This is a genomic window from Halomarina litorea (genome assembly GCF_024227715.1).
Taxonomy (GTDB): Archaea; Halobacteriota; Halobacteria; order Halobacteriales; family Haloarculaceae; genus Halomarina; species Halomarina litorea.
This window is the reverse complement of sequence record NZ_CP100448.1, coordinates 3051719-3106060: the sequence shown is the minus strand read 5'-3', so window position 1 is coordinate 3106060 and position 54342 is coordinate 3051719. Positions and strand designations below refer to the sequence as shown.

At 69.2% G+C, this 54342-nt stretch carries 57 protein-coding genes, 1 tRNA gene and 1 pseudogene (2 of these 59 only partly in view); 28 read left to right on the top strand and 31 right to left on the bottom strand.

Going from position 1 to position 54342, the window contains the following annotated elements; genetic code table 11:
* Positions 1-961, bottom strand: partial view of a serine hydrolase domain-containing protein gene (locus NKG96_RS17060; protein ID WP_254536369.1) — the 5' portion only. 152 nt of this gene lie to the left of the window's left edge; only the first 961 of its 1113 coding nucleotides appear in the window; its start codon is at positions 959-961; its stop codon lies beyond the left edge, outside the window.
* A gap of 354 nt (positions 962-1315) precedes the next feature.
* On the opposite strand from NKG96_RS17060, the gene NKG96_RS17055 reads away from it, so the two are divergent.
* The 3 genes from NKG96_RS17055 to NKG96_RS17045 all read left to right on the top strand — a co-directional run bounded on the left by NKG96_RS17055 (position 1316) and on the right by NKG96_RS17045 (position 5094).
* Positions 1316-3022, top strand: a complete 1707-nt coding sequence (locus NKG96_RS17055; RefSeq protein WP_254536368.1) for a hypothetical protein — start codon at positions 1316-1318, stop codon at positions 3020-3022.
* A 113-nt stretch (positions 3023-3135) separates the two neighbouring features.
* A complete protein-coding gene (locus tag NKG96_RS17050) occupies positions 3136-3867 on the top strand; it encodes a type 1 glutamine amidotransferase (protein ID WP_254536367.1) in 732 nt (243 codons plus the stop codon).
* A gap of 63 nt (positions 3868-3930) precedes the next feature.
* Entirely contained in the window at positions 3931-5094 is a 1164-nt protein-coding gene (locus tag NKG96_RS17045; protein ID WP_254536366.1) for an acyl-CoA dehydrogenase family protein, read from the top strand.
* A 72-nt stretch (positions 5095-5166) separates the two neighbouring features.
* Here the strand turns inward: NKG96_RS17045 and NKG96_RS17040 are convergent, their stop codons facing one another.
* Positions 5167-5523 carry a thiol-disulfide oxidoreductase DCC family protein gene (locus NKG96_RS17040; protein WP_254536365.1) on the bottom strand — a complete coding sequence of 119 codons (357 nt, stop codon included), beginning with the start codon at positions 5521-5523 and terminating at the stop codon, positions 5167-5169.
* 135 nt (positions 5524-5658) lie between these two features.
* On the opposite strand from NKG96_RS17040, the gene NKG96_RS17035 reads away from it, so the two are divergent.
* A complete protein-coding gene (locus tag NKG96_RS17035) occupies positions 5659-6420 on the top strand; it encodes a CPBP family intramembrane glutamic endopeptidase (protein WP_254536364.1) in 762 nt (253 codons plus the stop codon).
* On the opposite strand, the gene NKG96_RS17030 is transcribed toward NKG96_RS17035, so the two are convergent.
* Positions 6421-6888 (bottom strand): cupin domain-containing protein, encoded by a 468-nt coding sequence (locus tag NKG96_RS17030; protein WP_254536363.1) that lies wholly within the window; start codon positions 6886-6888, stop codon positions 6421-6423. It abuts the gene before it with no gap.
* 105 nt (positions 6889-6993) lie between these two features.
* Between NKG96_RS17030 and NKG96_RS17025 the strand changes: the two genes are divergently transcribed.
* The gene (locus tag NKG96_RS17025; protein WP_254536362.1) at positions 6994-7332 is read left to right on the top strand and encodes a 4Fe-4S dicluster domain-containing protein; all 339 of its coding nucleotides are present in this window, start codon (positions 6994-6996) and stop codon (positions 7330-7332) included.
* A gap of 92 nt (positions 7333-7424) precedes the next feature.
* Here the strand turns inward: NKG96_RS17025 and NKG96_RS17020 are convergent, their stop codons facing one another.
* Both NKG96_RS17020 and NKG96_RS17015 read right to left on the bottom strand, forming a co-directional pair.
* Positions 7425-7589 carry a DUF6757 family protein gene (locus NKG96_RS17020; RefSeq protein WP_254536361.1) on the bottom strand — a complete coding sequence of 55 codons (165 nt, stop codon included), beginning with the start codon at positions 7587-7589 and terminating at the stop codon, positions 7425-7427.
* A gap of 129 nt (positions 7590-7718) precedes the next feature.
* Positions 7719-8498, bottom strand: a complete 780-nt coding sequence (locus tag NKG96_RS17015) for a PHP domain-containing protein (RefSeq protein ID WP_254536360.1) — start codon at positions 8496-8498, stop codon at positions 7719-7721.
* A gap of 186 nt (positions 8499-8684) precedes the next feature.
* On the opposite strand from NKG96_RS17015, the gene NKG96_RS17010 reads away from it, so the two are divergent.
* Positions 8685-8972 carry a DUF5789 family protein gene (locus NKG96_RS17010; RefSeq protein WP_254536359.1) on the top strand — a complete coding sequence of 96 codons (288 nt, stop codon included), beginning with the start codon at positions 8685-8687 and terminating at the stop codon, positions 8970-8972.
* A 312-nt stretch (positions 8973-9284) separates the two neighbouring features.
* Here NKG96_RS17010 and NKG96_RS17005 read toward each other — a convergent pair whose 3' ends face one another.
* Positions 9285-9542, bottom strand: a complete 258-nt coding sequence (locus NKG96_RS17005; protein WP_254536358.1) for a helix-turn-helix domain-containing protein — start codon at positions 9540-9542, stop codon at positions 9285-9287.
* A gap of 257 nt (positions 9543-9799) precedes the next feature.
* Between NKG96_RS17005 and NKG96_RS17000 the strand changes: the two genes are divergently transcribed.
* Positions 9800-10021 (top strand): hypothetical protein, encoded by a 222-nt coding sequence (locus tag NKG96_RS17000; RefSeq protein ID WP_254536357.1) that lies wholly within the window; start codon positions 9800-9802, stop codon positions 10019-10021.
* A 27-nt stretch (positions 10022-10048) separates the two neighbouring features.
* Here NKG96_RS17000 and NKG96_RS16995 read toward each other — a convergent pair whose 3' ends face one another.
* On the bottom strand, positions 10049-11098 hold the full coding sequence (locus tag NKG96_RS16995; protein ID WP_254536356.1) for a DUF5784 family protein: 1050 nt from the start codon (positions 11096-11098) through the stop codon (positions 10049-10051).
* Positions 11099-11231: 133 nt separating this feature from the next.
* On the opposite strand from NKG96_RS16995, the gene NKG96_RS16990 reads away from it, so the two are divergent.
* Positions 11232-11405: a DUF5786 family protein gene (locus NKG96_RS16990; RefSeq protein ID WP_254536355.1), complete on the top strand. Its 174-nt coding sequence runs from the start codon at positions 11232-11234 to the stop codon at positions 11403-11405.
* On the opposite strand, the gene NKG96_RS16985 is transcribed toward NKG96_RS16990, so the two are convergent.
* From NKG96_RS16985 to NKG96_RS16975, 3 genes are all read right to left on the bottom strand, one after another.
* A complete protein-coding gene (locus NKG96_RS16985) occupies positions 11383-12114 on the bottom strand; it encodes a DUF7530 family protein (RefSeq protein ID WP_254536354.1) in 732 nt (243 codons plus the stop codon). The genes NKG96_RS16990 and NKG96_RS16985 overlap by 23 nt on opposite strands.
* A complete protein-coding gene (locus NKG96_RS16980; protein WP_254536353.1) occupies positions 12115-13047 on the bottom strand; it encodes an NAD(P)H-binding protein in 933 nt (310 codons plus the stop codon).
* A 66-nt stretch (positions 13048-13113) separates the two neighbouring features.
* Positions 13114-14547, bottom strand: a complete 1434-nt coding sequence (locus NKG96_RS16975) for a M14 family zinc carboxypeptidase (protein ID WP_254536352.1) — start codon at positions 14545-14547, stop codon at positions 13114-13116.
* A 447-nt stretch (positions 14548-14994) separates the two neighbouring features.
* Between NKG96_RS16975 and NKG96_RS16970 the strand changes: the two genes are divergently transcribed.
* Positions 14995-15204 carry a DUF7561 family protein gene (locus tag NKG96_RS16970; protein ID WP_254536351.1) on the top strand — a complete coding sequence of 70 codons (210 nt, stop codon included), beginning with the start codon at positions 14995-14997 and terminating at the stop codon, positions 15202-15204.
* A gap of 48 nt (positions 15205-15252) precedes the next feature.
* Complete coding sequence (locus NKG96_RS16965; protein WP_254536350.1) at positions 15253-16980, top strand: helicase C-terminal domain-containing protein; 1728 nt, start codon at positions 15253-15255, stop codon at positions 16978-16980.
* A gap of 363 nt (positions 16981-17343) precedes the next feature.
* On the opposite strand, the gene NKG96_RS16960 is transcribed toward NKG96_RS16965, so the two are convergent.
* From NKG96_RS16960 to NKG96_RS16950, 3 genes are read right to left on the bottom strand one after another with little or no spacing between them, the layout of a single operon-like run.
* Complete coding sequence (locus NKG96_RS16960; protein WP_254536349.1) at positions 17344-18468, bottom strand: 60S ribosomal export protein NMD3; 1125 nt, start codon at positions 18466-18468, stop codon at positions 17344-17346.
* 59 nt (positions 18469-18527) lie between these two features.
* A complete protein-coding gene (locus NKG96_RS16955; RefSeq protein WP_254536348.1) occupies positions 18528-18884 on the bottom strand; it encodes a hypothetical protein in 357 nt (118 codons plus the stop codon).
* A 25-nt stretch (positions 18885-18909) separates the two neighbouring features.
* Positions 18910-19164 (bottom strand): hypothetical protein, encoded by a 255-nt coding sequence (locus NKG96_RS16950; protein ID WP_254536347.1) that lies wholly within the window; start codon positions 19162-19164, stop codon positions 18910-18912.
* Between the two features lie 258 nt (positions 19165-19422).
* Here NKG96_RS16950 and NKG96_RS16945 point away from each other — a divergent pair, with 258 nt between their 5' ends.
* From NKG96_RS16945 to htpX, 7 genes are all read left to right on the top strand, one after another.
* Positions 19423-21036: a gamma-glutamyltransferase family protein gene (locus NKG96_RS16945; protein ID WP_254536346.1), complete on the top strand. Its 1614-nt coding sequence runs from the start codon at positions 19423-19425 to the stop codon at positions 21034-21036.
* Positions 21037-21272: 236 nt separating this feature from the next.
* Positions 21273-23108 (top strand): ABC transporter substrate-binding protein, encoded by a 1836-nt coding sequence (locus NKG96_RS16940; protein ID WP_254536345.1) that lies wholly within the window; start codon positions 21273-21275, stop codon positions 23106-23108.
* A gap of 15 nt (positions 23109-23123) precedes the next feature.
* Positions 23124-24110 (top strand): ABC transporter permease, encoded by a 987-nt coding sequence (locus tag NKG96_RS16935; RefSeq protein ID WP_254536344.1) that lies wholly within the window; start codon positions 23124-23126, stop codon positions 24108-24110.
* Positions 24110-25300: an ABC transporter permease gene (locus NKG96_RS16930; RefSeq protein ID WP_254536343.1), complete on the top strand. Its 1191-nt coding sequence runs from the start codon at positions 24110-24112 to the stop codon at positions 25298-25300. The genes NKG96_RS16935 and NKG96_RS16930 overlap by 1 nt, the downstream gene beginning before the upstream one ends.
* Positions 25297-26367: an ABC transporter ATP-binding protein gene (locus NKG96_RS16925; RefSeq protein ID WP_254536342.1), complete on the top strand. Its 1071-nt coding sequence runs from the start codon at positions 25297-25299 to the stop codon at positions 26365-26367. The genes NKG96_RS16930 and NKG96_RS16925 overlap by 4 nt, the downstream gene beginning before the upstream one ends.
* Complete coding sequence (locus NKG96_RS16920; RefSeq protein WP_254536341.1) at positions 26360-27673, top strand: ABC transporter ATP-binding protein; 1314 nt, start codon at positions 26360-26362, stop codon at positions 27671-27673. The genes NKG96_RS16925 and NKG96_RS16920 overlap by 8 nt, the downstream gene beginning before the upstream one ends.
* A gap of 123 nt (positions 27674-27796) precedes the next feature.
* Positions 27797-28663 carry a zinc metalloprotease HtpX gene (gene htpX, locus NKG96_RS16915; protein ID WP_254536340.1) on the top strand — a complete coding sequence of 289 codons (867 nt, stop codon included), beginning with the start codon at positions 27797-27799 and terminating at the stop codon, positions 28661-28663.
* Between the two features lie 34 nt (positions 28664-28697).
* On the opposite strand, the gene NKG96_RS16910 is transcribed toward htpX, so the two are convergent.
* From NKG96_RS16910 to NKG96_RS16900, 3 genes are all read right to left on the bottom strand, one after another.
* Positions 28698-29222, bottom strand: a complete 525-nt coding sequence (locus NKG96_RS16910) for a DUF5813 family protein (protein ID WP_254536339.1) — start codon at positions 29220-29222, stop codon at positions 28698-28700.
* A gap of 501 nt (positions 29223-29723) precedes the next feature.
* Positions 29724-29808, bottom strand: a tRNA-Leu gene (locus NKG96_RS16905).
* A 41-nt stretch (positions 29809-29849) separates the two neighbouring features.
* Positions 29850-30185 carry a ferredoxin gene (locus NKG96_RS16900; RefSeq protein WP_254536338.1) on the bottom strand — a complete coding sequence of 112 codons (336 nt, stop codon included), beginning with the start codon at positions 30183-30185 and terminating at the stop codon, positions 29850-29852.
* A gap of 97 nt (positions 30186-30282) precedes the next feature.
* On the opposite strand from NKG96_RS16900, the gene NKG96_RS16895 reads away from it, so the two are divergent.
* A complete protein-coding gene (locus NKG96_RS16895; RefSeq protein ID WP_254536337.1) occupies positions 30283-31722 on the top strand; it encodes an MATE family efflux transporter in 1440 nt (479 codons plus the stop codon).
* A gap of 30 nt (positions 31723-31752) precedes the next feature.
* Here the strand turns inward: NKG96_RS16895 and NKG96_RS16890 are convergent, their stop codons facing one another.
* Both NKG96_RS16890 and NKG96_RS16885 read right to left on the bottom strand, forming a co-directional pair.
* Positions 31753-32271, bottom strand: a complete 519-nt coding sequence (locus NKG96_RS16890) for a peptidylprolyl isomerase (protein WP_254536336.1) — start codon at positions 32269-32271, stop codon at positions 31753-31755.
* An 81-nt stretch (positions 32272-32352) separates the two neighbouring features.
* Positions 32353-32712 carry a hypothetical protein gene (locus NKG96_RS16885; protein WP_254536335.1) on the bottom strand — a complete coding sequence of 120 codons (360 nt, stop codon included), beginning with the start codon at positions 32710-32712 and terminating at the stop codon, positions 32353-32355.
* An 89-nt stretch (positions 32713-32801) separates the two neighbouring features.
* Here NKG96_RS16885 and NKG96_RS16880 point away from each other — a divergent pair, with 89 nt between their 5' ends.
* Both NKG96_RS16880 and NKG96_RS16875 read left to right on the top strand, forming a co-directional pair.
* The gene (locus tag NKG96_RS16880; RefSeq protein WP_254536334.1) at positions 32802-33776 is read left to right on the top strand and encodes a succinylglutamate desuccinylase/aspartoacylase family protein; all 975 of its coding nucleotides are present in this window, start codon (positions 32802-32804) and stop codon (positions 33774-33776) included.
* A 181-nt stretch (positions 33777-33957) separates the two neighbouring features.
* Positions 33958-34203, top strand: a pseudogene (locus tag NKG96_RS16875) (winged helix-turn-helix transcriptional regulator); the annotation flags it as partial.
* On the opposite strand, the gene NKG96_RS16870 reads toward NKG96_RS16875, so the two are convergent.
* Positions 34151-35263, bottom strand: a complete 1113-nt coding sequence (locus NKG96_RS16870; RefSeq protein WP_254536333.1) for an anthranilate phosphoribosyltransferase — start codon at positions 35261-35263, stop codon at positions 34151-34153. The pseudogene NKG96_RS16875 and the gene NKG96_RS16870 overlap by 53 nt on opposite strands.
* Positions 35264-35365: 102 nt before the next feature.
* Here NKG96_RS16870 and NKG96_RS16865 point away from each other — a divergent pair, with 102 nt between their 5' ends.
* Positions 35366-35902, top strand: coding sequence for a GNAT family N-acetyltransferase (locus NKG96_RS16865; protein WP_254536332.1), 537 nt, complete (start codon positions 35366-35368; stop codon positions 35900-35902).
* A 4-nt stretch (positions 35903-35906) separates the two neighbouring features.
* On the opposite strand, the gene NKG96_RS16860 is transcribed toward NKG96_RS16865, so the two are convergent.
* Positions 35907-36416: a PH domain-containing protein gene (locus NKG96_RS16860; protein ID WP_254536331.1), complete on the bottom strand. Its 510-nt coding sequence runs from the start codon at positions 36414-36416 to the stop codon at positions 35907-35909.
* Positions 36417-36470: 54 nt separating this feature from the next.
* Positions 36471-37355 (bottom strand): SDR family NAD(P)-dependent oxidoreductase, encoded by an 885-nt coding sequence (locus NKG96_RS16855; RefSeq protein ID WP_254536330.1) that lies wholly within the window; start codon positions 37353-37355, stop codon positions 36471-36473.
* An 83-nt stretch (positions 37356-37438) separates the two neighbouring features.
* Between NKG96_RS16855 and ahbB the strand changes: the two genes are divergently transcribed.
* On the top strand, positions 37439-38476 hold the full coding sequence (gene ahbB, locus NKG96_RS16850) for a siroheme decarboxylase subunit beta (RefSeq protein ID WP_254536329.1): 1038 nt from the start codon (positions 37439-37441) through the stop codon (positions 38474-38476).
* 271 nt (positions 38477-38747) lie between these two features.
* Here the strand turns inward: ahbB and NKG96_RS16845 are convergent, their stop codons facing one another.
* Positions 38748-39008 (bottom strand): DUF8006 family protein, encoded by a 261-nt coding sequence (locus tag NKG96_RS16845; protein ID WP_254536328.1) that lies wholly within the window; start codon positions 39006-39008, stop codon positions 38748-38750.
* Positions 39009-39048: 40 nt separating this feature from the next.
* The gene (locus NKG96_RS16840) at positions 39049-39288 is read right to left on the bottom strand and encodes a DUF7996 family protein (RefSeq protein ID WP_254536327.1); all 240 of its coding nucleotides are present in this window, start codon (positions 39286-39288) and stop codon (positions 39049-39051) included.
* A gap of 161 nt (positions 39289-39449) precedes the next feature.
* On the opposite strand from NKG96_RS16840, the gene NKG96_RS16835 reads away from it, so the two are divergent.
* On the top strand, positions 39450-40313 hold the full coding sequence (locus NKG96_RS16835) for a DMT family transporter (protein WP_368409320.1): 864 nt from the start codon (positions 39450-39452) through the stop codon (positions 40311-40313).
* Here NKG96_RS16835 and NKG96_RS16830 read toward each other — a convergent pair.
* The 3 genes from NKG96_RS16830 to NKG96_RS16820 all read right to left on the bottom strand — a co-directional run bounded on the left by NKG96_RS16830 (position 40251) and on the right by NKG96_RS16820 (position 44915).
* Positions 40251-42647 carry a DEAD/DEAH box helicase gene (locus NKG96_RS16830; RefSeq protein ID WP_254536325.1) on the bottom strand — a complete coding sequence of 799 codons (2397 nt, stop codon included), beginning with the start codon at positions 42645-42647 and terminating at the stop codon, positions 40251-40253. The two genes, NKG96_RS16835 and NKG96_RS16830, sit on opposite strands and share 63 nt — an antisense overlap.
* A complete protein-coding gene (locus tag NKG96_RS16825; protein WP_254536324.1) occupies positions 42647-44005 on the bottom strand; it encodes a ribonuclease H-like domain-containing protein in 1359 nt (452 codons plus the stop codon). Before NKG96_RS16825 ends, NKG96_RS16830 begins: the two co-directional genes overlap by 1 nt.
* Positions 44006-44081: 76 nt before the next feature.
* Positions 44082-44915 carry a DUF7537 family lipoprotein gene (locus NKG96_RS16820; RefSeq protein WP_254536323.1) on the bottom strand — a complete coding sequence of 278 codons (834 nt, stop codon included), beginning with the start codon at positions 44913-44915 and terminating at the stop codon, positions 44082-44084.
* A 232-nt stretch (positions 44916-45147) separates the two neighbouring features.
* On the opposite strand from NKG96_RS16820, the gene NKG96_RS16815 reads away from it, so the two are divergent.
* The 4 genes from NKG96_RS16815 (at position 45148) to NKG96_RS16800 (ending at position 50991) form a co-directional block, all read left to right on the top strand.
* Positions 45148-45762 (top strand): cyclase family protein, encoded by a 615-nt coding sequence (locus tag NKG96_RS16815; RefSeq protein WP_254536322.1) that lies wholly within the window; start codon positions 45148-45150, stop codon positions 45760-45762.
* 109 nt (positions 45763-45871) lie between these two features.
* Positions 45872-48550 carry an ATP-dependent DNA helicase gene (locus NKG96_RS16810; protein ID WP_254536321.1) on the top strand — a complete coding sequence of 893 codons (2679 nt, stop codon included), beginning with the start codon at positions 45872-45874 and terminating at the stop codon, positions 48548-48550.
* A gap of 63 nt (positions 48551-48613) precedes the next feature.
* Positions 48614-49399 (top strand): ABC transporter ATP-binding protein, encoded by a 786-nt coding sequence (locus tag NKG96_RS16805; RefSeq protein ID WP_254536320.1) that lies wholly within the window; start codon positions 48614-48616, stop codon positions 49397-49399.
* Entirely contained in the window at positions 49396-50991 is a 1596-nt protein-coding gene (locus tag NKG96_RS16800; protein ID WP_254536319.1) for a hypothetical protein, read from the top strand. The genes NKG96_RS16805 and NKG96_RS16800 overlap by 4 nt, the downstream gene beginning before the upstream one ends.
* Before the next feature lies 1 nt (position 50992).
* Here NKG96_RS16800 and NKG96_RS16795 read toward each other — a convergent pair whose 3' ends face one another.
* On the bottom strand, positions 50993-51559 hold the full coding sequence (locus NKG96_RS16795; RefSeq protein ID WP_254536318.1) for a 5' nucleotidase, NT5C type: 567 nt from the start codon (positions 51557-51559) through the stop codon (positions 50993-50995).
* Positions 51560-51622: 63 nt separating this feature from the next.
* Complete coding sequence (locus NKG96_RS16790; RefSeq protein WP_254536317.1) at positions 51623-52048, bottom strand: GIY-YIG nuclease family protein; 426 nt, start codon at positions 52046-52048, stop codon at positions 51623-51625.
* 279 nt (positions 52049-52327) lie between these two features.
* Here NKG96_RS16790 and NKG96_RS16785 point away from each other — a divergent pair, with 279 nt between their 5' ends.
* Positions 52328-52480 carry a DUF7557 family protein gene (locus NKG96_RS16785; RefSeq protein WP_254536316.1) on the top strand — a complete coding sequence of 51 codons (153 nt, stop codon included), beginning with the start codon at positions 52328-52330 and terminating at the stop codon, positions 52478-52480.
* A gap of 158 nt (positions 52481-52638) precedes the next feature.
* Here NKG96_RS16785 and msrB read toward each other — a convergent pair whose 3' ends face one another.
* From msrB to NKG96_RS16770, 3 genes are all read right to left on the bottom strand, one after another.
* Positions 52639-53052, bottom strand: coding sequence for a peptide-methionine (R)-S-oxide reductase MsrB (msrB, locus tag NKG96_RS16780; RefSeq protein ID WP_254536315.1), 414 nt, complete (start codon positions 53050-53052; stop codon positions 52639-52641).
* A 30-nt stretch (positions 53053-53082) separates the two neighbouring features.
* Positions 53083-53658: a DUF8121 family protein gene (locus tag NKG96_RS16775; RefSeq protein WP_254536314.1), complete on the bottom strand. Its 576-nt coding sequence runs from the start codon at positions 53656-53658 to the stop codon at positions 53083-53085.
* Positions 53659-53722: 64 nt separating this feature from the next.
* On the bottom strand, positions 53723-54342 hold the end of the coding sequence (locus NKG96_RS16770) for an RtcB family protein (protein ID WP_254536313.1). Its footprint extends 802 nt past the window's final position; 620 of the gene's 1422 nt are visible here — the last part of the coding sequence; the start codon falls outside the window, past its right edge; the stop codon is at positions 53723-53725.

Here is a 54342-nt window from a genome sequence, read left to right as displayed (position 1 = left end):
GGCCGAAGACGGACTCCGGCGAGAGCGTGCCGTACTTGTCCTCCACCTCGCCGCCGCGTTCGAACCCCAGCGCGTAACGCCGCGGGACGCCGAGGGTGCCGTCGCGCGGGACCCGCACCTGCTGGGTGAGTGCCTCCTCGACGGCCGCCCGACTGAGGATTCGAGTGCCGTCGAGTTCGCCGCCGTTGACGAGACAGGCGTAGAACCGCGCCATGTCGCGGGCCGTCCCGACGCCGGTGGCGGCGGGGGCGACCGCCCCCCGCACCGTGGGGTCGTTGAACGTCGCCGCGGCCTCCGCGTTGGTCATCGTCCCGAGGCCCGCCGCCGACTCCCGGCAGCGGTCGAACGGGTCGAACCCGACGAGAGTGGCCACCTCGTCGCTCGCGTTCCCGATGGTCGTGTCGTCCATCCCGAGGGGAGAGAAGACGTGGTCCGCGGCGTACTCGTCGATGGGCGTTCCGGACACGCGTCGGACGAGTTCGCCGACCAGCCACCCGTAGGTGAGCGCGTGGTAGGCGGCCGTCTCGCCGGGGTCGAAGGCGAGTTCCGCCTCCTCCAGCGACGCGGCGACCGCGTCGGGGTCGTCCCAGTCGCCGGGGCGGCCGTCGATGCCCGCCTGCGGGAGGCCGGCCTGATGCGAGAGGACGTGTCGCACCGTCACCTCGGCTTTCTTCGTGCCCGGTTCGGCGAACTCGGGCCAGTGGTCCGCGACCGGGTCGTCGTAGTCGAGGTGGCCGTGGTCGGCGAGGTGGTGGACGCAGACCCCGGAGAAGGGTTTGGTACAGGAGAAGAGGACGTGGGGGCGGTCGGCCGTCGTCGGGTCGCCGTCGGGGCCGGTGACGCCCCCGGCGAGGTCGGCGACGAGTTCCCCCTCGTGGTAGACGGCGAGTTGTGCGCCGTGGTGGAGTCCCGACTCGAGGTGGTACTCGAACAGCGAGCGGAGGTCGTCCCGTGTTGGCATGGATGTGCCTGTCCCGGTCGGGACAAGTAGCTTTCGCGCGGCCCGTTCTCGCCACCAGCGGCGGTGGTAGCGCGATGGGGCCTCCCACGACGGTCACGCCGGTTCGCCGACTGTTCGACCCGGTAGCGGTCCGACACCCCCTCGAGACGGGTCGGTAGCGACTCGGTAAATCGCCCGACTGCGGCGTCGCCAGCCGGCCTCCGACGACGAACGGGTCCTAACCCCTCGTTTAGCTGTTGACGGAGATACATAACGAAGTAGGATTGTCCTGAGTATCTATTCGATGTACTCGAACCAGTACGTAGCGACCACCAGTCGTCGAAGCGCGGTGTCGACGCCGCTGGAGGGTCCAGAATGAATCGAACGGGTATCGGCGCGGTCACCTTCGCGGTGCTCGTCGTCCTGAGTTCGGTCGTCGCCGCCGGCGTCATCAGCGTGGGGCCGGGCGACCACCTCGCGATGCAGAGCGCCGGAAGCAACGGCCAGAACGGGGGACAGAACACCCCCGAGGTGCTCTGTGCGTCCGGACTCGGTTACAAGGTCGAAGGTGACGAACTCACCACCATCGAGAACCAGGGGACGCTCGAGTTCACCATCGACGGGACCGAGTACGAGGTCAACGTGACCGGCACGACGACGAAGGACGGCGGTGCCGAGACGACCGGGTTCAGCTTCACCTCCGACGAACCCGTCGCCGAAGTGTTCGTGAAGGGCGGTCCCGACGCTCCCGCCGAGTACAACGTCGACGGGACGGACAGCGCGAACGCCCCCGAGAGCGACGACGGTATCCTCTCGACGCCCGGCGACCAGGAGATCAGCTTCGTGGTCTTCTGCGTGCCCGAGGACCAGCCCCCCGAACCGCCCGAACCGGTCGACGTGACCGTCGACTGCGTCGGTGAGGACGGCGTCATCACCGCCAACAACACCAACGACGTCGACGTGAACGTCACCATCGCCCCCGAGAACGGCCGTGAGCGGACGGTCAGCGTGTCCGCGGGCACGGAGACGTCGTTCGACGGCCTCCCGGACGGTAACTACACGATAACGACCTCCGTAAACGGTCGCGAACTCGGATCCGAGGTCGTCACGGTCGACTGCGACCAGCCAGAACCGCCCGAGCGCGTACCCGTCGACGTCACCGTCGACTGCGTCGGCGAGGACGGCGTCATCACCGTCAACAACACCAACGACGTCCCGGTGACGGTCAGGGTGACCGGCCCCGACGGCTTCGACCGGACGGTGACGGTCGCCGCGAACACCGAAGTGAGCGCCGGCGGCTTCGCCGACGGCGAGTACTCGGTCACGACCTCTATCGACGGCCGGAAACTCGCCACGGCGACCGTCACGGTCGACTGCGACCAGCCAGAACCGCCCGAACCGCCCGAATCGGTGGACGTGAACGTCGACTGTGCCGACGGCGTGGCGACGATGCGAGTCGCCAACCCGAACGACGTGGCGGTCACCGTCACCGTGACGGGTCCCGACGGCTACGAGGTCAGCGGCGCGGTCCAGCCCACCAGCGAACGGACGCTCGCAGACGTCCCCGACGGCGAGTACACCGTCGTCACCTCGGTCGACGGCCGGGAGATCGACTCCCGGACCGTGACCGTCGACTGTGACCTGCCCGAGGAGGACCCCGTCGACGCCTACCAGGTCGACCTGGCGTTCGGCGAGGTCATCTACGACCTCGGGTCGGACGAGAACGCGTTCTACGGGCGGCAGGGCCGCCTCGTGCAGGCCGTCTCGTTCGTCGAGGACGGGACCTACACCGACGCGTTCCTGCGGCCCGACGGCACGGCGACGGCCTCGAACGACGAGTGCGCCGTCGAGTACGGCGCCATCACCTACGACGAGACGACTGGCACCGCGCAGGTGCAGGTCTCGCTGGCCGAGGACGCCGACTGCGAGTCGGTGACGATGACCTTGGCGGGCTACGAACTGCCCGAGGGCACCACGGAGTTCCAGCGGTCGGTGGCCGACCAGCAGGAACTCGTCGACCACGTGACCGTCACCCTCGAACGAGGGGACTCGCAGACGCTCACGGTCGACCTCGACGACTGACCACACGCTTCCCTTCTTTCGACCGCTCCTCCCGTGCAGCGACGCGACCCGATGGCCCCGACAGTGTTCGCGCGAGCGCAACGCAGAAACCGGGGGAATCCGTACCGGTGACAATGACACGTCCCCGACTCGCACTGCTCAACGCGGCGTACGCCGCCGAGAGCACCCGCCGCAACTTCCGGCGGGAACTCGACGCCGACCTCGTCGAGTTCGACGTGAACGACGGACAGCTACCGCCGACCGATCAGTTCGAGGCCGGGGCGACCCCCACCGACCGCTTCGACGGGGTCGTCATCACCGGGTCGGCCGCCTCCGCCTACTGGGACGAAGGCTGGATCGACGAGACGCGCGAGTGGGTCCGGATGGCCCACGACCACGGCCTGCCCATCCTCGGCGTCTGCTTCGGCCACCAGTTGCTCGCGAGCGCACTCGGCGGGCGCGTCGAGGAGATGTCGGAGTACGAGATCGGCTACCGCTCCGTCCGCCGGACCGCCGACTCCCCGCTCCTCTCCGGTGTCGACGAGGAGTTCACCGTCTTCACGACCCACGGCGACCGGGTCGTCTCGCTCCCCGAGGGCGCGGAGGTGTTCGCGGAGAACGACTACGGTATCCACGGCTTCCGCGTCGGCCACGCCTTCGGCGTCCAGTTCCACCCCGAGTACGACACGGAAACCGCGGCGGCGGTCACCCGGAGCAAGGAGTTCCTCGGCGACGAGCGAATCGAGGCGGTGGTCGCGGGCATCACCGAGGAGAACTACGCGGCCGCCTGCGAGGCCAAGCGCCTCTTCGAGAACTTCACCGAGTACGTCGGCCGGGTGCGCGCGGAAGCCGAACCCGCCCGCTGACCGACTCGCCGCCCGCGCCGGGCCAGTGCGAGTGCTTTTACCGGGGCAGTCCTGAGTGGGGCCATGCTTGACTACGTGGGGTTGGAAGCGGACCTCGGCGCCGAAGAGCGGATGATTCGCGACACGGCGCGGGAGTTCGTTGAGGACACGGTCCGTCCCGACATCGGCCAGCACTGGATCGACGGCACCTTCCCGAACGAGCTCATCGAGGAGATGGGCGAACTGGGTTTTTACGCCCCCAATCTGGAGGGATACGGCTCGCCGAACGTCTCGGAGACGGCGTACGGCCTGCTGATGCAGGAACTCGAAGCCTGCGATTCGGGCCTGCGCTCGATGGCCTCCGTGCAGGGCGCACTCGTCATGTACCCGATTCACGCCTTCGGCAGCGAGGCACAGAAAGCGCGGTGGCTCCCCGACATGGGCGAGGGCAAGGCGGTGGGTTGTTTCGGGCTGACCGAACCCCAGCACGGGTCGGACCCGACGAGCATGGAGACGTACGCCGAGAAGGACGACGAGGGGTACACGCTGAACGGGGCGAAGACGTGGATTACCAACTCACCCATCGCGGACGTGGCCATCGTCTGGGCGCGCGACCGGTCGGCCGCCGAGACGCCCGTCCGGGGCTTTCTGGTGGAGACGGACCTCGACGGCGTCTCGACCAACAAAATCGACGAGAAGTTGTCACTCAGAGCCTCCATCACGGGCGAGATTGGCCTGAACGACGTGTACGTGCCCGAGGAGAACGTCCTGCCGGGCGTCGAGGGCATGAAGGGTCCCCTCTCCTGCCTGACGCAGGCGCGCTACGGCATCGCGTGGGGGGCAATCGGTGCGGCCCGGGACTGTTTCGAGACGGCGAGACAGTACGCGACCGACCGCGAACAGTTCGGCGGGCCAATCGCGCGTTTCCAGCTTCAACAGGACAAACTCGCGGAGATGGCGACCCAGATTACGACGAGTCAGTTGCTGGCTCACCGCCTCGCGGACCTGAAGGAACGCGGCGAGCTGCGCCCCCAGCACGTTTCGATGGCGAAACGCCACAACGTGCGGATGGCCCGCGACCAGTCTCGGATTGCACGTGAGATGCTGGGCGGCAACGGCATCACGGCCGACTACTCGCCGATGCGCCACATGGCCAATCTGGAGACGGTCTACACCTACGAGGGGACCCACGACATCCACACGCTCATCCTCGGCGCCGACCTCACCGGCATCCAGGCATTCGAGTAGTCCCTTTCACTCGTCGAGTGACCTCGCGCGGGCGCCCGCACTCGATTCTCTCCCGAAGTCTCCCGACCCCGGTCAGCGAATTGCCCCGGCGCTGACGACCTTTCCCCACCAGTCCCGGTGGTCGGCGGCCCACCGGTAGGCCCGTTCGCGGACCGATGCGTAGCCCGGGACTCCCCGAAGCGCGCCGAACAGGTAGCCGGCGGCGGGGTGGGAACGGGCGAGGGTCTGCTCGATTGCCTCGCCACAGGAGTAGACGGTCCGCCCGGCGACGAGGTGGGCGCAGGTCTCGTAGTCGTCGGGGAGCAGGTCGCGGTCCGCCGCCGAGAGGTCGGCGAACCCGACGGCCTCGACGGGGGCGAGTCGGACCGCCCAGCGGGCACACCACGTACAGAAGCCGCAGTCGTCGTCGTAGACCAGGCGCGTGACCATCGCCCGTCGGTACGGTCGGGGATTGGAAGAACCCTCCACTCTCCCGATGGCTCCCGAGGGGCGTCCGACGCTCCCCTGATACGGAGTGTCGGGGCGCAGCTACGGTTATCTTCTCTCTCGGCGAATACTGCTGGTATGTCGTATCAGGTAGCCGACGGTGAGCGACCGCCCGCGCCCGCGGCCCGGACCGGTCGCGTAAAGCTCCTCGTCGTGGTGTCGCTCGTCGCCCTCGTCGGGTTCGTCTTCGCCAACCTCGTCTCGGCGGTGCCGTTCTTCGCGGGTCTCGACGAGGTGACCGCGTTCGTCGCCAGCATCGCCCTCTACGGCACCGGTCTCGTCGTCGCGAGCGTCGCGTACCTCGCACTCACCGGGCGCGGCCTGTCGTACCTCGACTTCCGGTCGCCGACCCGGGCCGCCCTGGTGGTGACCCTCGGGGGGTTCGTCGGCGCCACCGTCTTCCGGTTCGTCGCCATCGCCGCCGCGCTCGTGCTCGGCCTGCCCATCGCGGGAAATTCCGCGACGCTCCCCGCACAGGAGGGGCTGACCGTCACCCTGCTCTGGCTGGTGCCCCTGTCGCTGCTGTTCATCGGCCCCGGCGAGGAACTGCTGTTTCGCGGCGTCGTCCAGAAGCGCCTGTACGACCGCTTCTCGAAGCGCGCGGCCGTCGTCCTCGCGAGCGTCCCGTTCGCGCTGGTCCACGTCCCGACGCAGTACCTCGCAACGCCCGACTGGGGCGCGGTGACCGTCACGACGGTCATCGTCTTCGGCATCTCGCTGATACTGGGGTGGGTGTACGCCCGGACGGACAACCTGCTGGTCCCGATACTCGTCCACGGCCTCTACGACGCCTTCGCGGTTGGTCTGGCCTACCTCGTCATCTCGAACGGCCTCGCGTAGTCAGTCGAACCGCCCCGTCTCCGCGCCGCACTCGACACAGAGCGTGACGAGTGCGTCGCCGTCCTCCGCGCGCTCGATGCGCTGTGACGTCTCCGTGCCGCAGTCGGGACACTCGCGTCTGATGTCCGTCTCGCCGCTCTCGGCGGGCGCGCCGAGGGCGATGGCGACGACCCGTTCGTCGCCACGGTTGACCCCCTGCTGGTACTCGCCGGGGGCGAACCGGACCGCCTCGCCGGATTCGACCACGACGTCGCCGTCCTCGGTCCGGAACGTGACCGCCCCCGAGACGACGTAGAACACCTCCTCCTGTCCTTCGTGGCGGTGGTAGCCGAAGGCGAAGCTCTCGCCCGCGTCGAGTTCGTAGTAGCTGAGCGCCACGTCCTCGGTCCCGAGCGCCCGCCCGAGGGGGCGCTTGACGCTCGCCGGTCCCATCCACGAGTCGACGTCGTCGACGCGCACGTGTTCCATGTCGCGGGTTGTGCGACGGAGTGCCATAGCTCTCCCGACATCGGGTCACACGGCACCTCCCTCACGCGGTACGCTTACCTGTCCGACCGGTCAACCGGACACCGGATGGCCATCGATCCGAACTTCGACGAGTCCCGCGAGCGAACCTCTGTCTCCGACTGGCTGGACGTGGACGCCGACTACGACGTCTGGGGTCCCGTGGACGCGCCCGAGCGACTGGGTATCCACGGCACACACGTGGCCGTGGACTTCGACATCTGTGACGGCTCCGGTCCGTGTCTGGAGAACTGTCCCGTCGACGTCTTCGAGTGGGTGGACACCCCCGGCCACCCCACCAGCGAGGTGAAGGCCGCGCCGGTCGACGAGGCGCAGTGCATCGACTGCATGCTCTGTGTCGACGTCTGCCCCGTCGACGCCATCGACGTGGACGGAAGTCGGGCGTAGGACGGCGACTCACGGGTCGGAAGCCGGTGTCAGCGGCGAAAGAGGGAGAGAGAGGGAGGGCGTCGCTCGTCGACCCGTCCGCGTCGGCCGAGTCAGTCGAATCGGTCGGTCTCCAGTTCGCCCTGGAGTTCGTCGAGCCAGCCGTCCTCCTGGAGTTCGTCGAGGCGTTCCCGGAAGTGGGTGGTACAGAGGCCGACCTTGACGCCGCCACGCTCGACGGCGATGTCAGCGGGGTGGTCGCAGTAGTGACACTGCATACCCTCGCTTCGACGTGGACCTACTGAACGCTTACGGGTGCGGGGCGAGTGGCCGCTACCGGCGTGCTTATCCGGTCGAGGACGGCTTCGAGTGGAACCCGCCGGAGGGCGACGTCCCGGCCTCGCGGCTCAGAGGCGCACCCTGTCGCGGAACGCGCGGTACTCCTCGCGGTCGAGTCCGGCGCGCCCGAGCGTCCGCCCGTGGGCGTCGCTCCCGCCCGTGACGACCAGTCCGTGTTCTTCGATGGCTCGCGCCACTGGCCGGCGGTCCACCTCGCGGCCGTAGTCGTAGTGGTACTCGACGGCGTCGAGTGTCGCACAGTGCGCCAGCGCGGCCGCCGGGTCGTCGTAGCGAAGCGGGTGGGCCAGTCCCACCAACCCGCAGGCCGCCGAGAGCAGGTCACGGCCCGTCTCGAAGTCGGGGACCGACCGAGGGACGTAACACGGCCCGTCGTCGCCGATGAGGTGGTCGAACGCCCCCTGCACGTCGTAGGGGGCGTCGCTCTCGGCGATTGCGCGCGCGACGTGCGGGCGACCGACGCCCGGTTCGAACGACACGTCCAGCGCGACGCCCTCGCGCTCCTCGACCAGTTCGACCATCCGCCGTGCGCGCTCGACGCGGTCGGTCTGGAGGCGGTCGAGTTTCGCGACGAGGGCGTCCGTGGGTCGGACGGCGTACCCCAGCAGGTCGAGGTGGCCGTCGCCCGCGTCGACCCGGAGTTCGATGCCGTGGACGACGGTGACCCCGTCGAGGTGAGCCACGGGCGTCGGGAGGTCCGGGTGGAGTCGGTCGTGGTCGGTTATCGCGACGACGCTGACGCCCGCCTCGTGGGCGGCGGCGGAAACCTCGTCGAGTTCGAGCGTCCCGTCGGAGTTCGTGGTGTGGACGTGGAGGTCCGCGACGACCATGCCGCCCTTCCGACCTCGGAGGGTTAAACCGCGCCGGAGTCGGCCCGCCCGCGTCCCTCCATTGCATACCGACGCGTGGAACCCGCGGGCGAATCTATCACAATCTACAATGATGGGTTATGACCTAATATCGGGGCAAGGTGATTATAGTGAACGTTTATGATGGATTCCGTGGTCCGTGGATGTATGCGTCTGTTCACCGACGCGAACGAGAAGCTCGACGCCCACAACTACCCCGCGACGACGCAGGACCTCATCCGCGAGTACGGCGACCTCATCCTCGACCTGCCCAACGGCCGGGAGACGGTGGGCGAGGCCCTCGGGAGTCTCGACGACGAGACGTTCCACGACGCCGAGGGCGCGCGCCTCGCGCTCTACAGTTCGGTGTCGAGCAAGGCCATCGGGCGCAAGTTCTACTCGGACCGCGACCCGACGGACATCGGCGAGGACGGCCCGGAGCAGTTGTCCTTCTAGACCACCCCACCGGTTTGCTCGTCGGGTGTCCTCGCAGCGGCGAAGCCGCCGCTGCAGCACCACTCTCCCCGGGCGACTCACGGGTCGCCCGTGGGGAAGCGAGACGGCTCCGCCGTCTCGCCCTCCTCGCAAAACCCTGCATTGTGAGACGCTCCGCGTCTCACAGGCTCCCAGAACCGCGTTCGGGCCACAGGCCCGAACGCGGACGCTGTCCTCCGGTTCTTGTCTCGAGTGTCGACTCTTCCGGAGCGGCTCGTGAGTCGGCACTTCTGTGGTCGAGGACCCGTCGAGCCGGTACCGGAACACGTGAACCTATCGGTGGGGAGGAAACCGTTCGTCGGAATCGGGGTGACACTCGAAGCGTTCCCGGTTCCGCCTGACGACCTTGCTCATCCCCCGCCGAAGCCGTCGGGACGCCTCCCGGTCCGTGACGTCGAGCCTGTCGGCGACGCCGCCGAGGGACGTCCCCCGAGGTCCGTCGAAGTACCCGGTGTCGAGTGCCGCGTGAATCGCGGCGGACTCCTCGTCGGTCAGCGACTCGTCCGAACCCTCCCCACTCTGTGTCCTCATCGGTACTGCAGTGCGTCGGCCGACCAATGCAACCGCTGCTTCGGTACCGAAGGGGCCTTTCCCTCATCGGAGGGAGACGCGGAGTGTCCAGACGCGCTCGACGAGGGCACCCTCGTCAGCCGTCTCACGCGCGATACGGGCCTGTGTGGCGACCCTGCGACTCGCGCGCGGGCACGGACACGAGTCGCGCTCGTCCCACAATCCGTCCTCCGACAGGCGACAAACTTTTGTGCTACTTGTCACCTACTATCACTGCTATGCTGAACCACCTGCCCGACTCCCACCCGCGCGGCGTCCGCGCCCTGCAGAAGGGTCTCGAGCGTGCGCTGGTGACGTGTACGAACTGCGGGTTCGAGGACGCGGTGCTCCACAGCGAGTGGCGCGCGCGACTGGAGACCGACCCGCGCAACGGGCACATCCGCTACCGACTGCGCTGTCCGGACTGCGCGGGCGTGGAAGTCGTCGAGTTGAACCTCTGAACCTCAGGAATCTGTAGCCCCGGCGCCTCAGACCCAGCGCACGGACCCGCTCAGGTCGAGGGTCGGGTCGCCGTGGCGGTAGGCCTCTGCCGACCCGTTGGGCCGGAGGCGGTAGACGATGGCGGGCGTGTGGGCGACGGAGGGCTTCTCTGCGCGGACGGTGTTCCACTCGTCGTCGCGGAACGACGAACAGTCCACGAGGAGCAGGGCGTCCGGGTGGGCGTCGAGTTGGTCGTCGGTCTTGGCGTTCGCCGTCGCCCGGAGCGCCGCGATGGGCGTGTCGACGCTCCGGCGTGCCGGCGGGCGGGGGCGGGTGACCTCGACGAGGACGTCGCCTCCCCGGGGGAGGTCGGCCATGGACGTCTCGCGGACGCCGTCGCCGACGACGAAGTCGAGGGCGTGTCCGCTGTCTAAGTCCACCTCGGGGACGAACTCCAGGCCCGACTCGTAGAGCAGTTTCGCGGCGTGGAGTTCGGCCATCGTCGCGCCCATGCGCACTACGTCCACCTGGGGGCTGGTGCCCAGTTTCCCGGCCATCACCTCTCGGGTGGAGTCGAGCGCTCCCGTCGCGAGGAACCCCTCGTAGAACTCGAGGACCGTCTCGCGGTCCGCGTCGGGGAAGCCGGCGGCGTGGTCGCGGAAGAACGCCCGCGTGCTCTCCCGGCCGTCCTTCGAGTGGAAGACGGGGAGGAAGAACCAGCTGACGTGCTGGTAGTCGGCGAGCCACGGGTCCTGTTCGCGCAGGTCCGAGAGCAGTTCGCGCTGTGCCCACCGTGTGACGGCGTAGGGCACCTCGTCGAAGCCGAACTTGTCGGTTCGCCACAGAATCTCGGGCGTCTCGGTGTTGCCGAGCCAGTAGGCGACGGCGGGTTCGCCGCTCTCGGTCCGCCAGGCGAACAGCGCGAAGTCGCCGTTGTCCATGTCGAGGCGGCGGGCGGCGTATCCGTTCGGCGCGGGCGTGTCTGCCGGCCCCATCGTCGCGCCGAACCGCGAGTTCAGGGGGGCGAACAACTGCTGACGGACGCGCCGCTCGGACCACGACTCGGTGGACCGGCGGAACCGAAGGGGACCTGCCACGTCTCACCCTTCGGGCCGGTGCTGGTAACGGTTACGACCCCGACTCCGATGCCCGCCGCGGTCGATTCATCACGGTCGTCGATGAACCTAACCGGTACATTGATACTGCGGAATTTGCAAGAGTACGTATACCATGTCAATGGGTGCCTATGACGAGGACGAGCACGAACGCCGCGAGGCCAAGTCAACCACCGTCGACACGGACTTCGACGACGAACGCACCGAGTACCACGGGACCCTGAAGTACGACTCGGGCGACTCGGCGGAGGCGCTCTTAGATCAGTTCAAGCGGATGAAGTCCCAGTAGCGTCCTCCTCTCTCGTTCTGACCGTCAACAGTACCACCGAGAGCCCGGTCACCCCCCAGACGGCCGCGACGTGGCCGACGATGACCGTCGCGATGACCGGCTGGTCGGCGACGAACGGCACCAGAATCAACTGCGCGGTGGAGAAGGCGATTATCTCGAGGTCCGACCGCCGGAGCGCCTGCGCCGTCCGCGGGTCGAACCGGTAGCGATAGGAGCGCCACAGCGAGACGACGCTCGCCCACCACGCCGTCCCGATGCGGTAACAGACGTCCCAGAGGATGAGCAACATCAGGTAGACGACCACGACCGGCGGCTCTGGGCCGAACAGCGACTCGACGAGCGACGGGCCGCCGCGCTGGGGGGCGAAGACGAACAGCTGAGTGACCAGCGCGATGAACGCCAGCACCGCCAGCACCACCTCGATGGACGTCCCGAACAGGAGTCTGCGGTAGGTCTCCGGGAGCGGTTCCGAGCGGACCAGCGTTGAGATACGGAGCATCTCGGCGCTCCCGAGGGCGGCGACGAGGACGGCGGCACTCCCCGCGAGCGCGGCCGTCCAGAGGTCGTAGTACCACGCCGCCACGAGGACGGCCACCTCGAAGAGCACCAACTGGATGCCGATGGCCACCGGTCGGGAGACGTCGATACCGGGGAGCGCGGAGACGATGCTCTCGTACACCCATGCCTCCCCGAACTCTACCTTGGCCATTCAGGCCGTCTCCTCCTGTTCGACTCGCTCGTCGGCGTCCGGGGACGACTCCTCCCCCAGCGCCCGCCGGACGGCCGTCTCGAAGGGCGTCAGCGCTAACGGGACGAGGTCCTCGATCCGGTGATCGGTCACCACGACGGGGTTGCGCAGGCCGTCGATGAGTGGGCGGGCCACGCTCGCCGACACGTCAGTCACGAGACCGATCCAGTACGAGGAGATGCGCGGCGTGAGCACGGGCACCCCGACGATGACCGGGCGGTACCCCCCCGAGATACGGGCCGTCTCTTCCAGTATCTCGCGGTAGGTGAGCACCTCCGGCCCGCCGATCTCGAAGGTGTCGCCCGCCGTCTCGGGGACGGAGAGCGCCCCGACGAGGTAGGCGACCACGTCGTCGATGGCGATGGGCTGGCACTCCGTCTCGACCCACGTTGGCGTCAGCATCAGCGGGAGACGCTGTGCGAGCTGTCTGACCACCTGAAAGCTCGCGCTCCCGTCGCCGATGATGATGGCCGCCCGGAGCGTCGTCAGGTCGTAGTCGCCCGCCGCGAGGATGTGTTCCACCTCGCGGCGGGACTTGAGGTGCTTCGAGAGCTGGTCCCGGTCGTCGCCGAGGCCGCCGAGGTAGAACGCGCGCTCGATGCCGGCCTCGCTCGCCGCGCGGGCGAAGTGCCGGGCCCCCCGCCGGTCGCGCTCTGCGAACTCCCGGCCGGAACCCATCGAGTGGATGAGGTAGTAGGCGGCCTCGACGCCCTCCAGCGCGTGTTCGAAGCTCCCGAGTTCGAGGACGTCCCCCTCTTTCACCACGACGCCCTCGGGGGCGTCGTAGCGCGAGGCGTCGCGGACCAGCGCGACCACCTCGTGGCCCGCCGCGAGGAGGGCGGGGACGAGTCGACCGCCGACGAACCCGGTCGCACCGGTGACGAGAACACGCATACGTGAAGGAGGGGCGGCGAACGGTTAACTTCCGTCCCGCCTCGCGGCCGCGTTTGCCGGTTCGATTCAGTCCCGGCGGAACGCGTCGTGCGGGAGTGCTGGCCCCGCCGTCGGGGTGGCCCGCGCACCGCGTGCGGCCGCCCGTCCGGTGTCCGTCGAGTCGCCGTCGGTCATCTCCGGGTACTCCTCGCCCGCGAGTGGGATGTCGAAGTAGCTGTTGGCGTCCACCGACGAGAGACCGGGGTCCGCGGCCAGCGCCCGGAACGTCTCCTCGAAACCGACGCGCGAAGCCTCGACCTTCTGGCCGTAGGCGCGCGACCCGACGGAGTCGGACTGCCCCGAGATCTCGTAGAGCATCCCGGCGGCGTCGGTGCGGGGACAGAGCGCGTCGAGGTACGACCCCCACAGCGTGGTGTAGCCGTAGCGAGTCACGGACTCGAAGTCGTCCCACGGGCCGGTGACCTCGTCCAGTCGGTCGCGCACGAGGCGGTTCAGGCGGAGCGAACGCTTGCTCGTCTGCCGGTCGATGAACGGGTTGACCGCGTCCTCGACCGGTCCCTCGCCGTCGTAGAAGGGTGCCCTGTCGAGGTACGACTCGCCGAAGGCGGCCATGACGCTCATCACGGACGGGACGGCGGGGTCGGTGTCGGGCACCGTCGGGACCCCCTGGTGGTGGTGCGTGATGGCGTAGTCGGGGTCGGCTTCGAGGAACGACTCGGTCACGGCGCGCACCTCGGGCGAGAGACGGAGACCGCTTCGCTTCAGCGTGTAGCCCTCGTAGGGCACGTCGAGTTGCCATCGGGTCTCCCCGTCGGCCTCGTAGCTACTCCACCAGTCGGCGGGGAGGTACTGGTCGTTCCCCTGCCCCGACCCGTTGCCCTGCCCGGGATGGTCGTCGAGTTCGTCGAGGAGGGTGAAGTCGCGGTTCATGTCGTAGCCGGCGGGCGGGTTGGGGGCCGCGAACGGGTGGTCGTCGCCCTCGGCGTAGTGGTAGTAGGGTTCGTGGCGCGACTCGCCCCCGTTCCACTCCTGGGTGTTCTGCCGGCGGGTGATTCGCTCCTCGCCCCCGTCAGAGTCCGTATCCCACCCGAACATCGCGCCGTCGGGGTTGACGCGGGGAATCACCGTGATGGTCAACTCGCTGAGGACGTCCTCGTAGCGGTCCGGGTCCGCGGCCATCTGTCGGAAGAGGACGAGGATGGCGTCGGTGCCGGCGGGCTCGTCGCCGTGAATCTGCGTGATGAGGTGGACGTTCGTGTCCCCCTCGCCGACCGTGACCTCCCAGAGGGGGTCGCCGCGGCCGGCGGATTTCCCGATGCGCCGCAGGTCGAACAGATCGCTCTCCCGGGTCAGCAGGCGGAGTCGGCGGTACAACTGCTCGTTGGTGAGGTAGGCGTTCGGGTTCGGCGGTTCGGCGTCCGGGTCGGCGGCGGCGAGACCGGGAACTGCGGCAGTCGCGGCGGCGAGGCCCGTCGTCGTGAGGAACTGTCGTCGTCTCATTGGTAGGGTGTCCCTCCCGCGGAGGGTGTCCGGGCTTCTCCACCCCACTAGATGAAACTACTTGTGCGTACGTGAGAGTGAAATTAACAACGAGACGGATGAAACAATTCTTGCCGCGACGGTCGCTCGCCGTGCGAGTCTGGATGGTCCGCCCGACGCCGATGGGCAGGAGGCAAGCGGGTGGCGTCGGGCGGACCGAGGGAGGGAGGGTGTGGCGGCCCGCGCCGCCGGTCGACCGCCCCCGAGGGGGGAAGAGGCGGTCGAGAGTGGGGACCTGCGGGGACCGGTCTGGTACGCCGGGAACCGAAGTCCGGGCGTCGACCGGCACCAGTTCGTTCCGGCGGCACTGATAAACCCCTGGCGGAGTATCAAACGCGCGTTTTATCGTCAGACGTCGAAGGGGTCCGGGGGCGGTACGTTGACGTGACCGGCCCCCGTCGGGGGAGTATGGCGAGCGAACCGTGTGACGCCTGTGGGGAGTCGGTCCGCATCGCGGGCGGCATCGCCAACCTCTGGTCGTTCGACCAGGGACCGACCGCAGGGATGACGCTCGAACTCGCCGACGGGTCGGAGTTCTTCCTCTGTTTCGACTGCATCGACCGCCTACCCGACGACCGGGACGTCACCGCAGCGGACGTGGCGGCCCTCGACGGGTAGTCGGGGTCGGTCGGCAACTTTACCCTGCCCGCGGCGCACCTCTCTCGCGTGAACCCCGCCCGCATCGAGGAGGAGTTCCCCGCGCCATCCTATCGCGGCGCACAGGAACAGGCCCTCCGCGACATCCGGAGCGCGTTCGAGGCGGGCAACGACGTGGTCCTCGTGCGGGCACCGACCGGGAGCGGGAAGTCCCTGCTCGCGCGGGCCATCGCGGGCTGTGCCCGTCGTCCGGGCGAGGCGAAGGCCAACGAACCCATCGGGGCGTACTACACCACCCCGCAGGTCTCCCAACTGGACGACGTGGCGAGCGAGCCACTGTTGTCGGACCTCTCTATCATCCGCGGGAAGGGCAACTACAAGTGCATCCTGCCGGGCGAGACGACGACGCCGGTGGACCGCGCACCGTGCGCCCGCGAACGCGGGTTCGACTGCCCCGTCAAACACCGCTGTCCGTACTTCTCGGACCGGGACGTCGCCTCGAACCGGCCCATCGCGGCGATGACGCTCGCGTACTTCATGCAGATGGCCGGCTCGGAGGTGTTCGGCATGCGCGACGTCGTCGTCGTCGACGAGGCCCACGGCCTCGCGGAGTGGGCCGAGATGTACGCGACCATCGAACTCGGGCCGAAGACGGTGCCCCTCTGGGAGGCCAAACCCGCCCCGGCCCTCGAAGACAGCGAGGACGCCGCGAACTACGCGGAGGCCCTCGTCACCGTCTGCCAGCGGCGACAGGAGGAACTCAGGAGCGAGATAGAACTCTCACAGGAGGAGGCCGCGGAGCGCGACAGACTCGCGGAACTCGTCCGGGAGTTGCAGTGGTTCGTCGAGGACGCCCGCGACCCGGAGAGCGCGACGACGTGGGTGGTCGACCAACACGACGGGGCGGGAACCGCGGTGACCATCAAACCGATGGACCCCGAACGCTACCTGAAACACACCGTCTGGGACCGTGGCTCGACGTTCGCGCTCCTCTCGGCGACCATCCTGAACAAGGACGCCTTCTGTCGCGCCTCGGGGCTGAACCCCGACAACGTCGCCCTCGTGGACGTGCGCCACACGTTCCCCGTCGAGAACCGTCCGCTGTTCGACGTGACGCAGGGGAAGATGACCTACGAGCACCGCGAGGAGACGATACCGAAAATCGCCCGACTGGTCGTCCGCCTCATGCAACACCACCCCGACGAGAAGGGCCTGATTCACGCCCACTCCTACGCGATTCAGGAGCAACTGGTGGGTTTCCTGCGCGAGTTCGGCGTCAGCGACCGGGTCCGAACGCACGACTCCGAGGGGCGGGACGCCGCCCTCGACTCGTGGAAGCGCAGCGACGGGTCGGACGTGTTCGTCTCCGTGAAGATGGAGGAGGCCCTCGACCTGAAGGGGAACCTCGCGCGCTGGCAGGTCCTCTGTAAGGCTCCCTACCCCAACACGCGGGACACGCGGGTGGCCCGCAGACTGGAGGAGGGCCAGTGGGGCTGGTACTACCGGAGCGCCCTCCGGACCGTGATTCAGGCCTGCGGGCGGGTGGTGCGCGCGCCGGACGACCACGGCGCGACGTACCTCGCGGATTCGTCCCTGCTCGACCTCTTCGACCGGGCGAGCCACGACATGCCGCCGTGGTTCACCGAGCAGGTCGACCGAATGTCGGAACCGGACCTGCCGGCGTTCGACCCGGGCGCGGCGCTCGGCGGGTCGAGCGACTCGTCGTCGAACTCGTCCGGACGCCGGAAGGGACGGCGGACGACGGGGAGCCACCCGCTCGACGACGTCTGGCAGTAGGGCGGTCGCCCCGCCCCCGGGAGGGGGGTCGTCGCGGCGACTCAGAGGACGCTCGCGACGAGGCCGACGACGGAGGAGGTGACCATCAACCCGACGAGCACCAGTGCGATGAGCTGTTGGCGGTCCATGTGGATGAGGAGCGGCTACCCGGACTTAAGCGCGGGGGCAATACGGGGGCAAGTGTTTTGCCCACGCGCGACAACTGGTGGCACATGACTCCGATTGACATGCTCTCGGGGCCGGTCGAGGACCGACTCGCCACCCTCCGGGGTCGCGGTCTCTGTCGTCCACCGGAGACTTCCGACGAGGAGTGACGAGCGTGTCGCGGTGTGTCCTCTCCTCCGGTAGCGTCGGCTCTCGAACTCAGCGGTCCCCGAGGGCGTCCTCGGGCAGGACGTACAGTCCCTCTCGACTCTTGAAGACGTGGACCGTCTCCGCGTCCTCGTCGAGGTAGTCCGGGCGGGCGATGGTCTTCGTCTCGAAGGTGTCGGGGTCGAGCACCTGTACGGCGTGTTCGTCCTCGATGGCGACGAGCGTCGTCTCGCGGGCGTCGCGGACGTGGCCGAGGCGGCGGGCGGCCGGGGCGATGCCGTCGTCGCTGGACGCCTCGTAGTGCTCGCCCGTGGTGAGGTAGTCGCCCTTGAGGTTGCCGTGGGCCGAGCGCACGAGGACGGGATCCTCGCCCTCCGGTTGGACGATGGTGCCCGCCGGGTAGGGGGGGAGGCGGACGGCGTAGGTCACCCGGTAGACCTCGTTGCCATCCTCGTCCTCCGTGACGAGGGTCCGGGAGTCGGAGACGGTGCCGCCGAAGCGCCGCCGGATGCGCGAGGCGATGGCCCGACCCATCTGGGTGTCCGAGAGCTTGATGTCCACCCCGTCGCGGCTCTCGTCTATCTCCGTGATGAAGGCGTTGCGGTTGCCCGTCGCCTCGCGGTCCTCGACGAACGATTCGGCGATGTCGACCGACTGTTCGACCTCCTCGTCGCTCGGGGTACGCTCTGTCGCTCGCACCTGTATCACGGAGGCGTAGTAGTCGCCGGCGATGCGCGAACACCGGGTGCAGGTCTCTCGCGAGAAGCGCACCCGCACGTCGTGGTCGGCCTCGATGACCGCGCCGCGTGCCACCCCCGAGAAGTGACAGTGCATCATCACGGTGTTCTCGTCGACCTGTTCGGGGTCGACGAGCCACGACACCTCCTCGGCGTCGACGTGGACGCCGAGTGACTGCTGGGTTTCCTCGATGGCGACGTCGGTGTAGTCCTCCGCGCCGATGTCGACCCAGCGGTTGCCCCGGTAGACGGCTCCGCATCGGGCGCACAGTTTGACGGTCAACTCGTCGGGGGCGTCCACGAGGTCGAACCCTTCGAAGTAACACGAATCACAGAGCGTGGCCTGCCGGCCTGCCGGGTCGCCGGGCCGGGGTTGCTCGCGCGGTTCGACCGGGTCACCACAGCGAGGACAGAACTCGCCGGACGAACGGGAACTCATTGCCGGAGGTAGCGGACAGGAGCGGTTAAGTCCCGCGTCGTGGCCCCGCCGGGAACGGGCTACCCCGCGTTGAGCGCGTAGAGGCGGCGTGCGAGGTGGGCGACGACGGCGAACGCGAGTGCCTGCGTCAGGGGGACGGCGTACTCCCCGCTGGCGGTGGTGACGACCATCGTCGGGACGGCACCGACGAGGGCCTCGACGCCCACGAGAAGGCAGAGCGTCACGAGGGGGACGGCGCTGACGAAGGCGAGGCGGGCGAGCGAGAGGGCCGTCGCCGCGAGCAGGTAACGGGCGCGGTCCGCGGGGTGGTCGCCGTGGTCGTCCGGGCCTGCGGGGCGGGTCGGTTCGACGGGCCGCCCGGGGTCGGGGCGGTCCGCGTGCGGGTCGCCACTGTCGGTGGGGGTGGTGTCTGTCATGGTGAATGGCGGCGTGGGCGCGGCGTTACCGGAGGACGACGGCCGCCCACGGGACCGTCTCGCCGGTCTTCTTGTCCAGCAGTTCCCAGTACTCCGGGTCGACGCCGTGGAGTGCCGCGCAGGTGGCACACCACAGGTGGTTGTTCGTCGGGTCCCAGTCGGCGTGGCCGTTGGGACAGACGAACCGCCAGCGGGCGAGCGAGTCTGAGCGGTCGATGACCACGCGGGCGGGGGCGTCGGCCTCGCCGCTGCCGTCCGGGTACGGTTCCGTCGTCTGCATCGTTGGTTCCGACGAGGGCGTGTCTGATTATAGATGGATTTCACGGGCGGGGTGAAACTGGACGGAACCGCGAAAGTGCCCGACGGCGGGCGGATTTTCGACCCCGGCCACCGAGGACGATTCGTTCGTCTGCGGCCCCCTCACGTTGCCTTGACGGCGAATCCACCCCCACGCGTCCGCCAACACGGGAGTGAAAGTGAAACTGCTCGCCGCCGCCGGAACGAGGGAGACTATGGGAGTCGGTACCCTGCCTCTCGCATGGACACGAACGTAGACAGCTTCGGGTCGCGCCGGTCGACGGTGTACGCGAGCAACGGGGTGGTGGCGACGAGCCAGCCGCTGGCGGCGCAGGCGGGTCTGCGGGTGCTGGAGGAGGGCGGCAACGCCTTCGACGCGGCGGTGGCGACGGCCGCCGCCCTGAACGTGGTCGAACCCACCTCGACCGGACTCGGCGGCGACGTCTTCGCGCTCTACCGAACCGCGGACGGCGAGGTGGGCGGGATGCGCGCCTGGGGGGGTGCGCCCGCCGCCGCCACGCGCGAACGGGTCCGCGAGGCCGTCGCCGAGGAGGAGGAGGTGGCTCCCGACGAGGCGGAGATGCCCTTCACGGGGCCGCACACCGTCACCGTCCCGGGAACCGCCCGAGGGTGGGAGGCGACCGTCGACCGCTTCGGGGAGCGGACGCTGGCCGAGGCGCTCGACCCCGCCATCGGGTACGCCACCGAGGGCTACCCCGTCAGCGAGGTCATCGCCAGCCACTGGATGGGCGGGGAGGACCTCTTCGAGTCTGACCACGCCCGGGACGCCTACCTCGTCGACGGCGAACGCGCGCCGGCGGCGGGCGAGGTGATGCGACTGGAGCGACTCGGCGAGTCGATGCGCGCCATCGCGGAAGAGGGCGCTGACGTGGTGTACGAGGGCCGCATCGGGGAGGCCATCGTCGAGGAAGTCCAGCGCGAGGGCGGGTTCCTCTCGATGGAGGACCTCGCGGACTTCGAACCGGAGTTCGTCGACCCCATCTCGACCACCTACAACGGCGCGGAGGTGTTCGAACTCCCGCCGAACAACCAGGGTCTCGTCGCACTCGAAGCGCTGAACATCGCGAGCGAACTCGACGCCGCGAGCCACGAGGGGGCCGAGCGACTCCACCGCTTCGCGGAGGCGACGGCCCTCGCCTTCCACGACGGCCACCGCTACATCACGGACCCCGAGTTCAAGGACGTGCCGCCGCTGGCCTCCCGCGAGTGGGCGAGGCGGCGGGCAAAGGAAGTCGGCGAGGGGGCCGGCGACCACTCCTTCGGGGTACCCGACTCGCACGCCGAGGACGCCGACACGGTCCTGCTCTGTGTCGCCGACGACGCGGGCAACGTCGTCTCGTACATCAACTCCCGGTTCGCCGGGTTCGGGTCGGGCCTCGTCGCCGGCGACACCGGCATCGCCCTCCAGAACCGGGGGGCGTCGTTCTCGCTCGACGCCGACCACCCGAACCGCCTCGAACCCCGAAAGCGCCCGTTCCACACGCTCATCCCGGGGCTCATCCGCTTCGACGCCGACGACTGGGCGGCCTTCGGCGTGATGGGTGGGTTCATGCAGCCACAGGGGCACGTGCAGGTGGTCTCGAACCTCGTCGACGAGGGGATGACGCCGCAGGCGGCGCTCGACGAACCGCGCTGGCGGTACCGGGAGTCGGGCCGTCTGGCCGTCGAGACGCGCGTCCCCGGGGCGATACAGAACGCCCTCGCCCGGAAGGGCCACGACGTGGCCGTCCTCCCGCCCGTCATGTTCGGCGGGGCGCAGTTCGCGCGCAACGCCGACGGCGTCCTCTCGGCGGCCACCGAACCCCGAAAGGACGGCAACGCCGTCGGCTACTGAGGAACACCCGGTTCCACCGGTCCTTGCAGCCGAACGGTCCCGTCGCGAGAGGTTCTGTGGGCAAATGTCCAACGAAAGTCCCGACCTACACGATTCTCCGGGTTCATGACAAAATACAATTTTTATCAATCGAAGGGTATATATTGTCCAATCAAATTTTGACTACAATGCCATCTGGTAACGAACCCACTGGTCGTGAGGGCGGTCGAACGAACGTCGGCTCGAGGCGCCGCAGTGTGCTCAAACTCCTCGGCGCGGGCGGTGCCGTGGCGCTCGCAGGGTGCAGCCAGCAGTCCGCCGACGGTGACGGCGACGGCGGTTCCAACGGGACGACGGCTGGGAACGGGTCGGACGGCGGGGAGCAGACGACGGAAGTCGAGATGCTCGGGAGCAAGCTGATGGACCCCGACGGCAACCAGGTGACGCTGTCGGCGGTGTACTCCACGGGCGGGAGTACCACCGAGACGACGATGCAACTCATCAAACAGGAACTCGGCAAGGTGGGCATCAACGTCGAACTGACCGGCGTGCCGTTCAACACGATGCTCTCGAAGTATGCCCAGCAGACCTACGAGGGCGGCCAGCCGACGTTCAACGCCGGCCCCCGTGACGAGGCGGTCAGCCAAGAGCAGTGGGACCTGATGGGCGGCATCGGGTTCAACTCCTACCCCCGGACGCCGACGTCTATCGCGCCGTTCTGGACGGACGTCTCCCAGACCACGCAGGCGACGGTCAACTTCTACGGTTACAAACCGACCGAACCCATCGGCCCGAAACTCGACCAGGCGTCCTCCGAGACGGACGAGGCGGCGCGTCAGGACCTCCTCTCGAACGTCTTCGGTATCCTCTCGCGCGACCAGCCCGTGAACTTCCTCACGTTCAGTACGGACCTCGAGGGGTTCCAGCAGAACGTCGGCGGCCTCAACGTCGGGCCGACGTTCGGCTTCGACTCCCAGCGCTGGCACTTCACCGGCGGTAGCGGCTCCAACCCCTCGGTGCAGGGTAGCTTCTCTACGGGGTCGGCCACCGACGCGAAGACACTCAACCCCATCCGGAACAACGACACCTCCACGGACGCCCGCATCGGCCTGACGATGGACGGGGCCTACGCGCTGAACAACGACGACGAGTTCACGCCGCGGTGGGTCCAGGAGTACGACACCTCCGACAAGCAGAACTACGAGTTCTTCCTCCGCGACGACCTGCAGTGGGGCGCGGACTACGGCCAGATGACCGCCGACGACTGGGTGTACTACATCAAGGAGGTCCATCAGGCGGAGAACAACTGGGCGGGCGACGTCAACCAGAGCGAGTGGTTCCGCAACGAGAAGCCCATCGCCGTCCAGAAGACCGGCAACCTGAGCTTCGAGATTCAATTGGAGGAGGTCGACCCGGCGTTCATCAAGAAGCCCGTCATGTGGGGGACCTACTGTATGCCCAAAGGCCTCGTCGAGAAGTACCGCGGCGACGACGACGGCGAGGGGCTCAACCAGGACCAGGAGGTCCAGACGCTCGCGTACGCCAGCGGCAACCTCGGCCCCTACAAGTTCGACCGCTGGGACCGCGAGTCCGTCTTCGTCGCCTCGCGTAACGACAGCTACTACGGCAAGAACGGTCTCTTCGAGGGCAACGTCCCGTACTTCAACCAGCGTTCCTACCAGGTGTTCAGCGAGGAGTCCACCCGCCTGTCGGCGTTCAAGACCGGCGAGATCACCCAGACGGCGCTCCCGCCGGCGAAGGCGACGGAGTACGAGAACAACGAGAGCACGAAGGTCATCAAGGTGCCAAGCGCGTTCTGTGGCATGCTCGTCTACAACCAGCGCGCCAACGGCTGGGAACCGCTGCGCGAGCAGAAGGTCCGGCAGGCGCTCACGACGGGCGTCAACAAGCAGGTCATCGTCGAGCAGATCAACCGCGGCTACGCCGAACCCGGCTTCACCCACCAGCCCGAGTACTCGGCCTGGTTCAGCGACGACAAGGTGACGCGCTTCGGCTACGGCGAGACGTACGGGACGGCGCTCGCCCAGAACATGCTCGCGGACGCACTCCCCGACGGCTACAGCTTCGAGTAATCCGGGGGCACACACATGAGCATGCGATGGTACGTCGCCCGACGGGTCGCGTGGGCAGTGCTAGCCACGTATCTCATCCTGTCGATAACGTTCGGCCTGCTCGCGGTCTCCCCCGGCAACGGGCAGACGGCGTTCGCGTTCTCCGCGGCGACGTCGGGCGGTGACGTCGAGGAAGCACAGGAGACGTTCAAGAAGATCACCGGACGTGACAAGCCGGTGCTGGAGCGCTATCAGGACTACATGGTGAACATGGCGACGCTCAACTGGGGGTGGTCGTTCACCCGGAACCAGCCGGTGATGGACGCCATCGCGGAGGCGTACCCCTACTCGTTGATGTACTTCTTACCGGCGACGGTCATCTCGCTGATACTGGGGTACGGCATCGGGTTGTACTCCGCGACCCACCAGTACACCAAGACGGACTACTTCGGGACGTTCGTCGCCTTCTTCGGCATCAGCATCCCGAACTTCTGGTTCGGCATCATGCTGATACTGATATTCGGGGTGACGCTGGGGTGGTTGCCCACGTTCTTCCAGACGCAGGCGATACTGGACCACGGGGTGTTCTCGGTGGCGAACGCGAAGCAACTCGTCATGCCCGTCGTCGTCCTGTCGACGGCGGCGATGGCGGCGAACATGCGCTACTCGCGCGCCGAGGCGCTGGAGTACGTCCACGCGGAGTTCGTCAAGACCGCTCGCGCGAAGGGCGCGAGCGACTGGCGGGTGCTGTTGAGACACATCTTTCGCCCGGCGCTGGTCCCGTTGATGACCATCCTCATCGGTGACATCCTCGCGGTGCTGTTCGCGGGGGCGTACATCACCGAGGTGGTCTTCCAGATCCCCGGCCTCGGGCAGTTGAGCTACAAGGCCATCATCCAGCAGGACACGCCGCTCGTGCTGGCGACGACGCTCATCCCAGTGTTCCTCGTCATCATCGGCAACCTCCTGCAGGACATCGCCTACACCGTGCTCGACCCGAGAATCGACTACGAGGGGCGATAATGGCGACCGAAGACCGCTTCGAGGACGTCGACTGGGACGCCATCGGCGGCGCCGGCGTCTCCCGACGCGAACTCGCCTTCCTCGGGACCCTGCTGGGTCTCGCCGGCCTCGCCGTCTACGACTACGTCGTCATCGCCAACCAGTTCACGACGATACCGGCACTCGTCCTCCCCGGCGTGGGGACGGTGTTCGGCGGCTACGACGTCAGCGCCGTCGACTGGCTGTCGATGCTGACGCTCGTCGTCGGGTTCTACTTCGTGGTCCTGCCGCTGTACGACAACCCGCGACTGACGAAGTACTACTGGCGGCGGTTCCGGCGCAACCGGGTCGCGGTGCTCAGTTCCGTCTACCTCGCCGTCATCTTCGTCGTCGGGACGTTCGGCCCGGCCATCGCCGGGAACCCCGAACTGAACATCATCGCCCAGTACCAGCCCCCGGTCTACACGTCCGTCTCGATGGACGTCCCCCTCGACTGCGTCGGGGAGATCGCCAGCGGGCGCTGTTACGGGTCGTGGGAGTACCCGCTGGGGACGACCAGCGAGGGACAGGGCATCCTGAAGCTCATCATCCTCGGGATGCGCGTGAGCATGCAGGTCGGTCTCATCACGATGTTCATCGTCATCACCGTCGGCAGTCTGGTCGGCACGACGGCCGCCTACTTCGGCGGCTGGGTCGACGAACTGCTGATGCGCTACGTGGACATCCAGGCCACCTTCCCCGCGTTCTTCCTGTTCCTCATCCTCGCGTACCTGTTCACGCCGAGTCTCTTCCTCCTCATCGTGTTGTTCGGCTTCTTCGGGTGGGAGGGGGTCGGCAGACTGGTTCGCTCGGAGGCGCTCCAGCGCAGCGAGGAGGAGTACATCCGCGCGGCGGAGAACGCCGGCGCGAGCGACGGATGGATAATCCGTCGCCATCTCCTGCCGAACGTGTCGAGTACCGTCATCACTGCCGCGACCCTGCTCATCCCGTCGTTCATCCTCGTGGAGGCGGCGTTCGCCTTCCTCGGACTGACCGACCCGAGCATCCCGTCGTGGGGCCGGACCATCACCGGCGGGAAGGACGACCTCTCGGCGGCGTGGTGGATCGCGACGATACCGGGAATCTTCCTGTTCTTCACCGTCCTGTCGTTCAACTTCGTGGGTGACGCGCTCAGGGACGCACTCGACCCGCGCTCGGAGGGTGAGACATGAGCGGTTCGAGCGAACCGTTGCTCTCGGTCCGCGACCTGCACGTCCACTTCGACACCGACGAGGGGGTCGTCCGCGCCGTCGACGGCGTCAGCTTCGACGTCGAACGCGGCGAGACGGTCTGCGTCGTCGGCGAGTCGGGGTCGGGCAAGACGGTCACCTGCGAGTCCATCACCCAGTTGATTCCCATGCCGCCGGGCCGTATCGCCGGCGGCGAGGTGCTGTTCGACGGGATGAACCTCGCGGAGTTCTCCGAGAAGGAACTGCGCTCGGTGCGGGGCGACCGCATCGCCCACGTCTTCCAGAACCCGCAGGGGGCGCTCAACCCCGTCTACACCGTCGGGACGCAGATAATCGAGGCCATCAGACTCCACCGGGACGTCTCGAAGGCCGAGGCCCGCGCCCGTTCCGTCGACCTGCTGGACCGCGTCGGCATCCCCGACGCGGCCGCCCGGGTCGACGACTACCCCCACGAGTTCTCCGGGGGGATGAAACAGCGCGTCGTCATCGCGATGGCGCTCGCCTCGGACCCGGACCTGCTCATCGCCGACGAGCCGACGACGGCGCTGGACGTGACCATCCAGGCCCAGATACTGCGCCTGCTAAACGACCTGCAGGCGGAGTACGACATGAGCATCGTCTTCGTCACCCACGACCTCGGCGTCGTCGCCGAGATCGCCGACCGCGTCGTCGTCATGTACGCGGGCAAGGTGATGGAACGCGGCGGCGTCTTCGACGTCTTCGAGGACCCCGCCCACCCCTACACGCAGGGCCTGCTCGACTGTCTCCCCGGCACCGGTGGTATGATGAACGCCATCCAGGGCAGTCTGCCGGACCTCACAGACCCGCCCGACGGCTGTCGGTTCAACCCGCGGTGTCCCCACGCCGTCGAGGACTGCCGGACGGGCGAGCAACCCGCCCACGAGACGGTCGCGGACGACCACGACGTCTCGTGTGTCTACTACCGCGCGGGCTACGACGAGTCCGTGGTCCGCCGGACGGACGGCAGGGGCGACTCCGAGTCGGAGTCGGGGGCCGCCCGCACCGACGGGGGTGGCCGCGATGAGTGACGCGAACCGACCGCTGCTGTCGGTCCGCGGCCTCACCAAACACTACCCCATCACGCAGGGTGTCCTCCAGCGAGAGGTCGGTCGCGTGCGCGCCGTCGACGGCATCGACTTCGACGTGCACCCCGGCGAGACGGTCGGCATCGTCGGGGAGTCCGGCTGTGGGAAGTCCACGGCCGCCACCTCCCTGTTGCGCGTCGAGGAGCCGACCGCCGGCGAAATCCTGTTCGACGGCGAGGACATCACCGACTTCGACAGGACGGAGTTGAAGGCCTTCCGCCGGCGCGCCCAGATGGTCTTCCAGGACCCCACGTCGAGTTTCGACCCGCGGATGAGCATCGGCGACTCCGTCGCCGAACCGCTCCAGATCCACGGGATGCGCGACCGCAAACGCCGCCGTCGTATCGTCGAGAACCTCCTCGAACGCGTCGGTCTCTCGGCGGACGACTACGACCGCTACCCACACGAGTTCTCGGGCGGACAGAAACAGCGCATCGGTCTCGCCCGGGCGCTCGTCCTCAACCCGGACCTCATCGTGGCGGACGAACCCGTCTCGGCGCTGGACGTGAGCGTGCAGGCGGCCATCCTCGAACTCATCAACGACCTGCAGGCGGAGTTCGGGCTGGCTATCCTGCTCATCAGCCACGACATGGGCGTGGTGCGGGAGATCTGCGACCGCGTCGCGGTGATGTATCTCGGGGAGATCGTCGAGATCGGCCCGACCGAGGAACTGTTCGGGAACCCCCAGCACCCCTACACACGGGCGCTGATGTCCTCGATTCCCTCGGCGGACCCCCGCAAGCGCGGGCAGGCCATCGAACTGACCGGGACCGTCCCGAGTCCGTCGAACCCGCCCTCCGGGTGCCGGTTCCACACTCGCTGTCCCGAAGTCATCCCCCCCGAGGGGTACGACTTCGAGCAATCTGAGTGGCGACACGTGATGAACCTCAGACACCGCGTCCAGACCGACGACCTCGACGTGGACACCGTGCGCGCGTTCCTCGTCGAGGAGGGCGACTACGACTCGGCGAGCGAGGTGGACGCGGCGGCGCTCCGGCGCGAGATTCGCCGCGAGTTCGACCTCCCCGAGTCGCTGTCGGACCCGGAGGCCGAGGCGGTCCTCTCGGACGCCCTCGATCGCGTCGCCGAGGGCGACCTGAAGACGGCCGCCGAGCGACTCCGCGAGGCGTTCCCGACGGTCTGCGAGGAGGACCACCCCGAACTGGAGGCGACGGGGGCGGGCCACCCCGCGGCCTGTCACCTCCACGGCGAACAGACCGCGTCGGTCAGGTCCCTCGCGGACGACTAGCGGAGGGACCCGCCGTCGCGGCAGCGAGCCTCGGGCGAGTCGGGCCGGTTGCCGCGTGTCCTCGTGCGAGGAAGTGACGGACAGGACGGTGACGTTTAACCGCTCGACGCCGTATTGGGGTCCATGCAGTGGAAACCGGACTGGGGACTGCGTGGGCGCATGGCGCTCACGATGTTCCTGTTGTTCGCCCTCTACCTGGTCTTCGTGGTGGTGATAGCGCAGACGAATCTCGTCGGCTATCTCGTGTTGATGGTGCCGTTCCTCGTCGCGCAGTTCTTCTTCAGCGACAGACTCGCGCTCTACTCGATGGGGGCCCGCGAGGTGAGCGAGGAGGAGTACCCCGAACTCCACGCGATGGTCTCGCGACTGAGCCAGCAGGCCGACCTCCCCAAACCGAAGGTGACCGTGGCCGACAGCCGCGTCCCCAACGCCTTCGCGACGGGTCGCTCCCAGAAGAAGTCCGCCGTCTGCGTGACGACGGGCATCATGCGCACGCTGAACCAGGAGGAACTGGAGGGCGTCATGGCTCACGAACTCGCGCACATCAAGAACCGCGACGTGGCGGTCATGACCGTCGCGTCGTTCCTCTCGACCATCGCGTTCATGATCGTCCGCTGGGGTGCGTTCTTCGGTGGGGGCCGCGATCGGAACAACGGTGGCGTCATCGTCGCCATCGTCGCGTCGCTGGCCGTCTGGATCGTCTCGTTCGTCCTCATCCGGACGCTCTCACGCTACCGCGAGTTCGCCGCCGACCGTGGCGGGGCCGTCATCACCGGGAAACCGAGCGCGCTCGCCAGTGCGCTCCTCAAGATCGACGGCACGATGGACAGCGTCCCAAAAGAGGACCTGCGCGAGCAGTCGGAGATGAACGCGTTCTTCATCATCCCCATCCGCAGCGGGTTCATCGGACGGCTGTTCAGCACCCACCCCACCACCGAGAAGCGCGTCGAGCGACTCCGCGCGCTCGAACGCGAACTCGAGACGGCCTGAGCGTTCTCCCTTTCCCGTCTCACTCTTTCCCGTCTCAGAGCGGCATCGGGCCGCCGCCCTCCTTCCCGTCGCCCTGGGTCGCCTCGTCCAGCAGGTCCGCGACCGGCGGTCGGTAGGTGAACCCCGGGACGACGCCCTCCATGTACGTCCCCTCGACGTACTCGGCCATCGCCTTCGCCACGGCGGGCGCGCGGTCCGCGTCGCCCATCGTGAAGACGTACTCGACGACCACCTCCTCGCCCTCCGTGCGGACGGCGTGGTCGTCGAGGGTCACGCGCTCCCGGACGGCACCGGGTGCGTCCGCGCTCCGGAGTTCGAGCGTGTCGAGCCACCCCTCCTGTAAGTTCGGGCCGACGTCCTCCTCGACGGCGGCGTCGAGCGTCGGCGCCCGGACCGTCACGGTGTAGCGGAGCGCCCACTCTGTGTCTGACTCCGCCGCGGTCACGCGCCCGTCGAAGTCGGTCGTCTCCAGTCGGTACGCGCCGTCGTCCGCGTCCTCCGAGAACGCGTCGTGAGCCTCGAACGCGCGGCGTGCCGCGTCGGGCACCTCGTCAGTCATCGAACGGGGGTTGGGCCGAGAGGCGGAAAAGCACACCGTGTCGCGGGACGGCGCATTCGCTTTCGGTAGTAGCGCCGGGGGCGGCCTGGCAAAGCCGCCCGAGGAACGACCCACCGTGGCTTGGCAAAGCCCGGTCGTTGGCACACGAGTGGTCAGTGGGTCGGTATTCTTACGCACTCGGGGAAGGTGGATAAACCTCTCCCCCAAAGGATTAGGGAATTGGAATTCTGACATCTATGGCGGGCGAGGTGCGCTCCAATCGCCCGGTCAGAGGATGTGGAGGGATTCGAACTCGACTCGGACGTGCTCGTTTCACTGCGCGCGTCCTTGCTAGTTCGAAGCCCTCTCGTTTCACTGCCGTCGCTCACGTCCTTCGCGACAGGCAGTGCGGGAGGAGGGATTCGAACCTCGTCCGAGAACCTGCGCTTCGCGCAGAACCTCGGCCTGATTCGGAACCCCTCGTTCTCGCACTACGGGCCTCGCGTTCGCTCGGCCCGAGGATGCGGGAGGAGGGATTCGAACCCACGAACACCTGAGTGAGCGGATCTTAAGTCCGCCGCCTTTGTCCAGACTCGGCCACTCCCGCGCAGAGAGTACTCCGCGAGCGAACGGAAAATCCGTTGTGGTCTACCAGTCGACGCTCAGCGTCCCGTCGCCGTGCGGGTCGGGCGAGACTTCCTCGTTCGTCCGGCGGTCCACGACGTGGATGACGCCGCGGTCTTTCTTCGCGGGACACACCTCTGCGGCGCGGACGTTGTGGTCGAGTTCCGACTCGTCGAAGAAGTACGTCAGGGGCTTGGCGATGCCGCTCCCGAGGTCCATCTCCCAGTTCGCGGACACCTCAGCACACCGCCCGGCGGCGATGCACTTGTTGGCCTCGAAGATGATCTTGTAGGGTTTCTCGGACACCGGCGGGGCGTCTGCCTCCCCGATGGTGCTCGGGTCGATTGGCTCGTCGGCCATCGACGGGGGTTCGCGGCGGGCGGGTTTGGCGCTGTCGGTCCCACGCCCGGATGACGGTATCTCAACCGGTTTATCCGACCCGGACGGAGGGCCGATCGTGCCCTCCCGCTACAACCCGGTCCGGTCGGTCATCCTGCTCGTCGGGGCGGCACTCGCCCAACTCGGTCTCGTGGACCGGCGGAGCGTGGTGCGCGCCACCGACCTCTCGTGGCCCCGCATCGTCACCGGTATCGCCCGGATGTCGAAGTCGGCGGCGGACGTGGCGATGGTCGGCCTCGCCCTCGGACCGGCGGCCATCGCGGGCGTCGGGTTCGCCACGCCGTTCTGGGGCCTGGCGTTCACGCTCGGCGGGGGCGTCGCCGGCGGCACTATCAGCATGGTGTCGCGCTTCTACGGCGCGGGAGCCGAGGAGGAACTCGAACGGACGGTGAAGACGAGCGTCCTCGCCTCGCTGGTCGTCGTCGTCCCCGTCGCCGTCCTCTGCTGGGCGTTCCCCCGCGCCCTCGTCGGCCTCCTCGACTCGGGGCCGGCGCTCGACTACGGCGCGCGCTACCTCGGTGCCGTCGCCGTGGGGATGCCCTTCGCCGCCCTCAATCTCATCGCCAGTCGCACCCTCGTCGGCGCGGACGACGCGTGGACGCCGATGGTCCTGCGGACGGGCGGCGCGGTGGTCAACGTCGTCGTCAACGCCGTCCTCCTGTTCGGTCTCGGGACGGGCGTCGAGGGGGCGGCCGCCGGAACCGTCGTCGGTAACGTCGTCGTCACGGGGGCGTTCGCCGTCGGCCTGATTCGGGGCCGGCTTCCGGGAGTCGGCGCGTTCCCGGTGCGCGTCTCCCCGGCCGGTCCTGCCGTGGACCGGGCGACGCTCGCAGAACTGACGGACGTCGGGACGCCCCTCCTCTTGCGCAACCTCGCCGGTCGGGGGGCGGACTTCCCGAAACTCGCCATCGTCGGGCTGTTCGGCCCGAACGTCGCCGCGGCGTTCGTCGTCGCCCTCCGGGTCCGCGACCTACTGGACACGCCGAACTGGGGGTTCAGCCTCGCATCCAGCACCCTCGTCGGACAGGCGCTCGGTCGGGGGGAGGAACGCGAGGCCGCCGCGTGGGGCCGCGACGTCCTCCGGTTCACCGTCGCTGTCTACGCCGTCCTCGCCGCGAGCGTCCTCGTCTTCGCCGAACAGGTGTCGCGCCTGTTCGTCGACGACCCGGCCATCCTCCCGCTGGTGACGGCGTTCGTCGTCGTCACCTGCGTCAGCGTCGTCTTCCGGGGCGTCGACGGGGGCTGTGTCGGCCCCCTCCGCGCCAGCGGCGACACCCGATGGCCGCTGTACGCGCAACTGGCCGGGATGTACCTGTTTGCCGTCCCCCTCGCCTATCTCGGCGCGGTGACGCCACTCGGGGTCTGGGGACTGTACGTCGCGCTCGTCGCCGAGGCGTTCGTCCCCGCCGCCATCACCTACTACCGCTTCCGCTCGGGGACGTGGATGGCCATCGGTCGCGCCTACCGAGGCGAGTCGGGCGTGAAGAGCGGGTCGTGAATGGGCGAGCGTCGAAGTCGAAGTCGGTGCTTACCGGTAGACGGTGACCGATTCGAGGACGACGTCCTCGGTGGGTCGGTCGTTGCCGTCGGTCTCGACGTTGCCGATCTCCTCGACGACGTCCATCCCGTCGGTGACCTCCCCGAAGACGGAGTGGCGGCCGTCGAGGTGTGGCTGTGCGCCGAGCGTGATGAAGAACTGGCTGCCGTTCGTGTTCGGGCCGGAGTTCGCCATCGAGAGGACGCCGGGGCCGTCGTGGCCGAGGTCGTCGTGGAACTCGTCGTCGAACTGGTAGCCGGGGCCGCCGCGCCCGGTGCCGGTCGGGTCCCCGCCCTGAATCATGAAGCCCTCGATGACGCGGTGGAAGAGCACGTCGTCGTAGAGCGGGTCGGTCCGCGTCTCGCCCGTCTCGGGGTCTTCCCACTCCTGGGAGCCGGTGGCGAGACCGAGGAAGTTCTCGACGGTCCGCGGGGCACGCTCGGCGAACAGTTCGACCGTGATGTCGCCGTGGTTCGTGTGGAGTACGGCGGTGGGGTTGTCGTCGCTCATCGGTTCGTGGAGGGACAGCCGACAAAAAAGCGTGCCGGTCGCGCGAGCGCTCTGAGGTCCGAAGCGCCGGTCGACGCGCCCTCAGACGCCGGGGACGCCCGTCACGTCCGCCGGGACGAGTCCGACGAAGGCGAGGATGAACACGACCACGAGCGTCGCCAGCCACGCGACGAGGGCGATACCGATGGCGCTCCCCCACCCGCCGGGGTAGCGCCGGTTGATGACCCAGATGTAGGCCACGAGCGCGAGGATGGGACCGAGGAACGGAACCCACCCGAGGAGCCACCAGACGAGCGACCCGATGAGCGCCGTCACGATGGCGTACGTGTAGTCTTCGACCTTGGCGATGAGACTCGCGCCGATGTAGATGCCGAGCGCCCCGACGAGCAGGCTCACGAGGAACCCGACGATGGACGCCGCGATGCCAGTGAAGGTTGCCATGGCCCGATGGACGACCGGACGGGGGATAAGTAGCCGCCCGTTACACGCCGGCCCGTACCTACAAGCCTGCGAACGCCCAGATTCCCGGTATGGCCCACCACACCGCGAGGCGGGTGACGCTCGCTCGCCTCCCCTCGGGCGTCGCCGTCGAGACGACGATCCACACCTACACGGGCGAGGCAGGGGACGACGACGGCCCGACGCTGTACGTCCAGGCCGCCCAGCACGGCCGCGAGATAAACGGGACCGAGGTGCTCCGGCGACTCCACGCCCACCTCCTCTCGGCCGACCTGTCGGGTCGCGTCGTCGCCGTCCCCGTCGCGGACCCCCTCACCTTCGACCGCGTCTCCTACACCACGCCCGAGCAACTGGACGCCGTCCACTCCAACATGAACCGCGTCTGGCCCGGCGACCCGGACGGAACGCTCCACGAGCGCATGGCCGCCACTCTCTGGGAGTACGCGAAGGAGGCCGACGCCGTCGTGGACCTCCACACCGGCGCGCCGGACATGCTCACCCACGTCGTCTTCCGCGAGGGCCACGACGCCTCTCGCGCGCTGGCGGAGGCGTTCGGGACGGACCTCCTCCTCGGCGAACCCGCCGGCGAGGAGGCCGACGTCGAGTGGGCCGACCGTGGCTTCGACGGCAAGTTCCGCGTCGCCGCCAGCGAGGCAGGTATCCCCGCCATCACCCCCGAACTCGCGCACAACAAGCAACTGGTCGAACCCGCGATTCGGGCGGGCTGTGCAGGGCTTCGGGGCGTCCTGCGGGAACTCGGCCTGTTCGCCGGCGACCCGGACGCCCCCGGCGACCGGGTGCTCGCCCGGAACCACCTCGGGCGCGTCCCGGCGACGGACTCGGGGCTGTACTGTCCGGCCCCCGGCGCGGCGGTCGGCCAGCGGGTGGAGGAGGGCGACCCGCTCGGCACCGTCTACGATCCGACGACCTACGAGGCGCTACAGGACGTGCGTGCGGACCGCGACGGCCTGCTATACGCCCTCACCCGGGAGGCGACGGTGACGGCGGGGCAGGCGCTGGCGAACGTGGCGATACTCAGGGAGTAGTGCGGTTCGGAGCGAGTCGCGGTGCGACGAGTGAGAACCGCGAGATGACGCACGGCGAAGCCGCGAACCCACGACGACCGCCGAATCGCTTCACTCGCGTCTTCCGAACCGCCCTGCTCGCGGCTCCCTTCGGCCACCGCTCGCGTCTCGGAGCTTCTCGGAACTCGGCGTCGAGGGCCTCTCGAACAAGGTACGCTCGGAGACGCTCGACGGCCTGCAGGAGGCGGGCCTCGTCGACCGCGAGGTTCGCTCGGAGAAACCCGTCCGCGCCGTCTACTCGCTGACCGAGGCGGGTCGGTCGCTCGACCCCGCCATCGACGCACTCGGGCGTGGGGTGAACGCCACCCCGAGGGCGTCTGAGACTTCGAGTCGCCTCAGAAGTCGCGCAGGGCGGCCAGTCGCTCGGCGGCGCTCCCGTCCTCGATGACTGCGCGAGCGGTCTCCAGTCCCTCCTCCAGCGAATCGCAGTCGTCGCGGGCGAAGATGCGGAACGCGCCGTTCAGCGCGATGGCGTCGGCGAACTCGTCGTCGCGTTCGCCCGCCAGCACTTCCTCGGTGATGCGCGCGGAGTCGGCGGCGACGTCCTCCACGGCGAGGTCCTCGTTCTCGAAGTCCATGCCGTAGTCGGGCGTCTCGATGGTGAAGTCCTCCATCTCGCCGTCATCACCGGAACGGTCTCCGTTCCGGTTAGCTCCCGAGTCGCGCCGCGACTCGGGAATCTCACCGACGGCGACGGTGGTCGACCCGGGGCGGATGTCGTCGTACCCCTCCATCCCCTGAAACATGACGACGCGGCCCACGTCGGAGCGTTCGCTCGCCTCGAACGTGTCGATGATGCGTTTCGCGTAGGGGAGGTGGTAGAAACTGCCGAGGTGGACGTCCGCCTCGGCGGGGTTCGCGAGCGTCTCGATGGTGTTGACGAACGTGCGCACACCCATCTGGTCGCGGCGACCCTCGATGCCCGCCACGCCGGGGTTGAAGTTGGGCTGGTAGTAGAAACCGAAGCCGACCTCGTCGGTCATCTCCGCCGACTCCTCGGGTGCGAGGTCCGTCTCGACGCCGAGTTCGTCCAGCACGTGCTTGTAGGCGTCCTGTTTCTGCGTGGGGACGCGGTCGCCCGAGTGGGCGACGACGGGCGTGCCCGCGGCGGCGGCGACGAGACCCGCTCCGACGCCGAGGATGGCCGTCCGACCTTTGCCGTCGTAGTTCGCCCCGCAGTCGACGGGGTCGCAGTCGGGCGCGGCGAACTCGACCGACTCCTCGGCCATCACGTCGACGTACGCGCCCAGTTCCTCGGGTGTGTTGCGCTTCCAGCGGTTGGCCAGCCAGAACGCGCCGAGGGTGGTGGGGTCCGGTTCGTCGCCGAGGATGCGGGCGAACGCCTCGCGGGCCTGTTCGCGCGTCATGTCGTCGGCGGACTTGTGGCCCGACCCCACGACGTCGGTCATGAGGCGCTTCAGCGGCCACTCGCCGAATTCGTCGCTCATGGTCGAACTGCGGGCGGAACGCCCGAAAGCGTTGCGTTCGGTCGCTGCGCAGGCCGCCGGCCGGGCCACAACCGACTTGCCCCCTGACGGCCTCTCCCCACCGTGAACCTCCTGCCGCTGGTTCCCGACACGCCGGCGTTCGACCGCGCGGTGGACTGCTACTGGGGGGTCTTCGGCAGGTCGCCACACGGGCGGCCCGACCGGGCGACGGCCGAGACGATGTTCCGGCGACACGCGCAGTTCCCCGGCTACCGGGGGCTGGTGGCCGCGACCGGGGGGTCGGTCGCGTCGCCGGGGACGGTCCTCGGGTACGCCTACGGCTACGAGTCGCGCCCGGGCCAGTACTACCGCGGGGAACTCGCCGCGGCGCTCCCCGACGCGCGGGCCGACCGCTGGCTCGCCGACTGTTTCGAGTTCGTCGAACTCGGGGTGGTCGCCCACGCCCGCAGGCAGGGCGTGGGCGGTGCCCTGCACGACGCCCTCCTCGCGGACCGGCCGCAGTCGACGAGCGTACTCACGACCGGCGTGGACAACGGTGGTGCGCGGGCGCTCTACGCCGACCGAGGGTGGGTGACGCTCCACGAACCGTTCTCGGTGCAGGACGGCCCGGAGATGGTCGTCCTCGGCCTCGACCTCTAGGGACTCAGTTCGCCCGCGGGGTCGTCCGGTCGAGTTGACGGGTGAGCAGGCTGCTCACCTTCTGTGGGTTCGCGACGCTCTCGAAGGTTATCTCGGTGCCGCCGGTGCCGGCGGTGTCGACGTTGACGTCGCCGTACGAGAGCAGGCGCTGGCCGAGCGACTGGGAGAAGGAGGTGTTCTGCACCCGGTCGAGGCGGAGGCTGGTGACGTCCCGAGAGAACAGCCCCGTCTTCTTGTACACCTCGTTGGTGGTGACGACGTAGCGCGTCGCGGTGTGGCGGACGTACGCGACGCCCATCAGGAGGACCCCGAGGGGGACGAGCAGGTAGACGACCCACCGGAACGCGAGGTCCTGCGGGAGCAGGATGTAGAGGACGAACCCGCCGAGGGCGACGAGGAAGCCCGCGACGAGCGACGACAGGATGGGGTAGATGCTCGGTTGCCCGGACCAGACCACCTCCTCGCCGTCGGTCAGCGTGACCCAGTCGGGGACGTTCTGGGGGGGTGCGCTCATGTCCGGGGGTACGGCGCGAGGGGTTTTCGCTCTACCCCTCCGGTGGTGGGCGCGTCAGGGCCAGTCGGGGTCGACGCCGAGCAGAGCCGCGCTCACCTCCCACAGCCCCCGCCGCAGGGCGGGGTCGTCGGCCCTGTCGTCGTAGTCGCCGCGCTCGGTCCGTACGAAGTATTCCCCCGACACGTCGGCCACGTCGGGCGAGGCGGCGAGGTACGCGAGGCCCGCGCCGCCGTCCGCGACGGAGGTGCCCGCGAACGGGAGGCGCCTCGCGAGACCGACGCCGACCCGCACCGGGAGCGAGACGTCGCGGTAGAGGCCGCTGCCGGGGACGAACCCGGGGTGGTAGGCGTTCGCGGTAACACCGTCGGGCAGGCGGGCCGCGAGTTCGGTCGTGAAGACCACGTTCGCGAGTTTCGACCGCGCGTAGGCGTCGAGAGCGTCGTACCCGCCATCGAGGGCGGGGTCGTCCAGTTCGAGGTCGCCGCGGAACTGGACCCCGGAGGAGGTGGTGACGACGCGGGCGGGGGCGCTCTCGGTCAGGCGGTCCAGCAGTTCGCGGGTCAGCAGGTACGGCGCGAGGTGGTTCACCGCGAGCACCTTCTCGACACGACCGCCCGGGTAATCGAGGACCTCGCGCTTCGGGAGCGAGAGGGCGGCGTTGTTCACCAGTACGTCCAGTCGGTCGTAGCGCGATTCGACCTCGCGTGCGAGGCCCCGGACCGCCTCCGGGTCGGCGAGGTCCGTCCGGACGAAGATCCCGTCGCCACCGCGAGCACGCACCTCGTGAAGCGTCTCGCGCCCCCGTTCGCGATCCCGGCCCACGAGGACGAGTTCGGCCCCTCGTTCCGCGAGTCGTTCGGCGGCGACGCGCCCGATTCCGCTCGTCGCGCCCGTCAGCAGGACCACCCGGTCGCTCATGTCGGCGAGTGCCGTGTCCATACGCCACCGAGGGGCGGCGTGCCGATAGGCGTTCCCGGCCGGGAACCGATAGCCTGTAAGTTCCGTGGCCCCAACGGGGGACGATGAGCGCACTGGCGGACGACTGGCGGTCGGACCTCGACGACGTGGACGCCGCCCTCATCGACGAGTACCAGAGCGACTTCCCCGTCGAACCGCGCCCCTTCCGGCGGGTCGGCGCGGCACTCGGCGTGAGCGAGGCCGAGGCGCTGGCCCGCGTCGAACGCCTCCGCGACCGGGGCGTCTTCCGGCGCTTCGGGGCCGTCCTCAACCCGCCGGTCATCGGGAGTTCGACGCTCGCGGCCGTCCAGGCCCCCGAAGCGCGCTTCGACGAGGTGGCCGAGGTCATCAACGGCTACCGGCAGGTCAACCACAACTACCGCCGGGACCACCCGTGGAACATGTGGTTCGTCGTCACCGCCGGGTCCCGTGCGACGCGCGACCGCATCCTCGCAGAAATCGAGGAGCGCACGGGATGCGAGGTGCTGAACCTCCCGATGCTGACGGACTACTACATCGACCTCGAGTTCCCCGTCGTCAACGACGACCGCTTCGCGCGGGAATCGCTGGTGGAGACCACCGTCAGCGCCACCCGCATCAGCGAGGAGGCCACCGCCGACCTCTCGGCGCTGGACCGTCGCCTCCTGCTGGAGATTCAGGCGGGGTTCCCCCTCTCGCTGACGCCGTACGCGGACGTGGCCGCCGCCATCGACGCCACTACCGAGGAGGTGGTCGAAGCAATCCTGCGGCTGACGGATGCGGGGTGTGTCAAGCGCGTCGGCTGTGTCGTCAACCACGTCGTGACGGGCTTCGACGCCAACTGCATGGTCGTCTGGGACGTCCCAGACGACGAACTCGACACGCGCGGCGAGGCAGTCGGTAGTCTTCCCTACGTCACGCTCTGTTACCATCGCCCGCGCCGCCCCGACCAGGACTGGCCGTACAACCTGTTCACGATGATTCACGGCCGCGACCCGGAGGCGGTCGACGAGAAGATAGACGAACTCGCGGGCGAACATCTCCCCTTCACCCACGAGCGCCTCTACTCGACGGCGACGCTGAAACAGACGGGCGCACAGTACGAGGAACTGGTCGAGGAGTAATCGGAAGCGTCCACACGAGCGACCGACGGGAGCGAGTGCGGTTCTCAGGCGCGAGTGAAACGAGCGCCTGTTTGTTCGTCCTCTCAGAACCGCTTCGCGGTTCTGGGAGCCTGCGAGACGCGGAGCGTCTCACAATGCAGGGTTTTCGAGGAAGGCGAGACGGCGGAGCCGTCTCGCTTCCCCACGGGCGACTCACGGGTCGCCCGTGGAGAGTGGTGCTGTAGCGGCAGCTTCGGGGCCGCGAGGACGTTCGACGAAGAAAACGGTGCGGTTACTCGCCGACGACGATGATCATCGGCCCGACGAAGACGAGGGCGATGCCGACGGCCCGCCAGAGGAACTCCCCGCCCATCAATGACAGCGGCGTCAGGATGAACAGGAGGCCGAAGGCGATGATGTGGAGTCCGACGATGGTCTTGCTCTTGAGCGGCAGGGTCCCCAGCAACCCCACGAAGAACAGCGCGAGGAACACCTGCCCCATGTGGTACTGCTGGAGGAATGAGTCGATGACCTGCAGGGGAAGCGCGAACATCCTTGTCCCTACTCGTCGCGGTTCGACTTTCAACCTTCCGTTACTCCGCGCCGAGGTCGAGGGGGCGCAGGAGGACGTACCAGAGGGCCGCGATGGTCGTCACGAACCCCGTGACGAACACGACGGTGCCGACGCCGGGCGCGCCCAGTTGCGTCAGGAAGTTGAGCGCCAGCCCCGAGGTGACGATGCCGACGGCTGCGATGGCGGCACCGGTCCGTGCCTTCCCGGAGAGGACGCCCCCGTCCTCGTGGTCCGCCCGTTCGGTGTCCGTCTCGGCCATGGCCACGCTACGTGGTCGAACGCCCTGAACCCCTCGGTCCGTCTCCGCGGTCCCGCCCCCCGGCGCGAACCGGCCCGCCTTTGTGCGCCCATCGCCGACCGGGAGACGTGCGTCCCCCCTCGCCCGCCCGCGCGCTCACCCTCCAGTCCGTCGTCCCCGACGTGGGGACGGGACTCGGCTTCGCCGTCGCCGCCGCCCTCCTCTACGGCACCTACCTCTACGTCTACAAGCGCTACTTCAGCCACCTGCCCGCGATGGCCTACCTCGCCGTCGCGGAGGGTGCGGCGGCGCTCTGGTACCTCCCGGTCGCCCTCGACGCGTGGTCCGCCGACCTCGCGGTGAGCGCCCTCGACGCCGGCGCCGTGGTCGTCACCGCCCTCCTCACGGGCGTTGCCATCGCTCTCTCCATCCGCGCCATCCAACTGGGGGACGTCTCGTACGTGACGCCGCTGAACAAACTCGTCCCGCTGTTCGTCCTCCCGATGGAGCTCCTCCTGCTGGAGACGGTGCTCGCTCCCCTCCAGATTGCGGGCGTCCTCGTCGCCACGGCGGGCATCTACCTCGCCAACTACGAGGCGGGCGGCCTCCTCGCGCCGTTCCGCCGTGCGCTCTCGTATCGCCCCGCGCAACTGGCGCTGGTGGGGGCGGCCGTCTTCGCCGTCGTGGACCTCCTGAAACGCGTCCTCTTACAGGAACTCTCGCTGCCGGTCCCGCTGGTAGTATGGGTGTCGCTGGTCGGTATCACCGCCGTCGTCGCGCCGTTCGGGTGGCGACAGCGCGGGGACCTGCCCCGGCGCGTCCTCCCGAAGCTCCTCGCACTCGGCGTGGTCCTCGCGCTGGGCGACCACCTCATCGCGCTGGCGTTCGCCCGCCTCCCCGCGAGCGTAGCCTCGCCTGTCGTCAACGCGCAGGCCGTCGTCGCCGTCCTCCTCGGCGGTCTCCTCCTGCGCGAGGCCGCTTTCTCACGCCGCCTCGCCGCCAGCCTCCTCGTCGTCGGGGGCATCGCCCTCCTCGCCCTCGGGTGAGGGGGAGTCGGCGTCTTCGTTCGACCCCCCGTCGTCCGGCAGAACCGCCCCGAGGAGGTCCACCGCACCCCCGGTGTGGAGCGGGGTGTTGCCGCTCCCGCACTGGGAGTCCATCACACAGCCCGGACAGCCCTCGTGGCCCTCGCAGGAACACCCCGCGATGACCCCCCGCGTGTTCGTCGCCACGGTGGCGAAGGCGTCAAACAGGCGCCGCGAGAACCCCAGCCCCCCTTCGACGCCGTCGTAGACGAAGATACCACAGCCCGACAGCCCCAGTTCGGGGTGGTCGAGGACGCTGATGCCCCCGAGGTTCGACTTATCGAGCATGAACTCGAGGGGTGCGAGCTTGATCATCCCGTGCTCGGCGGCGTGCTGTGCCCCCTGGAAGGCGAGGTCCGGGTGGCCCTCCGTGTCGCCCGCGTAGGCGCGCCCGATGCGCTCCCGTTCCGACTGGGGAACCTCCAACCACATGGCCTGCGTGCGGAGTTCCAGCGGCGGGAGGCCCGTCTCGCGTGCCACGCCCACCTGCTCGCCGGTGGCGACGGACTTCCGGACGTAGGTGTCGTAGTGGACGGTCACCGTGCCCATCCCCCAGTTGAGGCGATACTCCCTCAGCGAGACTGTCTCTTCGGGTTCGAGGTCACCGATGCGGGTGGTGTGGTTGGTCTGCGTGTAGTAGTCGACGTCGACCGGTTCGAGGTCGATTCGCGGGTGGTGGCCCGACTCGTCGAACCCCACCACCTCGAACTGCTGGCCCTTCTGGAGGTAGGTCGCGCCGGGGTGGAACTCGCGGTAGGCCCGCGCGCGTCCCACGGGTTCGAACGCCGCCTCGCAGTCGTCGGGCGTGCGCAGGTCGAACTCCGTGTCCCCCGTGGCGTACATCGACACCTCGGACTGCGGCCGGGTGCGCCGGTCGTAGATGACGCCGGTGTCGAGGGTTCCGGTCAGATAGCCCGCCCGTTTCCACATCTCGACCGCCTGGCGGAGGCGCTCTCTCCCGAAGTAGCGCGCGTCGTCGTACGTGAGGGGTAGTTCGTCGGCCGCACAGAGGATGTGCCGCGAGTAGACGGTGTTGTTCGAGCGGTCGACGACCGCGTCCTCGACGTGGTCGCCGAGGACGTAGTCGGGATTCCGGAAGACGTAGTTGTCGATGGCGTCGTTGCGTCCGACCAGAATCGAGAGGGCGTCGCTCGTGCCTCGCCCCGACCGGCCCAGTTGTTGCCAGAAGGACTGGCGGGTCCCCGGATAGCCCGTGAGGAGCGTCGCGCCCACGCTGCCGACGTCGATGCCCAGTTCCAGCGCCGAGGTGGTGACGACGCCGTCGAGGTCCCCCGACTTGAGGCGGTTCTCGACGCCCCGCCGGTCGCGTTTCGTGTGGCCCGCGTTGTACGACTCCACGCGGAGTCGCCCCCGGTTGAACCGGGTCGCCGCCCGCTTCGCCCGTTCGCGGTTCAGTTCCGTCTGCTTTCGCGACCGGACGAACAGCAGGGACTGGACGCCGTCGGTCCCGAGGTGCGCGAGCAAATCGGCGGCCTCCGCGTCCGCGGGTCGCTGGCCCCCGTCGGTGTCCGCCGGCGGCCGCCAGAAGGCGATCTCTCGCCGTCCGCGGGGCGAGCCGTCCTCGCTCACCACCCACACGTCCGCCCCCGCGAGGTTCTCGCAGTGTTCGGCCGGGTTGCCGATGGTCGCGGAGGTGAAGACGAGGCGCGGGTCGGCGTCGTAGTGGGCGAGCACCCGCCGGAGGCGGCGCAGCACCCACGCGACGTGCATCCCGTGGACGCCGGAGTAGGTGTGGGCCTCGTCGATAGCGAGCACCGAACAGTTCCCGAACAGCCGCGCCCACTGACTGTGCTGGGGCAGGTAGGCGTTCAGTCCCGAGAAGTTCGTCACCACCACGTCAGCCGTCCGGCGGACGTCGCGTTTCGCGGCGCTCGTCGTGTCCCCGTCGTACACCCGGACGGTGAGGTCGAGGTCCAGCGTGTCGTAGAGGTCGTTCAGCGCCCGCTCCTGATCGCGCGAGAGCGCCTTCGTCGGGCAGACGAGGAGTCCCGTCGCGTTCGGGTCCGCGAGGTGTGCGCGGGCCATCTGGAGGGCGTAGACGAGCGTCTTCCCGCTGGCGGTACTCGTGGTGACGCAGACGTCCTCTCCGTCGGCGAGGTGATCGAGCGACTCGGCCTGGTGGGAGTACAGGTCGTGCGGGAGGCGGTCGGCGAGTGGCGGTTCGAGGACGTCGCTCGCGGGAACCGTGCGGGCCTCGCGGGCCTTCTGGACGAACACGTCCGCGAGTTGGCCGGTGTAGTTCGGGAACGTCCCGGCGAGCGTGCTCGCGTCCATCAGAACTCCGAGAGCGACCCCTGTCGGGTGTCTGGCGTGTGGTTCGCGTGGGCGACGCGGTCGGTCGATTCGAGCGCTTCGAAGACGTGCGCGAGCATCCGCACGTCGTTCTCGCAGTACGTCCGGTGGCGCGCCCAGTCCGGTTCGGGGCCGCCCTCCAGCCACGCCCGGTAGCGTCGGGCCGTCTCCGCTCCCGTGAGGCCCGCGTCCTCCCCCTCGAAGCCGAGTGCGCCCGCGACGGCTTCGAGTGTGTTCGTCCGGCCGGGGAGGACGGCGTTGTCCTCGTCGCGCGCCCACCGGAGGGGGTCGAACCGGCAGGCGGAGCGCCACCCGGCCAGTCTGTCGGGGCGGACGGCGGCGATTCGCTCTTCGAGGACGGGGAAGTCGAAGCCCCACCCGTTCCACGCGACGAGCGTTCCCCTCGACGGTCCCCCGAACCAGTCGAGGAAGGCGTCGAGCATGGCAGCCTCCTCGTCGGGGTCGCGGGCGAGGAAGGCGCGGTACTCCCCGTCGCGCATGGCGCCGACCTGCCAGACGACGCTCGGGCGCAGACCGTCCGTCTCGATGTCGACGAAGACGGGGTTGTCGGGGAGAGGGGCGTCGCCGGTCCGCGAGAGTTCGTCGCGCTCGACGGCGCGGGCACTCCTGACGGCGGACGTGGCCACCTCCCGCCCGAACCCCGGGAGGTCGGCGAGTTCGTGGATGGGCGCGTCCGCCAGCGAGGACCGGTCGTAGCCCGCCTCGCGGAGCGTCTGGGCGCGTTTCTCCCCCACGCCGTCCACCGCGCGGAGGCCGAGTCGGTCGACACCCACCTCCTCGACGGCGACGGTGCCGTCCCCGTAGAGGGTGAGGCGGGGGACCGCGGGTGCGCCCTGCGTCTCGACGGGCGCGACCCCCTGCACGACGAGACCGCCCCACTCCCGGCGGTAGTCGGCGGGGAGCGAGGCGGCGAGGTGGACGCACTCGCAGTCCGGGTCGCCGAGGGCCGTCCGGTAGCCCGTCTCCCCGCCGAGTGTCGTCGCCAGTCGGTCCGTGTCGACCGAGAGGGAGAGGAGGTCCGACAGGACGTAGGTGGTGCCGCCGAGTCGACCCTGCCGCGCCCACGTCTCGACGGCGGCGAGGTCACCCGCGTCCCGGCAGGCCACCAGCGGGCAGTCGCCCACCTCGTGGACGGCCCCGTCGAGGGTGACGACGGGGGTGTCGCTCCCGGGCGGGCGGAGGCGGCCCGGCGCGACCGCTCTCGTGGGTGCGAGCACCGCGTCCGGCGCGGCGTGCGCGTGCAGGTCCGCCAGTTCGGCGGGCCGGAGGCGGGCCGCGAGGTCCGGGGGGAGCGAGAGGACGGTCGCCGCGCGTCGCATCGGCTAGGCGGAGGCGGTGCGCACACAGGAAGGTTGCGACCGGGGCGGGGGACGGCGTCCGAGAGTGACGACGCGGTCAGGCCGGGAGGCTGCCCTGTCCCTGCGCGCCGCTCCGGTTGCCGGTGGCGTTGCGCGCCTCGTCCAGCCAGTCGGGTTCCTCGACGCTGGTCGACCCGATGTCGCTGACGACGATGGTGTTCGAGGCGTTCACGGTCCGACCCTGCTGTTCGACGGTCGCGTTGAAGCCGAACGACCGGACGGTGCCGTCGGCGGTGACGAGCAACGTCGCCTCGAAGTCGCTGACGTTCGCGGCGGTTCCACCGGTGAGTGCGCTCTCGTTGTAGTCGCCCTCGATGGTGTAGCGGGTCACCGTCGTCCCGCGGAAGGACTCGGTGCCCTGCTGGGTCCAGTTCGCACCCTCGGTGATGGCGAAGGACTGGTCGAGGGTGAGGAACCGCTCGCTCGGCGCCGAACTACCGGGGGGCAACTGGGAGAGGTCGACGGTCTGGTACTGGGCCTGCGACTGGTTGCCGGAGCCGAGGACGAACCGGGCGTACCCGGACCCGTTGTCGAGGTAGAGTTCGGACACCACACCGCTCGACTGTCCCCTGAGGCTCTGGTCGACCTGCGAGCGCTGGTAGGTGCGGTTCGCCTCGAGGTCGGCGCGAATCACCGTCTGCTGGCTGCTGGTGTCGTTTCCGACCGCCGAACTGCCGTTCAGCGTGACGGTGAACGACCCCGCGTCGCGGAGGTTCTCGGTGTGGTCCTCCTGGAGGGTAGAGGTGTTCAGCGGTTCGTCGGCGGCGGTGTAGGCCTCACCGCCGCCCCCGAATCCGGGGACGCCGGAACAACCGGCGAGGAGGACGAGGGCGATACAGCACAGCGTTGCCGTCTGGCGGACCAATCTCATTGAGTCCCTTGGACCTTCGGCGGGTGAGGTAAATCGATTGTGCAACGGGCCTCGCGGTCACGGATGGGGTGGTACCTATATATTCTCGGTGGCAGTAGTGTACCCGTATGGAGGACCACGGAGTGACGTCGACGGACCGATATCGCACTAGCGCGCTCTCATCTGTCGCCCTCCGGTGTGGGCGCACCCGACCAGCGACTGGCGAGTCCCGACGACCCGACGGACCCACGGCGTGACCGTGCGTGACCTCTCGCACGTCATCACGGACGGCATGCCCGCGTTCCCCGGCGACCCGGTCGTCGAGACGTTCCCGCACGCGACTATCGACGCCACCGGGTTCAACCTCACGGCGGTCGGCCTGACGTCCCACACCGGGACGCACATCGACGCGCCGGCACACGTCGAACCCGACGGCGCGCCCATCACCTCCTACCCGGTCGACCGCTTCCGATACGACGCGCGCGTCGTCGACTGCCCCCTCGGGCGCGCCGAGGCGATTACCCCCGACTTGCTCCCCGAGGCGGGCGAGGAGGACCTCCTCCTCTTCTCGACGGGGTGGGACGACCACTGGGGCGAGGAGACCTACTGGGAGCACCCCTACCTCACGCCGCCGTGCGCCCGCGAGTGTGCCGCCCGCGGCGTGGACGTGGGCATCGACGCCCCGAGCGTCGACGCCCCGGATGCAGACCTCGGAGCACACCACGAACTCCTGCGCGAGGACTGCCTCATCGTCGAGAACTTGCGTGACCTCGGCGACCTGCCCGACCGGGTCACCGTCTACGCCTTCCCGCTCGCACTCGACCCCGGCGACGGCGCGCCCGCGCGGGTCGTCGCCGACGTGGACTGACGCCTCGGCGGCCCCTCTCCGACGGTTTATACCCGAGGAGGAGCGAGACTCGCGTAGTGATTCCCGCCCCGTCCTCCGTCACGTTCGTCCCCCTCGGGAGGTGTCCTCGATGAGCGACAGCGACTCGCCGGTCCCGGAGCGCGAGGCTGAGGACGGGAGCGGTGCCGACGGGCGGACGGTCCCTCGCGAGTCCATCGACGCGGCGTGGGCCGACCTGTTCCCGTTCGACCCGTACCCCCAGCAGGCCGACGGGGTCGAACGCGCCCTCGACACGATGTCCGACGGCGGCTACCTCATGCTGGAGGGGGCCTGCGGGACGGGCAAGACGCTCATCGCCCTCGTCGCCGGCCTGCAGGCCGTCGCGGACGGTGCGGGCGAGCGCGTGATGGCGGTCACGCCCGTCAAACAGCAGTTGAAGCAGTTCGTCAGCGAGGTGCAGGCGCTCGTCCGGAACGGGGCCGACGTGGACGGCCTGGTGATGGTCGGCAAGCGCGACCTGCTCCCGTACGCCCGGACGGGGGCGATACCCGGCGAGAGCGTCCACGAGGCGTCGAGCGACATGCGCGAGACGACCGCCCGCCTCGTCAGTCGCGAGTCGCGCCTCGAACTCGACGTCGCGCCCGGTGCGCTCGACGGCCGAATCAACGTCTGCGAGGCGGCCGACTGCGACCGCCTCTCGTACTCGGAACTGAAGTGCCCGGAACACCGCGGCGAACGCGAGGAGGACGTGCCGTGGTACGACCCGGTCCGCGCCGCGGCGCTCTGTCACCTCGTGGAAGGGATGGACGGCCCGCGACTGGAGACGGCGGGCGCGAGCGCCCCCTACTCCGCCGACCCGCCGCACACCCGAGACGTGCTGGACATCTACGACAGCGAGGACCTCCCGGCGGGCGACGCCGGCTACTTCGACCCGTTCTACGCCCGCTACTTCGCCGACGAGGAGTGGATACCATTCGACTTCTCGGCGGGCGAGGAGGGCGTGCTGACGCCAGACTCGCTGGTGAACGCCGCCGTCCGCCGGGGCACCTGCCCCCACGAGGCGATGGCGTCGCTGATGGGCGAGGCGGACGTTCTGATAGGGAATTACAACCACGCGTTCGACCCCCTCACCCGACGGCTCACGAACGAGAAGGCGGGCGTGTTAGACGAGGAGACCCTCCTCGTGGTGGACGAGGCGCACATGCTCGAAGAGCGGGTGCGCGACCTGCTCTCCGACTCTGTCTCGCTGCACGCCCTGCGGACCGCCCACCGGGACGTGACGCTCGCCCGCGAGTACCTCTCGGGGACGGGCGGCGAACCGGGCGCGGACGCCGCCGCCCACCGCAGGCACGCCGAGGAGACCCTGAAGGAGTTCGAGAGCGTCACGGGACGGGACCTCGCGGCCGTCGGGTCGTTCCTCGAGTGGGTCGCCGGACGCATCGACGACGAGGTGAGCGAGTTCCTCGAATCCGAGTACGGCGACTGGCAACGTCGGTTCCGCGAGGGGTCCCTGCCCGAGGAGGACCACGAGATACCCCTTCGCGACCCCGAAGCCGTGGAGACGGACCGCGTCACCGACGCCGCCGAGGAGCGGTTCGCGGGCGACATCTGGGCGCGCGTCCGCGACGCGGGCTACGTCGTCGCGAAGATACACGAGAACGACGGCCAGACCGACCGCACGCCCGTCAGCGCGGGCGTCGGCCGCGTCCTGTTCGACTGGGGGACCGCCGACCGGGGGACCTACTTCCGGGAACTCGAACTGGAGTTCTCCGAGAAGGCCGTCGCCGATACCACCCTCCCCGACTGGGCGAGCGCCTACAACGCCGACCTGACGCTGTTCAACTGCATCCCGCGTGACCCCCTCGCCGCCGTCCTCGACGACCTGGCGGGCGGCGTGCTGATGTCCGCCACGCTCGAACCGTTCGACGTCTACCGGACCGTGAGCGGACTGGACGTGCTGAGCGGGTCGGGCGAACCGGCCGATTCCGAGGAGTCGGCCGACGGGGACAGGGAGGGCGAGGACCGCGAGCCACGGACCGTCGAGACTGCCAGCTACGGCCTCGCGTTCCCCGAGGCGAACCGCGAGTCGTGGGTCGTCGACCTCCCGGCGTTCACCTACCGGAACCGCGGTCCGCCGGTCACCGAGTACGGGGAGATGACCCGCACGAGGAAGGCGTACGCGGGGGCGATGACGACGCTCGCCCGGTCGCACGGCAACGTCCTCGTCTGCCTGCCCTCCTACCGCGAAGCGGAGTGGGCCGTCGAGTACCTCCGCGACCACGTCGAGAAACCCGTCCTCCGGGACCGCTCCTCGGAGGCCAGCGAGACCGACGAGATGCTCGACCGGTTCTTCCAGCGAGACGGCGTCGACCGCGTCCTCGTCACGAGCGCGCGTGGCACCGTCACGGAGGGCGTCGACTACCGGGGGGACCGACTCCACTGCGCCGTCGTCGTCGGCGTCCCCTACGCCAACACCGCCACCCCGCGGATGAAGGCGGTGATGAACGCCTACGACCGGACGTTCGGCGAGGAGGGCGGGTCGGCCCCGCCCGGCGCGGGCGGCGGGAGCGCCGGGTTCTCGACTGCCGTGCAGGTGCCCGCCGTCCGGAAGGCGCGACAGGCCTTCGGGCGCGTCCTTCGCGGCCCCGACGAGTCCGGCGTGCGCGTCCTCCTCGACGAGCGCTACCTGCGCGACGCGCCGCGCTCGGTCAACGGCCTCCTCGGCGAACGCGAGCGGCGGGAGTTCAGCGCGGTCAGCCCCGACATGCTCGACCTCGGCCTGGAGCGCTTCTGGTCCGCCCGGGAGTGACCGCCCCCCGGGCGCGAGAGCCGACGGGCAGGGTTTTAGTACCTCACTACTAACCCGCTCTCCATGTCCTCGTTCGCCATCCAGTCGGACGCCCTCACCAAGCGCTACGGGTCTGAGACGGCCGTGGAGGGACTCGACCTCGCCGTCAGGCGGGGGTCGGTCTACGGCTTTCTCGGGCCGAACGGCGCGGGCAAGACGACGACCATCCGGATGCTCGTGACGCTCCTCCGGCCCACTTCGGGGTCGGCGAGCATCGACGGCGTGTCCATCACGGACCGCGACGCGGTCCGCGAGCGCATCGGCTACCTCCCCGAGACGCCCCCGCTGTACGACGAACTCACCGGGCGCGAGCAGTTGCAGTACGTCGCCGGCCTGCGCGACATCCCGGACGAGGTGGCCGACGAGCGAATCGACTCCCTGCTGGACCGCTTCGACCTCGCGGGGGACGCCGACAAGCGCGTCTCGACGTACTCGAAGGGGATGAAACAGAAGGCGGGCATCATCCAGGCCATCCTCCACGACCCCGCCGTCGTCTTCCTCGACGAACCCACCTCGGGGCTGGACCCGCGGGCCGCCCGCACGGTGCGAAACACCCTCGCGGACCTCGCGGCGGGCGACACGACCGTCTTCCTCTCGACGCACATCCTCCCCGTGGTGGACGAACTCGCCGACACGGTGGGGGTCCTGTTCGACGGTGACCTCGTCGCGGAGGGACCGCCGGAGAAGCTCAAGCGCCGTGCGGAGACGGGCGAGGAGCGCACGCTGGAGGACGTCTTCCTCGAGGTGACGCAGGAGGCGGACTTCGACGGGTCCGGCGGCCCCGGAGCGGAGTCCGAGGCTCGCCGATGAACGCGGCACACGCGATTCGCATCGCCCGGACCGAACTCGTCCGGCGCTTCCGCGTCGTCACCGGGATGCGGGCGCAACTCGTCGCCCTCGGCGTCGGTCTGCTGTTCGGCGTGGTCCCTCTCTTCGGCAGCATCGTGGTCGCGTACTTCGCCGGGCAGGGGGTCGCCGCCGGCGAGTTCGGGGACCCGGTCGGCGTCGGCCGCCTCCTCGCGGCGGGCCTGCCGACCGTCCTCGCCCTCCTGACCGCGTTGCGGGCAGTCCAGACCACGTCGGTGCCCGTCCACCCCGACGGCCTGCTGACGACTGTCCCCCACCGGGAGGCCGTCGCGGGCCTCCTCCTGACGGAACTGACGGTGACGCTCGGCGTCCTCGGGGCACCGCTGGTCGGCGTCCCCGTCGCCTACGGCGTCGGGTCGGGGGCGCTCCTCGCGATTCCTCTCGCCTTCCTCGCCCTCCTCTCGCTGATCGTCCTTGGGGTGCTCTCGGGGTTCGCCCTCGGCCTCGTCGTCCGCAACGCCGTCGCCCGGTCGGAGACGCTGGCCCGCTACAAGACGGCCATCGCGGCCGTCCTGTTCGTCGTCTACTTCGTCGCGGTCACGAACGCCGAGACGGGCGCGGCGCTCGCACCCGTCGTCGGGGCGGTGGGTGAGACGCCCCTCGGGTGGTTCGCCGACCTCGCGCTGTACGGGACGACGCCCGACGCCGTCGCCGTCCGCGCCGCCGGTGCGGGGGTGCTCACGCTCGTCGGCGTCCCTGCGCTCGCGGGGGCGTGTAGCTGGCTGGCGGCGTGGCTCTGGTACGCGCAACCCGTCCGGCCGGAGAGCGATGACGCCGAGTCCTCGGGCATCGGGACCGTCGCCTTCCTCCCCCGGCGGATGGCCCGCATCGCCCGCAAGTCGTGGATTCGGGCGAAGCGCGGCCCCATCCGCCTTCTCTACGTCCTCTACCCGCTGTTCCTGCTCGTCGCCCCGATACAGGACGCCGTCGTGGAGGGACGGGTCCCCACCGCACTCCCGCCCTTGCTGGCGTTCTACGGAGCGTGGGCGACGGGCGCGGCGTTCACGCTCAACCCCATCGGCGACGAGGGCCCCGTGTTGCCCGTCACGCTCACGACGCCCGTCGGCGGGCGGACGTTCATGGGCGGACTCTGCCTCGCGGGGGCCGTCGTCGGCGTCCCGCTGACGGTGCTCGCGGCGGGCGTCTCCGGCGTGCTGAGCGACCTCGGCACCCCCGCGCTCGCGGCGGTTCTCGTCGGGAGCGTCGTCCTCCCGCTGTCGGCGACGGCGCTCGCGACGGGCATCGGGACGCTGTTCCCCCGGATGGAGTCGGTGCGCGTCTCGCGGACCCACGAGGCCATCGTCCCCAGTCTGATCGCCTTCGCGGTGTACTCGCTCGTCCTCGTCGTCACCGGCATCCCGGTCCTCGTCGCGGGAACGCCGCTCCTCCGCGAGGGGGTCGTCTCCTCACTCGGCGTCGGGACCACCCTCGTCGTCGCCGGGGGGGTCGCGCTCTCGGTCGTCCTCGCCGGACTCGCGGGCGGGCTGAGCCTGCGCTACGCGGTCGGGCGCTTCGAGGACTACTACCTCGGGTGACCTACCGGACGGCCGCGACGAGGTCCGCCCACGAGTCGACGACGAGTGCCCCCTCGCAGGCCGCGGGGTCGCTGTAGGGCTGGCGGAACAGCGCGCCCGCCTTCCCCTCGGCGAGGGTGTCGCCCACGTTCCGGTGGTAGTCGTCGACGAGGAGGTCACCGTCGAGGCAGCCCTTGTTCGCGGGCACGTCGTACTCGTAGGCGTCGTAGGGGATGTCGTGTTCCGCGAGCCACTGCTCGGTCACCTCGTGGGTCTCGCTCGGGCGGTGCGTGGCGATGTGGAGGTCGTGGCCCGCCTCGGAGAGCGAGCGCATCGCCTCGTCGGCTCCCGGAATCGGGTCCATCCCGAGCAGGAACCACTCCCGGCGGTGGGCCATCGCGTCGTCGATGAGTTGCCCGACGTGCTTGCCGGTCCCGTCCACGGGGTAGCTCCACTCCGTCACCTCGTCGGTCGTGATGCCGACGCCGTGTTCCGCGTCGACGTACTCGACGAGGCGTGGGAGGTTCGCACAGAGGGTACCGTCCACGTCCACGAGGACGCGCGCGCTGTCGGGGAGGTCGAGTGTCACTACCGGGAGGGAGTGGTGCGCCGAGAAGAGGTCGTCGGTCGGGGGCCGTCGCGTCCCGGGGCGTCACCCCTCGACGGCGCTCTCGTGTGTCCGTTCGACCGCGTCGACCAGCCGCTCGTGGTCGGGCGCGAAGGCGAGGTGGGAGTCGCAGTCGCAGTCGGATGCGCCGAGGCCGGCGACGGGCGTCAGGGTCTCCGCGAGCGACCGGGCGACCGCACACTCCACGTCGGCGTCCGCCGTCGTGACCACCTCGGCGAGGCGGCTCGCGGGGTGGCCGAGCAGGGAATCGACGTGCCAGTGGCGGGTGTCGCGGTTCCCGCGGGCGAGTTCGCGGTGTCGGTCGACCCGCGAGAACCCGCCCGGGCCGAACGCGCTCCCGACGTAGGCGTACCACCCAGCCTGCAGGTCGCGCGCGCCCGCCGCGCCGAACTCGACTGTCGCCCCGTCGGTCAGTTCGACCACCAGCGTGTAGGTTCCCTCGCCGTCCATACCCGGACGACCGACCGCGCGGGACATGAGCCTCCCGGCACGTCGAATGCGTAACGCTTTCCTGTGTGCGCCGTGTTACCGTGGTAGTGGTGTTCCGCCATGCCAGTACCCGTGTACCCGTCGGACGAACCGGACCGCGACGAGGAGGCCCCTGACCTCGAGAAGCCGACGATGCCGCTCTGGCGACCGCCACGCGCCGGGCGACGAATACTCCCCGTGGGCTGACGACAGGCAGTGTACTGCCCCGGATTTACGTACCGTGGCGACGAACCACCGTCCATGCCCCAGGTCGAACTCAGCGAGGAGACCATCGAGCGACTGGACGCCCTGCGGACGGAAGACGAGAGCTACGAGGAACTCGTCTCGGAACTCATCAGCATCTACGAGGCGGAGGGGCTGACGCTGGCGCGCGGCGGCGACGAGTCGGCCTGACGCGACGACGCGTCAGTCCTCCTCCTCGAAGTCCAGCGCCGCCGAGTTGATACAGAAGCGCTTCCCGGTCGGATCGGGTCCGCGGTCGGACGCTCCGCGCCCGACCTGCCCGACGGCTCCGCCGTCGGACGTCGTCGAAGCCGTGGCAGGGGTGCCGACTACTCCTCGCCCTCGAAGTCCAGCGCCGCCGAGTTGATACAGAAGCGCTTCCCGGTCGGATCGGGTCCGTCGTCGAAGACGTGGCCGAGGTGGCCGCCGCAGTTGGCACAGACGACTTCCGTGCGGTCCATACCGTGGCTGGTGTCTCGGCGCAGTTCGACCGAGTCCTCGGCCGCGTCGTAGAACGAGGGCCACCCCGACCCCTCCCTGTCGAACTTCGTCTCCGAGTCGAACAGTTCCGCGCCACAGCCAGCACAGACGTACGTCCCCTCGTCGTCCTTGCCGATGAACTCGCCCGTGAACTTCGGTTCGGTCCCCTGCTCTCTGAGTATCTCGTACTCCTCGTCGGTGAGCACCTCGCGCCACTCCTCGTCGGTCTCGGGCAGGTCGAACCGTTCCGTGGAATCGCTCATGGCCCTCCTAGGTGTTCGAGCCCTATCAATTCACGCCGACCGCGGGGCGGGGAGGTCGTACACCTCGGACTCGCGTAGCCGGTAGCGCCCGAAGGGCGAGGGCTCCCCCGAGGTGAACGACCCCTCGGCGACGACGAACACCTGTTCCATCCCCTCTCCCACCGGGTCGACGGTGAGGTCGAAGTGGAGCGTCGCGTCGACGGGGTCGTCGATGCCGCCCACGTCGAGGACGGTCCGCCGGCCCTCGCCGGAGACGGTGACGGGCGGCCACGACTTGGCGAGGTAGCGCACCTCGGGGACCGTCCCCACCACGTTCGGGGCGGGTTCGACGACGAACCGGAGGTCCGTGGTGGCGAGGCGGTCGCTCCCCGTCACGACGAGAGTCACGTCGACGGGATCGTCCGGCCCCCCCGACCGGGCGAACTCGACGGCGTACTGCGCCCACTGGGTGTCGCCGGGGCCGTACTCGTAGACGTAGTCGCCCGCGTCGGGGTCGTGGTAGGTCGTGGCACTCGGCATCGATTTCGCGTCCGTCGGGAGCGAACACCCGGCGAGGGGGAGGGCGGTGGTACTCGTGAGGGCAGTGAGGAACCGGCGGCGGTCCATGCCACGAATGACGTGTCACCCAGCAAGTCTCTTCCCCTCGTCACGTCCGGGCGAGGGCGACACGTCAGCCCTTGATGTTCGCGATGGGGCGGGTGCGGGCCACCTTCGTCCCGATGCCGAGGGCGTCGCTCACCCGGACCACCTCGTCGACGTCCTTGTACGCGCCGGGGGCCTCCTCGGCGACGGTCTCGCCGGAGCGGGCCTTCACGTAGACGCCCTCGCCACGGAGTTCCTGCTGGAGGTCGCCGGCCGTGTAGTCCTTCTTGGCCTGCGTGCGCGACTTGAGGCGGCCCGCGCCGTGGGCCGTCGACCCGAAGGTGAGGTCCATCGAGCGCTCGCCGCCCGCGAGGATGTACGAGTGGGTGCCCATGCTCCCCGGCAGGAGGACTGGCTGGCCCACGTCGCGGTACGCCTCGGGGACCTGCGGGTGGCCCGCCGGGAACGCCCGCGTCGCGCCCTTGCGGTGGACGAGGAGGTCCTTCTCCTCCCCGTCGACCTCGTGGGTCTCCTCCTTGGCGACGTTGTGACAGACGTCGTAGACGAGGTCCACCTCCTCGGTTCCGAAGAGGTCGGCGAACGCCTCGCGGACGGCCTGCGTCATCGCCTGCCGGTTCGCCCACGCGAAGTTCGCGGCGGCGTACATCGCCTTCCGGTACTCCTCGGCCGCGTCGTCGCCGATGGGGG

Bases quoted from the DNA above. Each gene is read 5' to 3' on its own strand.
- NKG96_RS17010 (WP_254536359.1), top strand. From the start codon at position 8,685: ATGCGTCTGTTCACCGACGCGAACGAGAAGCTCGACGCCCACAACTAC.
- NKG96_RS16930 (WP_254536343.1), top strand. From the start codon at position 24,110: ATGGCGACCGAAGACCGCTTCGAGGACGTCGACTGGGACGCCATCGGC.
- NKG96_RS16980 (WP_254536353.1), bottom strand. From the start codon at position 13,047: ATGCGTGTTCTCGTCACCGGTGCGACCGGGTTCGTCGGCGGTCGACTC.
- NKG96_RS16785 (WP_254536316.1), top strand. From the start codon at position 52,328: ATGCCCCAGGTCGAACTCAGCGAGGAGACCATCGAGCGACTGGACGCC.
- NKG96_RS16825 (WP_254536324.1), bottom strand. From the start codon at position 44,005: ATGCGACGCGCGGCGACCGTCCTCTCGCTCCCCCCGGACCTCGCGGCC.
- NKG96_RS17020 (WP_254536361.1), bottom strand. From the start codon at position 7,589: ATGCAGTGTCACTACTGCGACCACCCCGCTGACATCGCCGTCGAGCGT.
- NKG96_RS16820 (WP_254536323.1), bottom strand. From the start codon at position 44,915: ATGAGATTGGTCCGCCAGACGGCAACGCTGTGCTGTATCGCCCTCGTC.
- NKG96_RS17045 (WP_254536366.1), top strand. From the start codon at position 3,931: ATGCTTGACTACGTGGGGTTGGAAGCGGACCTCGGCGCCGAAGAGCGG.
- NKG96_RS16990 (WP_254536355.1), top strand. From the start codon at position 11,232: ATGTCAATGGGTGCCTATGACGAGGACGAGCACGAACGCCGCGAGGCC.
- NKG96_RS16950 (WP_254536347.1), bottom strand. From the start codon at position 19,164: ATGCAGACGACGGAACCGTACCCGGACGGCAGCGGCGAGGCCGACGCC.
- NKG96_RS16790 (WP_254536317.1), bottom strand. From the start codon at position 52,048: ATGGACGGCGAGGGAACCTACACGCTGGTGGTCGAACTGACCGACGGG.
- NKG96_RS16935 (WP_254536344.1), top strand. From the start codon at position 23,124: ATGAGCATGCGATGGTACGTCGCCCGACGGGTCGCGTGGGCAGTGCTA.
- msrB (WP_254536315.1), bottom strand. From the start codon at position 53,052: ATGAGCGATTCCACGGAACGGTTCGACCTGCCCGAGACCGACGAGGAG.
- NKG96_RS16960 (WP_254536349.1), bottom strand. From the start codon at position 18,468: ATGAGTTCCCGTTCGTCCGGCGAGTTCTGTCCTCGCTGTGGTGACCCG.
- htpX (WP_254536340.1), top strand. From the start codon at position 27,797: ATGCAGTGGAAACCGGACTGGGGACTGCGTGGGCGCATGGCGCTCACG.
- NKG96_RS16955 (WP_254536348.1), bottom strand. From the start codon at position 18,884: ATGACAGACACCACCCCCACCGACAGTGGCGACCCGCACGCGGACCGC.
- NKG96_RS17035 (WP_254536364.1), top strand. From the start codon at position 5,659: ATGTCGTATCAGGTAGCCGACGGTGAGCGACCGCCCGCGCCCGCGGCC.
- NKG96_RS16855 (WP_254536330.1), bottom strand. From the start codon at position 37,355: ATGGACACGGCACTCGCCGACATGAGCGACCGGGTGGTCCTGCTGACG.
- NKG96_RS17055 (WP_254536368.1), top strand. From the start codon at position 1,316: ATGAATCGAACGGGTATCGGCGCGGTCACCTTCGCGGTGCTCGTCGTC.
- NKG96_RS16890 (WP_254536336.1), bottom strand. From the start codon at position 32,271: ATGAGCGACGACAACCCCACCGCCGTACTCCACACGAACCACGGCGAC.
- NKG96_RS16945 (WP_254536346.1), top strand. From the start codon at position 19,423: ATGGACACGAACGTAGACAGCTTCGGGTCGCGCCGGTCGACGGTGTAC.
- NKG96_RS16860 (WP_254536331.1), bottom strand. From the start codon at position 36,416: ATGAGCGCACCCCCCCAGAACGTCCCCGACTGGGTCACGCTGACCGAC.
- NKG96_RS16970 (WP_254536351.1), top strand. From the start codon at position 14,995: ATGGCGAGCGAACCGTGTGACGCCTGTGGGGAGTCGGTCCGCATCGCG.
- NKG96_RS16830 (WP_254536325.1), bottom strand. From the start codon at position 42,647: ATGGACGCGAGCACGCTCGCCGGGACGTTCCCGAACTACACCGGCCAA.
- NKG96_RS16870 (WP_254536333.1), bottom strand. From the start codon at position 35,263: ATGAGCGACGAATTCGGCGAGTGGCCGCTGAAGCGCCTCATGACCGAC.
- NKG96_RS16810 (WP_254536321.1), top strand. From the start codon at position 45,872: ATGAGCGACAGCGACTCGCCGGTCCCGGAGCGCGAGGCTGAGGACGGG.
- ahbB (WP_254536329.1), top strand. From the start codon at position 37,439: ATGAGCGCACTGGCGGACGACTGGCGGTCGGACCTCGACGACGTGGAC.
- NKG96_RS16925 (WP_254536342.1), top strand. From the start codon at position 25,297: ATGAGCGGTTCGAGCGAACCGTTGCTCTCGGTCCGCGACCTGCACGTC.
- NKG96_RS16840 (WP_254536327.1), bottom strand. From the start codon at position 39,288: ATGGCCGAGACGGACACCGAACGGGCGGACCACGAGGACGGGGGCGTC.
- NKG96_RS16900 (WP_254536338.1), bottom strand. From the start codon at position 30,185: ATGGCCGACGAGCCAATCGACCCGAGCACCATCGGGGAGGCAGACGCC.
- NKG96_RS17015 (WP_254536360.1), bottom strand. From the start codon at position 8,498: ATGGTCGTCGCGGACCTCCACGTCCACACCACGAACTCCGACGGGACG.
- NKG96_RS17000 (WP_254536357.1), top strand. From the start codon at position 9,800: ATGCTGAACCACCTGCCCGACTCCCACCCGCGCGGCGTCCGCGCCCTG.
- NKG96_RS16985 (WP_254536354.1), bottom strand. From the start codon at position 12,114: ATGGCCAAGGTAGAGTTCGGGGAGGCATGGGTGTACGAGAGCATCGTC.
- NKG96_RS17030 (WP_254536363.1), bottom strand. From the start codon at position 6,888: ATGGAACACGTGCGCGTCGACGACGTCGACTCGTGGATGGGACCGGCG.
- NKG96_RS17005 (WP_254536358.1), bottom strand. From the start codon at position 9,542: ATGAGGACACAGAGTGGGGAGGGTTCGGACGAGTCGCTGACCGACGAG.
- NKG96_RS16775 (WP_254536314.1), bottom strand. From the start codon at position 53,658: ATGGACCGCCGCCGGTTCCTCACTGCCCTCACGAGTACCACCGCCCTC.
- NKG96_RS16845 (WP_254536328.1), bottom strand. From the start codon at position 39,008: ATGTTCGCGCTTCCCCTGCAGGTCATCGACTCATTCCTCCAGCAGTAC.
- NKG96_RS16910 (WP_254536339.1), bottom strand. From the start codon at position 29,222: ATGACTGACGAGGTGCCCGACGCGGCACGCCGCGCGTTCGAGGCTCAC.
- NKG96_RS17050 (WP_254536367.1), top strand. From the start codon at position 3,136: ATGACACGTCCCCGACTCGCACTGCTCAACGCGGCGTACGCCGCCGAG.
- NKG96_RS17040 (WP_254536365.1), bottom strand. From the start codon at position 5,523: ATGGTCACGCGCCTGGTCTACGACGACGACTGCGGCTTCTGTACGTGG.
- NKG96_RS16800 (WP_254536319.1), top strand. From the start codon at position 49,396: ATGAACGCGGCACACGCGATTCGCATCGCCCGGACCGAACTCGTCCGG.
- NKG96_RS16880 (WP_254536334.1), top strand. From the start codon at position 32,802: ATGGCCCACCACACCGCGAGGCGGGTGACGCTCGCTCGCCTCCCCTCG.
- NKG96_RS16805 (WP_254536320.1), top strand. From the start codon at position 48,614: ATGTCCTCGTTCGCCATCCAGTCGGACGCCCTCACCAAGCGCTACGGG.
- NKG96_RS16975 (WP_254536352.1), bottom strand. From the start codon at position 14,547: ATGAGACGACGACAGTTCCTCACGACGACGGGCCTCGCCGCCGCGACT.
- NKG96_RS16885 (WP_254536335.1), bottom strand. From the start codon at position 32,712: ATGGCAACCTTCACTGGCATCGCGGCGTCCATCGTCGGGTTCCTCGTG.
- NKG96_RS17025 (WP_254536362.1), top strand. From the start codon at position 6,994: ATGGCCATCGATCCGAACTTCGACGAGTCCCGCGAGCGAACCTCTGTC.
- NKG96_RS16920 (WP_254536341.1), top strand. From the start codon at position 26,360: ATGAGTGACGCGAACCGACCGCTGCTGTCGGTCCGCGGCCTCACCAAA.